Genomic DNA, 57,671 nt, shown 5'->3' with positions numbered 1-57,671 from the left:
TGTTTGTCGATCTCGTCGCAGCGCAGCTCTTGGTGCTGGCACTTGATCACCGCGCCGCCTTCAGTGGAATCCTTCATTTCGCACTCATCACCCAGGTTCAGGTGTTCGGGCAGTGGCTCGCCAGCAATCCAGCTCGTCAGCATTGAGCGTATTGAGATTTCGGCGTTGAGCGGCAGCGCCGGAAAGCTGCCGAGCAAGCCACGGATCTCGCTGATGACAGTTTCAGCGGTTTTACGGCTTGCGGTGTCTACGGCGACGTAGCCGTGACGCAGATCCAGCATCGTATCGATGCGGGAGTTTTTGATGAAGGCACGAGGCAGCAGTTCGTGGATCAGATCGTCTTTCATCCGCTTGCGCTCACGCCCGCCTGGAGGTTGACCTTTCTTTTCCTCAATCTCGGCGCATTTGCGAGCTAGCAGGTCGTTGACGACCGAAGCAGGCAGGATCTTGTCCTCACTACCGACGGTCAGCCACAGGAAGTCGCCCTGGCGTTGGTTGAGTACCTCCTGCTCTTCACGCCCAAAGGGTGAGATAAACCCACGCGATGTCATCTCCAAAGGGCCGACCGGACGCAACCGTGCGTTGGGCAACACGGTATCGATGTGTGAGAAATCCAGCGAAGTTGGGAAGCGAAACAACGTCAGATTGCGAAAGAACATTGAGGATCCGATGGAAATGGGAAGGGAAGGCCATTGCCTTATGAGGCCGTATCGCCGATCAGGTCGCTTGCCAGCCAGGCGTGTGCGTCAGGCAACATGTCGTTGCTGTGTCGACCCAATGACATGAAGTCGAACAGCGAACGGTCGGCTAATTGTGAGGGGCAAATGTTGCCCAATGCACGTGCGATCTGTTCGGTTCGGCCTGGGTGTTCCTTCTCCCACGTTTTGAGCATCAGCCCCACCTGCTTGCGTTGCAGGTTTTCTTGGTTGCCACATAAATTGCAAGGAATGATGGGGAAGCGGCGTGTATTGGCGTAAGCAACGATGTCGGCTTCGGTGACGTAGGCCAGTGGGCGAATCACCACATGTTTGCCATTGTCGCTGCGCAGCTTCGGTGGCATCCCTGATAGTTTGGCGTGGTGAAACAGATTCATAAAGAACGTCGCGACCATATCATCGCGATGGTGGCCCAGCGCGATCTTGGTGAAGCCTTGTGCCTCGGCATAGGCGTACAGTGCTCCGCGGCGCATCCGCGAGCAGAGCGCGCATAGGGTTTTACCTTCGGGGACGACACGGGTGACTACCGAATAGGTGTCTTGCTCAATGATGTGGTATGGCACGCCGATACTGGTCAAGTACTCTGGCAGCACGTGTTTGGGAAAGCCGGGTTGCTTTTGATCCAAATTGACGGCGGTCAGCTCGAACGGCACCGGTGCCTTTGCGCGCAGCCGTAACAGAATGTCCAGCAAGGTGTAGCTGTCTTTGCCGCCCGACAAGCAAACCATAACCTTGTCGTTGGCTTCAATCATGCCAAAGTTAGCGATGGCTTGGCCCACTTGACGGCGCAGGCGCTTGGCAAGCTTGCATTGCTCACGGTGCTCCTTGTCTGGAGTAGGCCCCATGGGGACGTTGAGGTGAGATGGCAAAGGTAAGACGGCATTCATAGGGCCATCATTGTAGCTGGCCTCGGTAAGCACGCTCACGTATGGCTGCTGTGCAGTTATTTTCCATGTGGACGGTGAGTGCATGTCGTTGGGCGTGTGCGTTGCAGTGGCAAAGCCGTGTTCGATGTGTCTGCATACAAGCGGGTGTACAGGTGTTGTATCGATTGGCGAGGCGGAGTCGTTTGTTCCGTTACCTGTATCGAATATAGGGTGCAGGTTCCACAGAGGGCGATGTGACTGCGAGTATTCCTGGCTGATGCCGGGTGAAGCTGTCCAAGATACTGCAATGATTTGCCTGATCTGCAGGCATCATGATGTGATGGGTTCGTAAGCTGTCATGGCAATGGCCGAAAACGATCTAACATCGCCTGACGCTTCGCCCGACTCTAAGCCTGAAAGCACAGTGCTCCGTGTCAATCACTTGCCATTCATCATTGCTATGACGGCCCTCACGGTCTTTCTGGTCAGTGACATTACAAGCGTGTAAACAACACGGCCAGTGTGCAGCAGGAGGTGATCTATGTCAGCAAGAAAAACACCGACACAAGCGTGATAGCGAATGACGTGGCGTGTGGTCACAGTGCTGGCTCGATTTCCGCTCCATGCGCCTGCTGCCACGCAAGCTTCAAGCGTGCTGGACGCAGTTCTAATGGTGTTCGTTAGCAAACCCAGTTTAAAAACACCGAAAGCAGGGTGGTGCCGTGTTCGCGAAGCTTGCAGAACGGATAATGAGTGCCAACAAGAGCGATGTGCGGCTCTGTATGCGGCTGGCACGCATTTCCGCTGTTGTTATCCAGGTGTTCGCGCCGTGCTTATTTTTGACAGGTATGTCGTTAGGCACTTTGAGAGCTGGGTTACTGTCGCAAAGTATCCCAGATGATCGTTGTCCGCTTGCGACACTGGTCCTAGCGATTGTGGCCTTCAGGAAGTAGCAGCGTGTTTGGTAAAGGGGAGTCGCAGTCGCTCAGGTACCGAACAATTGATATCCCGGTAATGCAATACAAAAGGAAGCGTTCCTGCGGAACGGCTGATCTGTGTCCATCATGTCCGTAAGGCACCCAGAGAGGTACAACTGACTCAGCGGGACATCACTGAACATATAGGATTTTCACAATCGTTCATCAGTGAGGCTGCAACGGGCAATGGTTACTTTGGGCAAGCGTGGAGGCGTTCCTTGCTGAAAACTTTTGGTGCCATCAGGTGCTGCCTCGGTGCGCGTTCTTTTTCATTTTCGCGCGCTGCTTGCCCGTCTAAAACATATCCTCATCACTCAATTTCGCACGTGTGATCGACTTTTTGGCGGTTAGTGTGAGACGGCTGGCTTATATTGGTATAGCTAAACAGGCGTATGTATGAAGATGTACGTGTGAAACGGTGTTGTTCATTGTCTAGCAATGACCAGCATCACTGTGTTGCTGATGGGCGATGCACAGAGGTGCATGTATTAGGTTGGTAACGCTGTGTTTATGCTAAGGGAGGTACGCCGCCCGGAGAGGAGATGGGGCGGCAATTCGGATTTCATCCAGGTGCTAAAACACGGTGTATTAAAAAGACTCTGTGCTGTTAAACATACCCACGCGGAGGTCTTTGGCAACATAGATTTCACGGCCATCTACCAACATCCGGGCGTTGGACTGACCAATGACCAGTGTGCGGTTGATAATCTTGGTGATCTCCACTTCGTAACGTACCAACTTTGCTTTTGGCAGCACTTGACCTGTGAACTTAACTTCGCCACAGCCCAATGCACGGCCGTATCCTGGGGTTGCACCACTCCATGTTAGAAAAAAACCAGTCAGTTGCCACATCGCGTCCAGACCGAGGCAGCCCGGCATGACTGGGTCACTAAGGAAATGACAGCCGAAGAACCACAGGTCTGGTCGAATATCAAGTTCCGCATTGACTAGACCTTTGCCGTGGGCACCGCCGTCGGCATAAATTTCGGTGATCCGGTCAAACATCAGCATCGGATCATTCGGCAGGCGGGCGTTGCTGTGGCTGAAAAGTTCGCCACGGGCGGTTGCCAGCAGTTCGTCGCGTGAATACGCATGTTGCCGGGACATCAAAATTCCTGCGTCTAGCCCATAAAGGGCAGTAAGCGTACCTGAGCAATGCTGATGCAATCAAACATGACGATGCGTGCTTGGACTGTAACGTGGCAGGTGGGAATCGTTTGGCTTGAGCGTTAAGGAACGTGTGTTGTTACAGGGTTACAGGTGCGGGGAGTGGATTCGACATTCGATCGCACTGTGTCAAGTTGTGAAGTGGTTGAGTGGAGTTGAATGGTTGTGTCTGTATGAGCGCTCTACACAACATGTCTTTAATGTAGATGCAAGATGTTGAATGTGCAGGAGCGTCATCCTTGCAGTGTTGCTCCCGGCGGTATTCCGATGTTCCGGTATGCACCGGCTTTGTTATCGGGTGAGAGGAATGCTGTAATCCATGTTTCTCGTGGCAATGTCGTTGTTGTCACTATCAGTGAGTTCTATCCCTGCTTTGCGCCGTTGCTCTGTTCGCCCGGTGAGCGCGTTATTGCCGGTTGATTGTGGAGTCTGCGCCAGATGGTGGAGACGTGCATCGCTGAGAACTGTGCGGAATGTACAGTGCATCAGGTCCTTGATGTTGTCTTGCAGATGGATATTTATGTTGCTGATGTGTACTTGGCTTGGCCACTTCGTCAGATGGAGGAGTCAGAAAGATGTATTCCTTCCTTTCGATTGAAAGGTGCCCCAAGCAATGGGGTCGATGCCAACGAGGGCAAAATCCAGAATGGGGTGTCATGGCTGTGTTGGCCCAGTGATGCTGTTGTTGATTGCAGCGGCGCCGCGTGTGCGGCAATGATGCTGATCCGAAGATCAGTCGCTTAGGGAACATCGTGGCTGTGGTGTGATCTAGACAACTTCTGTTTGTCATTTTTGTGATTGAAGACTCAATAGGTCGGACGCATAAAAAAATGGGGATGGTCTGTGAAATTCCAGAGGCTGTTTGCTGGGTTGCTGGGATGGTTTAGATCAGCTGCACTTGCCCGCCCTGCGTGATGCAGGGCGGATCATGGTTCTCACCAGATGACGACTTGCTGATCACCACGGCGAACCATCGCGTCGCTTGGTTTGCAGCTGAATGCTTCGGCGAAGCTTGGCATATTCGATGGCGCACCGATCGCACGGAAACGTGACGGGGCATGTGGATCGGTTTTCAGTCGCATTGCCTGTTCTTCTGGGGTTTGTTGGCTGCGCCACACTGTTGCCCAGTTATAGAAGAAACGTTGGTCACGGGTAATTCCGTCGGTTTTCGGGTCCGCTTGTCCAGCAGTAGCGGTCTTCATAGCGTCGTAGGCTGTGTTTATTCCACCCAAGTCGGCAATGTTCTCGCCCAAGGTCAGTGAGCCGTTGACTTGGCTTCCATCCTCAGTACGGTAGCCGTTGAACTGGGTCACCAACTTCGCGGTACGTGTTGAGAAGGCTTTGGCATCGGTCTTGGTCCACCATTGCTCGAAGTTGCCTGTTGGTCCAAAGCGACTGCCTTGGTCATCGTAGCCATGGGTCATTTCATGGCCGATCACTGCACCGATGCCGCCGTAGTTGCTTTCCGGTGGTGCATCCGGATCGAAGAACGGCGGTTGCAGGATAGCGGCTGGAAACACGATTTCGTTCTGCTGCGGGTTGTAGTAGGCATTCACCATTTGTGGCGGCATGTCCCATTCGGTCTTGTCCACAGGTTTGCCGATCTTAGAGAGGTTCCATGCGTAGTTGAATTGCTGTGCACTCAGTACGTTGCCCAGGTAACTGTCGCGGTTGGTTTGCAGGCCATCCCAGGAGCGCCATTTGTCTGGATAGCCGATCTTGGCTGTGAAGCTTTCCCACTTTTTCAATGCTTTGGATTTAGTGGCCGGGCTCATCCAGTCCAGTTTTTCGATGCGTGCCTTAAGCGCGGTACGCAAATGGTCAACCAGTGCTTCCATCTTAACTTTGGATTCAGCCGGGAAGGCAGCTTTGACATAAAGCTGCCCTAGTGCTTCACCAGTTTGGCCATTGATTGTGTTCAACACTCGCTTCCAGCGTGGTTTGATTTCCTTCTGCCCACGCATGGTGTTGTTCCAGAACGCGAAGTGTTCGTCCACGAATGGCCGGCTCAGGTACGGTGAGGCACTGTCGACGGTGTGGAAGCGCAGGTAGGCGCGCCATATTGCGGGGTCGGTATCAGTCAGCATCCGATCCACTTCCTTGTGGAAGGCTGGAATTGCGAGGGAGAACATTTCTGGCAGCGGCACGCCTTGGGTCTTGAACGTTTCACTCCATGACCAGTGTGGGGTCAATTTGTCTGCCTGGGCTGGGGTGACCGGGTTGTATTGCAGGGCTGTGTCACGTGCGAGTTGTTCGCTGGTTTTGGAGACCTTGGCCAGGCGAGTTTCAAACGCGATCACCTGCTCGGCTTGCTTGGCGGCATCAGTGGCGGCTGTTCCGGATAATTCCAATACCTTGGCGATATGCGCTTGGTAGGCTTGGAGTTTGTTTTTGTTGGCCGGTTTGGTGTAGTACTCCGGATCAGGCAGGCCTAGCCCGCTCTGGCTGACGTAGGCGATGTTGCGGGTGGAGTCGCGGAAGTCGGGGGAGGCACTGAACGCGAATAGTTCACCTCTGCCCTTGGCCGCTGTGCTGCGTAGGTAGTTCACCAAGTTGTTCCGGTCGGTGATGGCGTCGATTGCAGCCAGCTCCGCCTTCAGCGGGTCTATCCCTTGGGCTTCGATCTTGGCTTCGTCCATGCCCGTGTTCCATAGGTCGCTGAGGATTTTCTCGATGCCGCTACTCTTGGGGTCGGCGGCGGCGCGTTCGACCAGTTGGTGCTGGATTGCATTGGAACGTTCGTCCAGCATTTCGAATGCGCCCCAGCTGGTGCGGTCGCTCGGTACAGGATTGGCTTTCAGCCAGTTGCCATTGACATAGGTGTGCAGGTCATTACATGGGTTACCGGTATGATCCAGATCCGACGTGACGAAACGTGCGACGGGCGGTAGTGTGGTGAGATCTAGGTCGGTGTTCTTTGTCTTGGGCGTTGGTTTTGGTGTGGGGACGGGCGCCGGCGCTTGTGTGTCACGGTTGCAACTTGCAAGGGTGACAGCGACAGAGAGGCATAGAGGTAACCATCGATATGTATGTGGCATTCCAAAAGTTCCAATGGCAAGGGAGATGGTCTTGTAGTGAGATTAAACAGAAGAACTGTAAACATTACGGATGCGATGTGTCACGCTGGCAATGTGTGACGACGTTTAAGGTTCCACTAGGGCGTACAGTGATTTTTGTATGTTCACATGTAGTAGTCCTTGCAGGCTGTCTCTTTTTTGTCGATGTCCCCCCATATTTCGAACGATGGGTGGGATAGTTGGTATCCCGCGCTTGTGTTGACGATTTTTCTCTTTGAGTTGCGTTGTGCGTTGGTGAGTCGTGATCGTCATTGCACCATTTGGCAGCGTGTTTGGTATTGATCGGTACCGGTCGTGTGTTCTGGGTATGTTTGTTGACGATCCAGCCGTTTGATGTCTTCGAGGTTGAGAGTGACTGAGTCTGGCTCAATGAATTGCTGGCAATCCGCCAGAGATTGGGTTTCTGTACATCTGTTTCTGTGTTTCGATGGTGTGATTCATCGTACAGGCTGTGTCTTGCAGGTCGTTGCGGCACGCGGTGCTTGTGTGTGTTGGACGTATCGATCTGTAGCGATTGTTGTCAGTGTTGGGCTCGGTAGTTGCGATGATCTGACGGTCGATGTATTACATCTCGTATGTGTGTTTCTGGAGTGATTGGTAACTGGAGCTGCGCTGGATTGCCTAAGGCGCCGTACAAATGGTGCATCCCTTGGAGGGGCGTTTTGTACAGGTAGTAGGGCTGATTCAAATAGCACAGCTTTGCTGTGATGTGGTCTTGTTTACGATGTGGGGAGAGGTTTCCAGGTGCTCACGTTTGTGCGGTGTTTGTTGCAGACGGGCAGGTGTGCGGCGAGTGGAATGGCTGGTCATGGCACGAGGCTTATTAGGATGCATAGTGGTCGGTTAAAGTAGGCCGATGCATGATCAGATTATTCCAGGTGGAATGCTCGTCGCCATTGAGGGGATCGATGGTGCTGGGAAGACCACCTTAGCCCAGACCTTAGCGGTGACGTTGCGGCGTGCCGGGTTCGAAACGGTGATCAGTAAGGAGCCGACCAACGGCCCATGGGGCACTCTGTTGCGACAGTCGGCTTCTACCGGGCGTTTTTCCCCGGAGCATGAGGTCGATTTGTTGTTGCGCGACCGCCGCCAGCATGTCGAAGACCTCATTATTCCTGTTCTCGCCCGTGGTTCGGTCGTGATCTTGGACCGCTATTTCCCGTCGATGGTGGCTTACCAGGGAGCAGCCGGGTTGCCAGTGGATGCTTTACTTGAGGCCAATGCGTTTGCTCCACGTCCGCACCTTCTGTTGCTGCTTGATGTACCGCCAGCGATCGGTTTACAGCGTATCTGGGAACGTGGCAACACGCCAAATCACTTCGAAACCATGGAAAATCTGGCACGTTGTCGTGACATTTTCCTAGCACTGGAATTGCCAGCTAAACGAGTGATCGATGCGACGTCCAATGCCCAAACGGTCTTGTGCACTGCACTGGCATGGGTGACGGAGGTGTTGCGCGCGCGTCTTGGTACATCCGGTGCGGTGGTGTTGGAGCGTGTTGCGGGCTGGGGGGTGTGATGAACTTAGATCATTGTTCTTAATAAACAACGCATGAGGGATATTGTGCGTAGTCCGATGAGCGTATCAACACCTTATACATATCAATGGCTGCGGAAATGGAATGACATTCTCTAAAGTGTTGTGGGGCGGATCAGTTCCCTGAGAACATGCGTGTGTCATAAGTAAAACTGCTACGTGCAACTGGACATGAGCCGTTGCTATATCGGGGATGTGCAGGAACAGCCGCAAAAGAAGAAGCCGGTGAGGCTAATGCTCGGTGGTGTCGTAGTGTTTTCGACAAGCTGCTGCAAACAATGTGGCGTGGCCCTAAAGCTGATCCGTGAATGAGGGGGCATGATTGGCCTATCTACAGTTGCCAGTGTGTAGCGTCAAACATCTGCTTGCTTGCATGGTTGCTGGCACCATGTGGTGTCTGCCGGGTAAGGTGGTCTCTTTTGTTTGGATTGAGCGTACGTATAAAAAAACGATATCTATTATTGGACGTTGCTGAAGTCGTTGATTGTGAGTATTGAGTGTCGGTGGTTTGCAGGGGGGGGCGCATGTTGCAGCAGAGATGTGAGGATCAATCCAGTGATTTGATGATTAGTTCTAATGCGTTCTGGCCGTTCTCTTTTTGCAGTAAGCGTGCTGGTATCGGGAGACCGGGGACAATCCAGGCGCTGATTTCATTATTGCCGTCAGTGCGGGAGACCTTGGTTGCTTGCTGCGTCTGACCGTTAACGGTCATGTTTTCTTTGCCGACTACAGTGTAGGTCATTGGCTTGATTTTTCCCGCATCAACCATGCGGTAGCTCAACAGTTGTTTACCGGCCTGTACATCGCGCACGATTGCTAGGTTGATCAGGAGTCCGTCCATATCGCCTTCCTTGAGCATCACTGGGCCGCGTCGGTCCGGTTTGATATCGCCGCTCCACGTTGCTTGGAGGTTATCCCAGTCGTACTGTGCTTGTATCTTGCGCTTTTTGACGACTAGCGTCGAAACATCATCATTGCTGAGTGGGCGCAATTGGCTATTGTTTTCATCGAATACGGTGCTCTGGGTCAAGTCGACCAGTTGATTCTGGATGTGCAGGGTATAGCGCCACTGGTTAGTGCCGATCATCGTCAGGATCATTGTGCTGTTGGCCTGCATGCCCATGTACTTGGCTTGGTATTCGAGGTTGAATGGTTGCATTGCCAGTCCTGGCAAGCTGGTCAGGGCCAGACTGACAGTGGCGAGGGTGCATAGGATCCGGGACATTGTCATGGTTCAAGCTCCTTGGTAATCGATGAGGCGCAAGTCAATCTCGTCCTCGCCATTTTTGCGTTGCAGGATGCGTATTGGGGTCGGTACGCCGTTGGCGATCCACAGGATGGTCTGGTTCTTGCCACTGTTAATCTGATGGATGCGCAGTGCATCGTAACTTAGGTCACCGACTTGCAATGGTTCAGTGGTGTTGGCGGTACGGTAGTCATAGTGTCGTATTTTGCCGATGTCGATACAGCGGTAGCTAAGCGTGCGGTTGGGCATGGCGTCGCGTATCAACGATAGGTTCAGTAGCAGTATGCTTTGGTCGCCAGGTAGAAGTTGGATCGGTTGGTGCTGTTCTTTCTTCAAGTCGCCAGTCCACTGAGCTGTGCCGGCATTCCAGTCGTAGATCCCGTTAACTTTTTTGCCGAATAACAATGCCTTTTTCACCGTGCTTTGGGTGAGGGGCACGTAGACACTATTGTGAATCTCGAACATTGTGCTCTGCTCGATGTTCAAACCAAGCACGCTGGCGAAGCCGCGTCGCCCACGTATTATCAGCTTCACCTGCCACTGGTTGTTGTTGCTGTGGCTGACCTGCATGGTTGCGTCGCCGGCTTCCTCACCATGGTAGAAGGCCCGATAGGTCGCTACGAATGGCAGCAGTGGCGGTGCGTTCCATTCAGCGGCAGGCAATGTTACCGGCGTGGGTGAGGTGGTGGGGGATGTGGATTCTTGGGGCAGCGTAGCGGTTGGTGTCGGCATGTCTTTGACCAGTGGTACTGATCTATTCGGTGCCGATTGCGTTATGACCGGTGTGACGGCGATTAGTAGTGTGGCCAGGGACAGGGGCACTGACGACAGGAGGCGATTCATACGTGGCACAGTCCGGTGGTAAGAAAAGGGTGCTCCAGTGAGGGTCCTGATGATGTGTCCATGTTCAATGGGTGAGATATCCCTGTGAATCTAGGCGCAGTGGCGTAAACAGGTACTGAGTGTCCAATTGTGGTGTTGGTCCGGTGATCGTCAAGCGACTGTTTGCAAGCAGCTCTAAGGTGGCGACGAGCAGTAGGTGCTCGTGTACCAGTACGCGCTCGGCTAGCGTTTCCGCTGTGTCGTTGGTAAGGATGGGCACTACCGCCTGGGCCAGTACTGTTCCAGCGTCTAGTTCTGGTACAACAAGATGGACGCTGGCACCGTGTTCAGCCTCGCCTGCTGCCAGTGCGCGTGCATGAGTGTGTAAGCCTCGGTATTTGGGTAACAGTGAGGGATGGATGTTAAGGATTCGGTTGGGGAAGCGTTCTATAAATGTTGCGCTGAGGATGCGCATGTAGCCGGCGCACACCACCCAGTCCGGTGTTGCGGTGGCGATCGCCGCGCTTAGCGTCGCGTCGAAGGTAGTGCGATCAGGGTAGTCGCGTGGATCAGCACTCCAGCGTTGTGAGGGTGACACTTTGGTGAGTGCCGGTGCGTCGGGACGATTGGAAAATACTCCAACCACCTCGGCATGCAGCCGGCCGGTAGCGATGGCATCAAGTATGGCCTGCAGATTACTGCCACGTCCTGAACCCAGGACGGCGAGGCGTAACGGAGGGGAGGATGGTCTCAAGCAGTAGATTTCCTAAGTAAGGATGAAGGGGAAAAAATAGCCAAGCACAGTGGCAGCTGATGTGGTGGATATATATGTTGCTGTCGCTTCAGCTGATGCGTACACGCTCATTGCCGGCATGAGTGATTACCTGGCCTATTCGCCAATGTGCCAAGCCTTGGTGGTCCAGTGCCTGTCGCAGGGAGGAGACCTGGTTGGCTGCGGTTACTAGTACGAAGCCGATACCGCAGTTGAAAGTGCGCCACATCTCCGTATCGGTTACGGTGCCTTCGTGCTGCAGCCACTGGAACACTGGCGGCTGTGGCCAAGCGCTGGTGTCGAGGTCCAAGCCCAGGCTGGGAGGGATGACGCGGATGATGTTCTCGGTCAGTCCACCTCCGGTGATGTGGGCCATTGCGTGGATCGCCTCACTTCGTGTTTGCAGGAGTGCCAGTACCGGTTTGACGTACAGCGTGGTGGGCGCCATTAATGCGTCGATCAGGCGAGTTCCTCCGATATCCAGATCATCAGGTGATCCGGCGCGCTCATAGATGCGACGTATTAATGAGTAGCCATTTGAGTGCGGCCCTGAGGAAGCGATACCAATGAGTACATCCCCTTCGCGTACTTGGCTGCCATCCAGCAGTTGCGACTTCTCGACAGCAGCGACACAGAAACCCGCCAGATCGTATTCACCGGGTAGATACATATCTGGCATTTCGGCGGTTTCGCCGCCGATCAGTGCGCAGCCGGATTGCTCGCAGCCAAGTGCGATACCGCCGATCACTGCTGTAGCGGTGTCTATATCCAGCTTGCTGGTCGCAAAGTAGTCCAGGAAGAACAACGGCTCAGCGCCCTGTACCAGTACGTCGTTAACACACATCGCCACCAAATCAATTCCGATAGTATTGTGTCGGTTCAATTGCTGTGCCAATTTCAGTTTGGTGCCGACACCGTCCGTGCCGGAGACCAACACAGGCTCCTTATATTTGCCGGCCAGGTTGAACAATGCACCGAAACCACCCAGTCCACTCATGACCTCGGGTCGGAAGCTGCGTTTAACCAACGGCTTGATCCGTTCGACGAGTGCATGACCAGCGTCGATGTCGACCCCAGCATCGCGATAGGTCAGTGGTGTGGGGCTTGGGGAAATTGGAGTTGTCACGGGAAGCGGGAGCTTGATAGGGAATCCTTGCAATGTTAACAGGCTGGATTTGGCTGCAATGCCTTATTCGGGCAACAATCCCCACTTCAGATATCCCATGCCATGGAACTATCGATGCGCCACAGTCTTTTCCTGTTGATTGCTTTGTGTACCGCGGTGCCAGTCGTTCCGGCTTTGGCCCAACGTACTCTGCATACCGAGGGCGATGTGGCCAAGGATCAAGGTATTTACGAGACCCAGGTGCTGGTGAATAGTCAGAGTGATGTTGACCGGAAAGCTGGCATAGCGCGGGCGCTGTCGATTGTTCTTGGCAAACTCACCGGTAATCGCAACGAGAAGTTACGCCCCGAGGTGTCCCAAGCATTGCGCGATGCGGCTGCTTTGGTCGACAGCTATGACTATCGTCAAGCTCAGGCAACTTCGCCCGGTGGAGCGCCGATTTCACGTACCATGCTGATGGTGCGCTTTCGTCCGGATGAAGTCGATGCCTTGGCGGGCGCACTGGGATTGTCAATATGGCCGCAACCTAGGCCCAAGCCAGTGCTGTGGCTGGCGATTGATGACGGCAGTGGTCCGCGTTTAGTTGGGGTACAGCAGTCCAATGCGGTGCGCAGTGTGCTCAATCGTGCAATTGAGCGTGGCTATAGCTTAGGTTTGCCAGCTGGCCTGACGGAAGAGCAAGCGTTGGTTGCTGCCATTTGGCGGCGCGATGTCAATGCGGTAGTGGCTGCTTCAGTTCGCTATGCACCTCCGATGCAGTTGGTTGGCAAATTGTACCGTTCAGGGAGTGGTTGGGCTGCAGACTGGATTTTTGTGGATGGTGGTGAGCGAGTGGCGAGTTGGTCCAGCAGCAATGGGGATGCTCTGCGTGTGATGGCGGATGGCGCTGACGGTGCTGCTGACGCTTTGGTCAAGCACTATGCCAAGGTGCCGCTGACGGGTACACCCGGAGTCTACCGGGTCGGAATTAACGGCATCCATAGTGCCGACGATTACTTGCGCGTGTCTGCTGCATTGCAGAGAGTTCCTGTGGTACGAAGCATCCTCCCGGTGAAGGCAAGTGCTGAACGTCTAGAGGTGTATCTGGATTTGATGACAGGTATCACCGGCCTAAATCGGATGCTTGGCGGCGATAATCCGTTGCAACCGGTTGCTGCGCCGCTGCTGGAGCCGCGACAGATGGAAGGCGAGCCTGTGGAGTATCTTCTGAAATGACGCTTTCGCCCGAAGCCGAAATCGCCAGGTTCCTACGTCGATTGAAGTGGTATGTGTTAGCGGCGGGTATCCTTTGGATGGCTTGGTTGCTCACTCCAGTGCTTATCCCATTCGCTCTGTCGGTTTTCCTGGGATGGTTGGGGGATCCGCTGGTGGACAGGATTGAGCGGGCTGGTGTTTCGCGTGGTATGGCTGTTACCTCGGTATTTTTGCTGATACTGCTGGTGCTGGTGCTGATACTGATGATTTTTGTGCCTTTGATCGAGCGCCAAGTGATGACTCTGATCAATACGCTGCCACAGATGCATGATTGGGTGATTCGTATCGCGATTCCCTGGATCGAGCAAAAAACCGGGTCGCAGCTGAGAAATTGGTTAGATCCGGAGCAACTGATCCAATGGATGCACAGTAATTGGGAGCAGGCTGGGGGCGTGGCCCGGGGGCTTTTCGGTTATGTGTCGCGTTCCGGTTTCGTCATGGTGACGTGGGTCATCAACTTGGTATTGTTGCCGATCTTGAGCTTCTATTTTTTGCGTGACTGGGACAAGTGGGTTGAGCGTGTTGCAACCGCCATTCCGCGCCCCTATACCGGTACCGTCAGTCGGTTGGTGACCGAGGTAAATGAGGTGCTTGGTGCTTTCATCCGTGGTCAGTTCCTGGTCATGCTGGCCTTAGGTGTGATCTATGCTGTTGGCTTGTCGCTGGTCGGACTCAAGCTTGGTTTGCTGATTGGCCTGATTGCTGGCCTGATCAGTTTTATCCCGTATTTAGGTGCGATCACTGGTGTGGTACTGGCACTCATTGCTGTCATCGTGCAGGTGCATGGGTTGGATTTGAAGTTGTTGGTTTTGGTCGGTGGAGTATTCGTGGTTGGCCAACTTCTGGAGAGCTACGTGCTGACTCCGCGCATCGTTGGTGACAAAATCGGTTTGCATCCAGTGGCGGTCATTTTCTCGGTGATGGCTGGCGGGCAGTTGTTCGGTTTCGTTGGTATGTTGCTGGCGTTGCCTGTCTCTGCTGTGGTTAATGTGTTGTTACGTTACGCGCACGAGCGTTATATCCAAGGTGAGTTTTATAGAGGTGAGTGTTTGGGGGGCGTGTTGGATCAGCATAAACGCGATGAAAACCGTGATGGTGGGAAGGGTTCGGTGTGAGTGTTTCGCAGCTGCCACTGGCCTTGCGCTATTCTTCTGATCAGCGTTTGGATACTTATCTGCAAGCCCCCTCCGGGCTGATTGCGCAACTAAGGGCTGTGGTCGATGAGCGGTTGCGGGATTGGGTCTATCTTGTGGGTGTCTCTGGCAGTGGTAAGACTCATTTGGCATTGGCGTTGTGTGCGGCTGCCGAACAGGTTGGACAGTCAGTGGCCTACTTGCCGCTACAGGTTGCTGCAGGGCATCTGCGCGATGCATTGGAAGCGCTGCAGGGCTGTGTGCTGGTTGTCCTGGATGGTTTGGAGGCGATCGCTGGCATGCGTGAGGACGAGATTGCGTTATTCGACTTTCACAATCGTGCGCGGGCGGCCGGTATCACGTTGCTGTATACGGCACGTGCCATGCCTGATGGTCTTGGGTTGACGTTGCCGGATTTACGTTCACGGGTGGCGCAATGCATCCGCATTGCGTTGCCCACGCTCGATGATGTCGGCCGTGCAGCAGTGTTGCGTGAGCGTGCTCAACGTCGTGGTCTCGTGCTGGATGAGGCTGCGATTGAGTGGCTGCTGAGTCATGGTGATCGTGATTTAGGCAGGTTGCTTATGTTGCTCGACAGACTCGATCGTGAATCGCTGGCTGCCAAGCGGCGCGTCACCATGCCGTTCTTGCGTCATGTGCTCGCAGATGGTGGGGTGCCAGTTGTTTTAAAGTGTCAACCTGTTGGAAGTACGGCTTCTCAATCCAATAAAGCCAGTGTGCGGTCGTCATATTGCGATTAAAGCGTTAAAGCTTTGTAGATGTCGCTCCAACCAAGGTCAATCCATTAGAGCGATTTGTACATTTCAGGATTAGTAAATGACGAACATTTTGTAATCTGTCTAGGAGGCGGCTTGTGACCGTAGCCATGTATCCAGTGTGTGCAGACGCTGCGGTGTACCAACGTCGGTCCACTGACCACGGTGGTGGGTGCCGTGGATGCGGCTGCGCTGTATGGCTGCACGCAATAGTGGTGCAAGTTTGAAGCGTGGTGGTTGTGCTTGGGTGTCGGGCGTATTGCCGATTGTTGTCTGCCAGTCGGTGAGTAGCTGTGATCTGTAGATGCCAAGACCGGCAAAAGTCAACGTAGGAATCCCAGGTCCGCGGTCGAGCACCTTTCCATCCGGTTGCAATGCGAAGTCGCCCTGTGGATGGTACTCCGGGTTGTCGACTAGCATCAGATGTGCATCACCTACGGGTTCCGTCGGTAGGCGTGTGAAGTCGGCATCGGTCCAGATGTCGCCATTGACAGCGAGGAATGGTGCAGTGCCCAGGAGCGGTAATGCGTGTAACATGCCGCCGCCGGTTTCCAGTGGTGGGAGCCCTTCGTAGCTGTAGACCAAGTGTAAGTCGAAACGTTGACCGTCGCCGAGTGTCTCTGGGAATTGCTCGCCTAGCCACGCTGTGTTGATCACCACTTCACGGATGCCCAATGCAGCGAGTTTGCGCAGGTGCCAGACGATCAATGGCTCACCACCAGCACATAATAGCGGCTTGGGGGTATGGTTTGTCAGTGGGCGCATACGCTCACCTATACCAGCAGCGAAGATCAGCGCTTTCATATTGACTCCATCGCTGTTCGTTCTGTTAATGCTGGTTTGATGCGGTGCTCAATCAGCTCGGCCAGTGGTGCCAATGTTGGGTGACGTGGTAGTACTTCGTCGAGATAGCTGATAAAACGCGGTACGTTGTCCAAATACCAGGACTTACCGTCACGGTAATGAAGTCGGGCGAAGATACCTAGATTTTTCAAGTGTCGTTGTACCCCCATCCAATCTGCATCGCGTAGGAAGCGTGCTAGGGGAGGCACTGGAATTTTGGCTGCATTGGCGCGCGTGTGGTAGTGCGTCAGCCAACCATCCACACGTGTGAGTGGCCAACTTGTTGAGGTATCTTTGAATAGGCTCACTGGATCGTAGGCGACTGGGCCCACTGTACAGTCCTGAAAATCTAGCACCGCTGGTCCATCAGCCACCGGCATGAGGTTGCGTGGCATAAAGTCACGATGCACAAGTACACGTGGCTGTGCTAGTGCGTTGTTCATCAGGTGGTGCTGTATTTGCTTCAGGGCGTTTAGGTCGGTTGAATTCAGCCTTAGATTCAGATGGTGGTACAGGAACCAGTCTTCGAACAGGCTGGCATCACGTTGTAGCAGTGCCTCGTTGAACTGGGTAAGGTCGCTCGGCGGGACAATGCGCTGTAACGTGATCAGTTGTTCCAGAGCGGCTTCGAACAGGGTGTCGGCGTTGCCGGTGTTCAGGCTTTGGGCCAGTGTTGGTATGCCAAGGTCTTCTAGCAGCAAGAAGCCAGCGTCAAGATCTTGTGCTAGCACATGTGGGACACGTACACCGCCGTCGGTTAATAGTGCATGCATACGTAGCCATTGGTGTGGATTCTCTAGACTTGGTGGGACGTCCATCAGAATATGGCTCATGCCGTTGCTGGTGCTGCGCCAGTAACTGCGGAATCCGGCGTCGGTGGAAGCGCGCTGTAGCGTTGCTGTTGAGTCTGCCAGGGTGGTACGGAGCCATTGCAGGCGTTGTATTGCACGTGTCGTATCAGGGAAATCGGATGAGATCATACACAGCATGAATGAATGGCCGACTGGTAGTGAGTCAATACTAGATATTAAGAAGGCTTTGTAGGTTTGCTCAACGCTTGTGATTGAACACTTACGCCAGCATCAAGAGTGCGGCAGCGTTGAGTAACCCGGTTGGCTGGCTGGGTGCGTATCAGTCCTGCAGCAAATGAGCCAGTGGATGCCAAGTACATTGCGAGTGTTGATCAAGGAGCTTAAAACAGTTTAAAACGGGTATACCGCGCCGGGTTGCTCTTTTAATCATGCTGGTGCTGAGCTGCTTGTCTTGAAGGGAGAAGAACTTAGGAATACGCCTTGATTGCTTGCGGCATGTATTTGGTTGGCATGCTTATCTCATGGTGATGTGTGATAACTCTTTAAGTCTGTAATGGTTGGAATGTGGGCCCAGCAGGTCTGTGGTCATGGATTGCACGTCTTGGAGTTTCTTACCGAGCATGCTTATAAGAGTAATTGAATCGCTTTCGCCCATGTACATGACTGGCTTTACTGGAGAACGTTCGATTGACTGTGTGTCAATTGCTTGTTCCAAGCATGGAGCCATTGTTGGCACGTTTCAGCTGGTCACCGCCTTTACTGGCTCTTTTTATCGTATTTCTTGATGCTTTGTTGGCATTTCCTTCAGCAACTTGATACGGCGTTTGTGATTGGTAGTTATGGGCATGCGTAGCATCAGCTTGATGATTGTCTAGCGGGCACACATCGCCGAGTGAATCTGGTAGTGCGGTATCCCTGTTCCTTGTTGTCTCGTGCGGTTGAGAATGTATTGGTGCAGCCTGTTGATCAACGTGTGCTTGTAGAAGACCGCGGTATCAACTACCTCTATGCCGTGCTTGCCGGAGGTAAGTATTGCCGAGGGATTCTTATGTGAATGCCTTTAGTTCTTAGATGTAACCCGTTCTCTTTTCCTCAGTTCCTGACAGTAGTTGGTGCAGCAGATGGAAGCTGGATAGTGCCATGTCTGAAGTGGTTGCTGGATTGCACGTGTTTTCAGTGTTGGTGTGTTGTTGGTCAGGATGTGCAGCAAGGTGGTGCATTGCATTTGTGTGTGGTGGAAATAACCAGAATTCAACAAGAACACCAGCGACAGTTCGTCGATCCGCATAGACAGATAGTTGATGTAGGCGGGATAGTGCTTTGTGACTGAATTCTCCGCATATTGAGATCAGTATCAGAGAGCATGTGTACGTGATGTTCTGTTGATGCGGTATGAGTGATGTAGTGAGAGTTTTGAAGATTAAGTAGCTGTTGTCAGCGTTGCCGTGTTTTTGCGCTTTGAAGTTATAGCGCAGCACCAGCTGCCATAAGGTTTCTAGGGATGCATGTTTTTGATTGCTTTTTCGAGTATCTGTGCGGTTGTGCTTAGCGGCATTGAATTGCCTGTGAATGGATTGGATCTCTCATGAAAATCAATGATATGTGAACCATGCTTGCAAACAGCTCCGACCTGTATTCTTCGTATTTTTTACCTCGGGCTTTACGATATATCGATGTTTTTTCCTAATTCAGGTTGCTATGTAAGGTGCAGTCTGTGTCGAACATTAATGATGTTTCTTGGGGTTGCGCATGTCATCTATCAATTGTGAGATGTTTTCATGATCTTACTTGTCATGTTATCGATGATTGATCGACTCTTCGCGTTCTTTGCCAAGTAATTGTGTGGTGTGAAGAGTGTGACTGGCGATTTCTACATTCCGGTTCCAGGTTGCTTTGCTTGGGTTAGGGTTTTACCTACATGTTTCTGTGGTTTTCGCTGACAACATAGGACGTGGCTTGACGATAATCTGTTTTCGGGCGGTACGGAATACTGGATTAGCTGGTAGGAATGCTGGCACGAACTCTAAACACTAAGCCATTCTTAAGGAGCGTTGCCATGAAGTCTTTCGCCATGAGCCTGAAGTCTTTGTTGTTGTTATTAGCCCTTGCTTTCACAGCACATGCGGCTGACAAGGTCGATATCAACACAGCTTCAGCGGAAGAAATGGATAGAGTGTTGGTGAATATTGGTCCCTCCAAGGCTTCTGCTATCGTCAAGTACCGTCAGGAAAACGGTCCCTTTAAGAGCGTTGAGGAGTTAGCCCTGGTCAATGGAATCGGAATGAAGACAGTTGAACGGAATCGCGACCTGATGGAAGTTGGTGCCAGGATGGCACCCGCTAAACCTGCCAAGGGAACAGAGCTGAAGTCGGTGGGAAGGCGGTAAGAGAGGGAGTGTTGTGGTACGGTGCGATGCATGATGTGTGGCCGTTACCTTGCTAGGCAAGATGCCTTGAGGAGGCAAGATGCCGACATGGAATGTAAAGTCGTCCGGTGTTGCACTTGGATGGGCAGCCGGGCGTTTTCGTTGGATAGGTTCAGACAGTGGATGTTTTTGTCAGGTCAATCATGTTGGGACTTTCCGTTGCTGTGATGTGTATAGGAATGTCCTGCTGAAATAGATGTGATGAAGCGGTATGTTCATCGCACAAAAAGCTGTTTATGCATGTCATTAAGTGAATAGCTATGTTGTCTTAATCGATTGGTTCTCCAGGGGGCTCGATACTCGTTTAATAGCACTGTTGATATATTTTCTAGTTTCTTAGTGAGTCATTGAATCTGGAAATGGATTGCATTTCGTCAAACCATAGCGATTGATGAGCATTGGATAACGCCTTCAGAAAAGGAAGCTGTAAGAGATATTGTCTTAGTATCTATTAGAGATATAGCAATTGTTTGGTATTGTTTAAGTCACGCAACGGATTGCTCGGTCGAATAGCTGAGTCTTGTCTGGATCAGCCTTTAAGTTGCGTTGCACCTTTGTTGATTGGCCTGACCTGAGAGGGAACCTCAAGGCCTTTGAGTGTGACTATATATAGATGTTCGATCATTCGTGCTTGCCCGTGTCCTAAGTTCGGTTGCTAATCATCCCTTTTGATCGTCAGCCCCTCAAAAAGCAACCGTGCCTTCGCATTTTCTGTGTTGTTGACCTTTCTTGGCATGATGTGAAGGTGTGTGATGGGCTAGATTCAGCTTTATGTATATTTTTGCTGATGTTGAACACTTGAACCTGTCCATGGTGTTAGTAAACATCGCGCCTATAACGACCCTGTTGCTGCAGGTGTTGGCGTAGATCGGGCCCCAAGATTCGTTCGATCGTAGCGTCTACTTCCTGTGCCATTCCGTGTAGGCTGCCACAGATATAGAGACTGGCACCGTTGGCAACCCAGGTGCGTAGCATGTCTGCAGCGGTTTCCAGCAAATGCTGGACGTAGCAACGATGCGGCTTACCGTTCCTTGAGAAGGCGAGGTCGACACGTGTGAGCCAGCCGTCGCGCTGCCAGGCATGAATGTCTTCGGCGTAGTGATGATCATGAATGGCGCTGCGTTCGCCGAACAACAGCCAGTTGGCGCGCGCGCCGGCTTCGATGCGTGCGCGTAGGTGGGCGCGTAAACCAGCAATACCGGTACCGTTGCCAATTAAGATCAATGAGTGATCTGCAGGCGGTCCATGAAAGCTTGGATTGGTTCGGATCCGCAGTGCAATCTTTCCCTCCAGTGGTGCGTGCTTGCACAGCCAAGTGCTACCCAGGCCGGGAGTGCCGTTAGGACCTGATTGGTACCGTAACAGCAGCGCAATGTGACCTTCCTCTGGAATCGAGGCGATCGAGTAAGCACGAGCAGACAGTGGGGTGAGCCCTGCGACCAGGGTAGCGGGCCATAGATGAGTTGGGACGGTTTCTGGTAATTGTGATGTTGCTAGCCAATCACGTAATGGACGTCCGTCCACCAACACATCACCGTCCAACGTATGTTGTTCCAGCCACGTTTGTACTCGGCATGGCGGATGGCATGGTATGACTTCAGCGATGTCACCAGCTTGCCAAAAAGGGAGGTGACCATCGTCGGGGACGAGGCGCAGTCGGTAGACTGCGCCACCTGGACTGTCTGGATTGCAATGTTGACGTGCTTGCAGGCGCCATGTTGCAGATGTCTGTGGTCTCCAAACGATCGGGACGTCTCCGATGTGATTGGTGAGTTGCTGTTGCCATTTTCGCAGCGCTTGCGGATCACCGTTGTCAACTTCGATCCGCTCGAATAGTGCCTCGGCTCCCTGATCCGTCAACCAATGATCTAGACGTCGCCCGAAGGCGCAGAACGTTTTGTAACGGCGATCACCGAGTGCTATCAGACCGTAGCGCAATTGAGGGAGTGGGAGAGAGGTCGCCAGAACATGAACAAAGGGTTGAGCGTGATCTGGTGGGTCGCCCTCACCGGTAGTACTGATGACGAACAACACGCAGGTGGCCTTGTGCAGTGTTTTGTTGTCTAGCCATTCCAAAGGGAGCGTCTGCACGTTGCATCCAGCCTGTTGCAGGGCTGCTGCGCTGCGTTCCGCGAGTGTTTTGGCAAAGCCTGTTTGGCTTGCCCAGGCAAACAGTACGGCATCTTTCTGGATGTGTAAGTGCTCTTGTGGGCGCAAACACCGCAGACAAACGACCAGGTAAGTTGCTAGGCACACGCTGGCGATTGATATTCGGAGCGTGCTTGGCATGCCAAGCCACCACGGGCCGGTATGTAGGTCTAGGAGTACTAGTGCTACGGTTGCAAGTAGGATGCCAGTCAGTATTTGGCTCAGCCCAACCTGGTTCATGCTGTTCATGGCTTGTGCAACAAGCGATTGAAGGCTGGACTGTAGTAAGCGGTTAGTGTCCCATTATCGTGTTCTAGATAGCGAACCGCCAATCCGAGCGCTTCGGCCAGTGCTAAGCCGGCTTCCCGGCCCAGCGCACTTAGAGCAGTCGTCCAGGCATCAGCGTGCATTGCACTGACTGCGATCATGGTGACCATCGCGGGCGCGCGAGGGAGGGGTGTGCCTTGCTGAGGGTCGATAGTGTGTGTGTAACGTTGGCCTTCGTGTTCGAAGTGGTGCCAACGGTCGCCAGAAGTGGCGACTGCAAGTCCATTCAGTTCAAGGATGCATGGCGGCAGTACATTGTTAACCTTGTCTGTGAGATCCGGTTCTACCAGCACACTCCAAGGTGTGCCGTCAGGTTTGTGTCCATAGCCATATAACTCGCCACCAATGTCTACCAATGCATGTTTCACACCTTGCGTGTGTAGTGTGGCGGTGACGGCGTCCACGCCATATCCCTTGGCGATTGCTGATAAGTCCAGCTCGGTTCCGCCGGGTTGCAGCCAGCGTCCGTCAGTGGTGCGCACTAGGTGCTGCCAGCCTACACGTGCTGTTGCAAGAGCGATTGCTTCAGGCGTTGGTATTTGCTGGTGATTGCCGCCATGGGCGCCGAAGCCCCACAGAGTCACCAACGGGCCAACGGTTGGATCAAAGGCACCGTTGCTGATGGTCGCGATTTCCAGAGCTGTACGTAGTACCAAGTCGAAATCGTTTGGCAGGACATGCCATGAACCAGCGGGTGCGTGGTTGAAACGACTGATGGTGCTGTTCGGTTCCCATGTGCTCATTGCTGCGACAATCTGGTCGAGCCGTGCTTGGATTGCAGTGTGTAGTGGGTGTAGGTCGAGTTGTCGTGGCGCCACCAATTTCACGCTCCAGGTAGTGCCCATGGTGTAGCCGCCCAGTGTGGCAAGGTCGAGGTCGGATATGTTCATGTCGTTGTGACAGTAGGCGATGAGACAGTTGCCGTGGAGGCTATTGGTACGTCATGGCTACGGACTTACTGCGGTAGCACTTCCAGTGTGGCCGTGTAACTCAGCCGGCGTTGCTTGGCGGGTGGCATGTTGACCTTGGTGTCTTCTGTGGTGACTTCCAGTAAATACATGCCGGCCTGGGGCCAAATGACAGAGAAACCTCCCTGAGTATCGGTAGTCACCTTGATTTCATCTTGTGAGTTACGGTACCGAGTAGCACCACGGATGATGTGCACTTCCAGTCCGGTGGCTGGTTTTCCGTCAATGTGTAGTGAGAACTGCGCCGCTTCGTTAGCGAACAGATCGTTCGGATGAGTGATGGGTACTAATTCCAGACCGTGGCCGTTTGGTTCGAGTGCGGTCTGGTTCGGGTTTCCATTGGTGATGAAGGTTTCGATCCTGGCGAGTGATTGCGTTACCTTAAGGTTCTGGTTGTTTTTTGGTACCTCTGTGGCGAAGCGTGCGGTATCTCCCCGCCAGCGTTTGATCTGGCCGTTCTCTGTCCAGGTGGCAGACAGTCCGTTGTTGACGACACTGAGGCGGTAGGTGCCCTGCTGACTCAGCTCCACGTCGAATACGCTACGGTACTTGCTGGTGGTGGGGTTCTGTGGTTGCTCATGGTTGCCGTTTGGTGCGGTGATGACCAGTGTGTCCAGGCGCAGTGGCACGTGGTTGAAATAGAACAGATCGTTTGACACGGCTGCGTCGACAGTGATCCACGCTGATTGGCCGGTGATCACGGTCTGTGAGGGGAGCAGCCAGGCTTTGTGTGCCTGTGCAGTGAAGGGGAGCACAGCTAGTGTCGCGATCAATAGGAGGGAATGCTTCATATCGGTTCCTTGTAACGGAGATGCTCAATGGGACTTAGGGGTGGGCAGCCAGGGTGACGTTGCCTAGTTCAGTCTTACCCAGGGCTTGACCTGTCTCCGCGGTTGTTGCCGGCCAGGTAAATGGGATCTTCAGTAGTTCGCGCCCGCCGACTTCACGTGTGGCTTCGACAACCAGGGTGTACTGGCCTGGCGGCAGATGTTTGAGTTGTTGTTGCTCATCCAAGGAAAGCGTGTGTCGCCCAGCTGGGCGAGTTGGCCCGGTGACACCGTCTACAGGTAGCTGTACCGTACGGCCACTTTTGCGCCACCACTGGCGTAGTTCCGGTAACCACTTGGTGCCGTGTGCTTCAGCGCCACCACGTTGTTGGTACCAGAGTGCCAAGTTGCGTGCGACTTTTTGATCGGCATCTTCGATCCAGATGGCGATATAGGGGCGGTGGTATTCGGCGACGTTGAGTGTGGGTATCTCGACGGTGATGTTGAGTGTGGTCGCATAGGCGGGCATGGCCAGCAGGCCGCTGAGGGCGATCGTCAAAGTAATGCGCATTGAATGTTTCCCTGGAGGTTCAGTGGATCAGGAGTAGTGCGATCAGTAGTGGCACGATCAAACCAAAACCGACGAGCGGCCAAGTCAGGCGCCGCTGGCGCGCGTGCAGGTAGAGAAGGCATAGGCCGGTGAGGCAGAACACGAGACAGGCGACCGCAAGCAGGTCAATGAACCAGCCCCAGACCGGGCCTGCGTTACGGCCTTTGTGGAGGTCATTGAAGTAGGCGATCCAACCCCGGTCGGTGTGCTCGTACTCCACCGTGCCATCGGTGCGGTTCAGGCTGAGCCAAGCATCGGTACCGGGGCCGGGGAGCGATAGATAGATCTCTTCGGGCGACCATTCTGCCTTACGTCCGGCCAGTGCTTGCCCGGTGTATGTGCTGAGCCACACGGCGATTACTGGAGGTAGAGGCCCACTGCTGTTTTTTGATGTCGCGAGTGCGGCGTGCAGTGCTGGCGGCAGTGTTGTGGTGCGGTGTACCACGTTTGGTGTGGTCTCAATCCGTGCGGCGTGGTTCAGGGTCAATCCGGTGGCTGCGAACAGTAGCATGCCGACCAGGCAGATGGCCGAACTGATCCAGTGCCATTGGTGTAATGTGCGCAGCCAGAAGCTGCGGCGTTGTCGATGTACGCCTGGATCGGCGGCAGTGGACGAGGATGTGGTGGACATCGATGTGTTCAGGTCTCTGACCATTCCCGCAGCAGGTTGTGATAGACGTTGGTGAGTCGCAGGATCGTGTTGCGGTCAGTGTTGGAGTCAGTCAGTGATTGGATCGCGGTGTCCAGCTCGAGTAACTGGTGGCGACGTGTGGCTTGGCGTACTAGGCTTTGTACCCAAAAGAAGGAGGCGATCCGCGTGCCGTGGGTGACCGGTGCGACCCGGTGCAGACTGGTCGAGGGGTAAATGACAAGGTCGCCTGCTGGCAATTTGACTTCATGTTCGCCGTAGGTGTCAGTGATGATCAGCTCACCCCCGTCGTATTCGTCCGGGTCGTTGAGAAACAAGGTGCAAGAGACGTCGCTGCGCAGGCTGACTGGAGTATGGCCGTGGGCGACCGGGAGCGACAGCACCGCGCCGTCGACGTGAAATCCGTATTGGTGGTTTTTCTGGTAGCGGTTGAAACGTGGTGGCAATGTGCGTAGCGGTAATGTTGCAGCAAAGTAAAGTGGGCTGCGTGCCAGTGCATCAAGGATCTCGCGGCCGAGTTCCTGACGCAGTGGCGATGTTTCGGGCAGTTGCAGATTATGTTTAACCTGCGCACCTTGGGGACCGACGGTCTCGCGTCCGTCGGTCCAGTTGGCTGCCGCTAAGCGTTCATGCATTGAGGTCGCTTGGGTGCGATTGAGGATGTAGGGGATGTGTAAAAGCATCGTCGACTCTTGGAGCTAGGTGTTCATGCCGTGCTCGTGTTGCTCAGAAGCGCAAGTTTGCTGTCAGTAAAAATGCACGTGGAGTCCCTGGAGCATACCGGTAGCCACTCTTGTTGATCGCTGCGACGTAGTCCTTGTCTAACAGGTTGTAACTGTTCAGCCGTAGATCCAGGTGTTCGCTGAGGCGGTAGCTGAGTACCATGTCTATGACCCAGTAGCTCTCAATATCAGTTGGAGTGCCGATCGCGCTTTTGCTGTCGCGTTTCATCTCGCCGGCGTAGCGTGCGCCACCACCAATCGTCAGGCCAAACGGAAAAGTGTATGTGGTCCAGGCGGTGAATGCTTGATTGGGGGTGTAGGCGAGTCCGAGTGAACCGTCGGCTGAGACCGCAGGCCCCTGCTTGACTTTGGCGTCCATCGTCGTGAACCCTGCCGACATCGACCAGGCGTCGGTCACTTGGCCAACTGCGCTGAGTTCAACGCCGCGCACCCGTTTCTCGCCATTTTGGTAATACTGTAGGTCGATTGGGTCCTGTACTACGTCGTTCTTGACCTCGGTGTTGTATATCGCGGCGGTCAGTTGCAGACGTTCTTGAGATGAGTTCCACTTCACGCCCGTTTCGGCAGTGCGTGCGGTTTGTGGTCGGTAGTTCGGGTTATTGGAATTCTGGGGTTTGGCGCTTAGTTCCAGTGAAGCACCACCGGGTGGTTGTTGGGAAACTGCGTAGTTGATGTACAGGCTGCTGTGTTCGGTGGGTTTGAATAGCACGCCCGTTTTCCAGCCGAACAGAGTCCCAGAAGCGTTGCCCTTGAACTGATCGAGTATGGTAGTCGTTGTGTTGCAGTAGATGCGGCCGCGTACGGGGTCGCACAGCAGTGCCGAATAGTCGGTGTTGTAGCGGTCCCAGCGCAGGCCGCCGTTGACGTACCAACGGCGACTGAACTTGAGTGTATCGAATAGGTAGAATGCGGTGGTGTCAGTTTGTCCGTGGGCATAGGCGCCATTGGCTGCCCAGCTCAGCCCGCTGACGTCCGGGTTCGGATGGTACAGGTTGGCTGCTGGCCAGCGACCGCTGCTGCTGATGCCATAGCCTTGCATCCGTTCACGAGTCAGTTCTACACCAGTGGCGATGTTGTGTTCGATCGAGCTGGTTTTCAAGGTCAGATTGAGGTTGGTTTGGTTAGTCAAGATCGTGTTGATTTGATCCTTGAACGTCGGTATTTCACGGTTCAATGTCCAGGTCGAAGGATCGGCCAGGTTGGGTGTCACTAGGTTCTCTGAATTGCCGCGGTAGGAGGTCAGCAGGTAACGCTGTTCGTTACGTCCCCAGCGCAAGGTATTTTGCAGTTTCGTTTGGTTGCCGATATCGTGCTCAATGCGCACGGTGGCCATAGACGATTTCACGTGTTCGAAATCCGAGCGGGTGCCATAGAAGTTCTTGCTGTCCACGCGTGGTGCGGTGCTGATCTGCGTCCGTGCGCTGTCTGGCGTGCTGTAGCCGGGCAAGCCAATGGTGAGCACGCCGCCGTCTGGAATGTTTTCTTGGTTGATGTATTGCAGGTTGACGAATACGCGGGTGCTGGTCTCTAAGCCGAATGCTGCTGATGGGGCAAACCCCCAGCGTTTGTTTTTGACATCGTTGCGTCCTGGAACACCGCTGTCTTGCCCCATGACGTTTAAGCGGAATGCCGAATCAGGGCTGGTGATCAGATTAAGGTCGCTGGTAAAGCGGCGTTGCGAGGCTGTGCCATAGGAGATGTTTGCAGTGCTGGTATTGCGCAGGAATGGCTGCTTGGTGATCAGGTTAATCGCGCCAGTGGGCGAAGTACGCCCGTAGTCTGAGCTGGAAGGACCCTTGGTGACTTCAATTTGCTCCAGATTGAAGACGTCACGGGTGATTGAGCCGAGATCACGGATGCCATCGACATAGATGCTGCTGGAACTGTCGAAGCCGCGCATATAGGTGGCGTCACCTGTTGCGGTGGTGCCGTTCTCGCCGACGTAGAACGTGCCCACGCCCGGGCTGTTGCGTAGTGCTTCGCTCAGCGAGGTGGCGCCTTGTTCGTTGAGCAGATCTTTGCCGATGATGTTAATGGTTTGGGTGGTGTCGATCAGCGGTTGGGTGTACTTGCCAGAGGCAGGTTTGTCTGCGGAATAACGTTTGAGTTGTTCACCTTGTACGTTGATTTTGTCGAGCGTGGTGGTTTGGATAGCTTGCGCCTGAGAAACAAGAGAGAAAGAGGACAGTAGGGCTACAGCAGTGAAGTGGCGGTTGCTGGCCGTTGCTGCGATCAGGTGTTTACGACTCTTAATGAATGGCATGGGAGGTCTGAGTGAACTGTGATCGGCGCTGCCTGATGTGTCGCTGTGGCATGGTGACGATCTTGATCTATCTATAAAACAAGGAAACCCGGAGGTCGGGGCCGATGGCGGACAGGAAGCATTTCATGTCGCTTTTGGATTAATCTTGTCTCAAAAGAGAATGACTTTCAATAGTAATTGAGACTCTTTAACTTTAAAGGTAAGGATTAAGACACTACGGACTTTAGATGTGGCGTGATCTGCGAGTTAAAATGTTCAATGATCAAACATTTAAGACAGTTTTGCAGCGTGCTCCAAGGTGATTTTTTGTTAACAGTGAATTTTCTATGAAGTGGATACATCACCGTTGCAAGCGTGCTGTCGGCTTCCGACAATGTGGGGTTTAAGCTCTCTTGCTCATGGTTTCCCAATGATGATTAGTTTCGCGCAAATGCGCCGATCCCTATATGTGGCCTTTGCTCTTAGCTGTGTCTTCGTGTTTTCCGTGCCAGTTCTGGCTCAGGGGACCTCGTCTGAACTGGAGGTTGCTGAGCAGGCGATTCAGCGTGCTACCCAGGTGGATGCTGACCAATACGCGCCGAACCTGATCAATCAAGCACGTCAATTATTGATGCAAGCTCAGCACGCGCTGTTGGATCGTGATCAGCGTAAACAGGGGCCACTGATTGCACAGCGTGCAGCCGCGGATGCGGATTTGGCGACCGCACGCAGTCAAGTAGCCATGCTTCAGGCTCAGGTTGAACAACGTAAGGCTGAGGTCATGCAACTTCAGAATACTCTGGGCACCGGGGAGGCCAAATAATGATGCTGATCAAACCGACGTTGTTGTGTTGCGCCCTGGTCTTGGTCTTGATTCCTGTCGTAGCGTTGGCTGCCAAGGTAGATCCAGAGGTTGACGCGTTTAACGCTCGCTTGAATGCGCTACGTGCTAATTCTGAGATCGCTGATGTCACTCGTTACGAGCAGTTGCTGGCACAGCAGGCGGTGGCGGCGTTGGTTGATGCCAAGCGTAAGGAGCGTGACCAGTGGCTTTATTTGGCTGATCGGCGTGTGGAGATTGCCGAAACCACCGCCCGCGCCGCATTGCTTAGGCGCCAACTGGACCAGTTAGCGGGTACCCGCAGCGATCTGCTCATTGAGGAAAGCCGTCGCGAGGCTGCTCGGGCTCGCCATGAGGCCGAGCAGTTGCGCATCCAGTCGCAAATCCAAACTGAGGAAGCTGAGCGTGCGCGTCAGACTGCTGAAGCTGAAGCTATAGCCCGCCAAAATGCTGAGCAGGCGCTTAGCAGCGTCGCTGACAAGCAGCAGGCAAAGCTCAGCGCTGCTCAGCAGAAAGCTGCGCAGTTAGCTCGTGAGGAGGCCGAATTACTTGCCGGTGCTAAGTTGCCGCCTTCACGTTTCGAGGAGCGCATTGAGGTTTTTACTTTGGGCACGGATGCTTACGGTAGTAGTAAGACGAGGCTTTCCGCCAGTGCACATGCTCAAATTCAGGCGTTGGCTCAGTACTTGAAAATCGTTAAAAGAGGCGGTGTGGAGATCGTCGGTTATGGCAGTGACGCGGCGGCGGGCCAGAAGCGTGCTGAAATCTTACTTGATGCTTTGGTTGCCGCCGGCATATCTGCCAATCGATTCAAAATCAATAGCGGTAATGGTAAGAGTGGCGTCAAGACCAAGGCGGCTGAAGTGATGGTGCTGCCCTGAATGTGCAGGGCAGGGTGAGGTGTATATGGGCTTTCTTGACTGAATACACCGGTCAGTGCTGTCCCGTTACTGCACTATTACTCTGCCCACGGACCAGGTGTAGCGTTTGATTCGTAGGTGCCCAGTGATATTGCCAGAATGCGGGAGGCCAAGTCCGCTATTTGGCAAGCGTGCGAATCGCAATAGGCAGGCGCGCCTTTCAGGTTTTTTCTTGTTACAGGTCCAATCTTGAATACCCGTGTTACTCTTGGTTTTCAAGCAACGCCTTCTGCTTCTTTTTATCTGGATCTGGGGCGTTTTTGTTTTCTAGCATGAAGGAGTCCAAGCGATGTTTGAAGGGCAACCGCAGTCAGAAATCGATGCTTTGATCAAGGCTAACTCAGAGTTTAAAGAATTATATCAGCGCCACAGGCTGCTCGATAAGAAATGCATGGATGCCGAGTTGGGGGTTCTCCCTATCGGTGATGTGGCGTTGAGCAAGATGAAACGAGAGAAGCTTCTTGCGAAGATTAAACTCACAAGGTTGTACGAGCAACGCTCGCACTAGAATCTTTTACCAGTGAAATACCAACCATCTTGCAGCGAGCGGTGAATTGCTTTCTCCTTTGGCTTTTCTCGCCGCTCGTTGTTTGTGTTTCGCTACTTCGATGAATAATGTGCGATCCCCTTGCAAGTGCAATGATTGAGAGTACATGGTCATCCATTCTTCCGTACTTGAATTGATTGGTAATACGCCCATTGTCAAGGCGCAGCGCCTTGACACTGGTCTCTGTGACTTATTTCTGAAACTTGAAAATACTAATCCTGGGGGTTCGATCAAGGATCGTATCGGCTTGTCGATGATCGAAGCGGCTGAGCGGCGCGGTCACATTAAACCGGGGGTTACCTTGGTTGATGGAACGGCTGGCAGCACTAGTCTGGGTTTGGCTTTTGTAGCTCGGCAGAAGGGGTATCGCCTGATACTTGTGGTACCGGACAAAATGAGCCGAGAAAAGATTTCTAATCTCAAGACGATGGGTGCGGAAGTGGTGTTAACCCGCTCAGATGTCATCAAGGGTCATCCGGAGCACTACCAGAATCTGGCTGCCAAGCTAGCTGCCGAGACACCAGGTGCCTACTTCATTAATCAGTTTGGCAATCCGGATAATCCAGCCGCGCATGAGTTCGGTACTGGCCCTGAGATTCTGAGGCAGATGGGTGGTCATCTGGATGCGATTGTGTTGGGTTGTGATAGTGCTGGCACCGTAACGGGCTTGTCGCGAGCATTTGACTCAATTGCGTCTGGCATCGAGTTAATTTTGGCCGATCCGATTGGTTCAATCCTGACCCGGTACATCAATGAGGGCACACTCAGTAACACGTCTGGTCACTGGTTGGTGGAAGGGATTGGGAGTGACTGTTTGCCGCCAATTTCCGACTTCAGCCAGATCAAAAAAGCCTATGCGATCAGTGACGCGGAAAGCTTTCACACCGCACGTGAGTTGTTGAGTAAAGAGGGCATTCTGGGCGGCTCTTCAACAGGTACCCTATTGGCCGCGGCGTTGAAGTATTGTCGTGAGCAGACTGAGCAAAAGCGTGTACTGGTGTTCGTTTGCGACACTGGTAACAAGTACTTATTAAACATGTATAACGACGATTGGATGCTGGATAACGGCTTTCTCGAAAGGCCACATTACGGTGATTTGCGCGATCTAATCCTGCGTCCGTACACCCAGCGTAATACGGTTGTGGCTAATCCCAAGGACTTGCTGACTGTGGCTTACCAGCGCATGAAGCTATACGATGTTTCACAGTTGCCAGTGATCGAGGACAGCCAGCTGGTCGGTATCGTTGACGAAAGCGATGTGCTGCTCCACGTCTATGGTGATGAAACTCGGTTCTGCGATCCTGTTTCCACTGCAATGGTCAGTAAACTTGACCGATTGGATGTGAAGTCGCCGATCGAGGCCTTGCTACCCGTGTTTGACCGTGGCCAAGTTGCCATCGTTATGGACGGTGCTCAGTTCTTGGGACTGATTACACGCATTGACTTGTTGAATTACCTACGTCGCCGCGTGCAATGACATTTGAATCAGTTTGAGCTCTGACGGCACCGCTGATCGCTAAGCCTTAATTTTACTGAAACACAATTTGTTTACTAGAGATCAGTAAAATCCTAGGGTTTTTGGGCACAGCTTACTCATCAGGTCCGACAGTAATTAACTTGATCGGAGATGTTGAAGAGTTATATCAATGGGATAAATTTATTTTAAAAAATTATTTAGTTATTTAGTTATTTATTTGCGCTTTTGCGCTGGCCAAATTACAAGTGTTTTTAGGATGAATGACTAATGCCAGACTTGATTTCTTATGCACAAAACTTTGAAGACATCATGCTCTGGCGTGCCCTCAAGCATGTTGACCGAGGATGCTATATTGATATTGGAGCGCATAGTCCAGATATTCATTCGATTAGCAAATTGTTCTACGAGCGTGGCTGGCGCGGTATACATATCGAGCCTCTTCAAATGTATGCTGACGCGTTGCGTATGCGTCGGCCAGATGAACTGGTACTGCAAGTTGCAGTGAGCGATTTGCGAGGTGTATTGCCGTTCTTCGATATTGCCGATAGCGGTTTGAGTACTGCCGAATCTGATATTGCTGATGCTCATCGGGCCAATGGATTTGTGGTGCGTGACGTCACTGTAGTGGCCATCACGTTGGATGCGCTGTTGGAGCATCTGTCTGGGCGTGAAGTCCATTGGTTGAAGATTGATGTGGAAGGCAGCGAAGCTCGGGTGCTGCGCAGCTGGGTGGTTTCGCCAGTACGCCCTTGGATATTGGTGATCGAGGCGACTCGACCAATGACGATTGAGCCGACTCATGTGCAGTGGGAGGGTGATGTCTTGGACAAAGGTTACATGTTCGCTTACTTCGATGGTTTAAATCGATTCTACGTGAGTGAACGCCATCCGGAGTTGATCGCTGCGTTTTCGTGTCCGCCTAATGTTTTTGATGGCTTTGGGTTTGCTTTGGAAAGCGATTGGTGCGTAGTGGCGCGGCGTCAGTTTGAGGGATACCGTGACGATTGCCAGAAGATGCTAGCAACAAGTCACTCCGATGCGGTTGCGATGCGTGCAGAAGTTGATGCATTGAAGGCATCCGAGGCCGTGTTGCGGCAGGTCATTGAAATGCATCGTGAGAATGCGGTTGCGGCCTACATGGAAGTCGGTGTGCTAAAGGCATCCAAAGCCGCTTTGCAGCAGGTCATTGAGGCGCATTGTGCGAAATCGGAGCATCTTATTACAGAGGTCGATGCGCTGCATACCATGTTGGATGACATCCATCGTAGCCATTCTTGGCGTGTGACTCGTCCGCTGCGGGCTTTTTCTAGGATGGCCAGATTGCTGTGTTGTTCGCCCAGGCATGTGATGCGTCAATGTCTCATCCTGACAATGCGTCCGTTGCTACACCATTCGTCCATACGTGCGTTATTAAATGGTGTGGTAAAGCGTGTGCCTGTATTACATAGACGCTTGCGTTCACTGGCTGAACGGGAAGGTTTGGTGGTACGTGCACTTGATAGTGCGGATGTACCGGTATCTGTGCCGCAGGCGCTGGACCAAACGTCGCGTTTTTTAGAATGCGATGAACACCAGGGCAAGCGTTTATTGTCAAGTCGTGGACGGGCGATTTACGCACGCATGATAGGTCAGATAAATAAGGGAGAATGATTGATGCGTATTGTCATCGATCTGCAGGGTGCGCAATCTGAAAGCCGCTATCGTGGCATTGGCCGTTACAGTTTGTCGTTAGCTATGGCTGTAGTGCGCAATAATCGTGGTCACGATATTCATCTGATGCTTAATGGTGCTTTTGCAGAAGAAGTCCCGGTGATCCGACAGGCTTTTGAGGGACTGCTGCCACAGGCCAATATCCACGTTTTTCACGTCCCTTTGCCAGTCAAAGAGATGGACGAGGCGAATGCAAGCATGATTGCTCATGCTGAGCAAATCAGAGAGGCGGCTATTGCCGCATTGGCTCCTGATGTGGTGCATGTGTCGAGTATGTTCGAGGGTTACGGAGACAATGCAGTCACCAGCATTGGACAGTTCGTCCAGATACCAACCGTGGTGACGTTCTACGACATGATCCCGTGGATTAACAGCAATATCTACTTGGATCCGGTGCCTATTTATCGTAAGCACTACGAACGCAAGCTCACTCAGATGCGTTGCGCTGATGCATTGGTGGCGATTTCAGAGAGCGCCTGTGCTGAGGCTGTTAACGTGATGCGCTACGATGCCAAGCGGGTGTTCAATATCTCCGCAGCGTGCGATCCAATGTTCGTATCAATGCCGCCCAATTCCCCTGCGCTGCACATGGTTCTGGAGAAGTTTGGGCTTGATAGCCATTTTATCCTTTATTCTGGGGGTTCCGACGAGCGTAAGAATTTGCAACGTCTTATCGATGCCTACGCCCGTCTGGAGTACTATCAGCGCCTGCGATGTAGATTGGTACTTGCTGGGCGAATGCCTGATCAGTGTGTGAAAGATCTGCTCGAGCGTGCTGCTACGGCTGGTCTGAAATCAGGAGAGGTCGTTTTTACAGGTTATATTTCCGACCATGATTTGGTTGCGCTCTACAATCTTTGCCGCTTCTTCGTCTTTCCATCCTGGCATGAGGGATTTGGTCTTCCAGTACTAGAAGCGATGTCCTGCGGTGCTGCAGTACTTGCTTCGAATGTCTCCAGCATCTCTGAGATTGTCCATTACTCAGATGCGCTGTTTGATCCATTAGACGTGGATTCTATCCGTGACCATATGGCACATTTTCTCGATCACGATGCTGATCTGGAGAAACTGCGCAGGTATTGCTTTGGACGTGCCGGGGAATTCTCTTGGGATACAGTTGCACTCCGTTTTCTTGAAGTGTGCGAACAGGTGGGCAAGTGTGCCGTGTGTCCGGACATTCCAGAGCACGATGTGCTGTTACGTTCGCTTGAACATCGTCTGGTTGAACTAAGTGGTGAAAGCAGTCCGGATTTGCTTGCTTTGGCCGATGCAATTGACCGATCGGTACCTCCTCCAGTTCCTAAGATTATGATCGATGTTACCGAACTGGCGTTGCTTGATTCCAGAACAGGCATTCAACGTGTCACTCGTGCGATTGTTTCGGAATGGCACCGCCAACCACCTGACGGTTATGTCATCCAATTGGTGAGAATGGATCGCGAATCCCGCACCTATGTGTGCGCCAACGTCTATGCTGCTGAGTTCACCAACACACGCACGGTGGTTGAGGACACGCCGCTTGTTTGTCATTCCGGGGATGTCTTTCTTGGGCTTGATTTAGTGGGCGACTGTATCGTGTTGTTGCCAAATTGGTTCCAGTACTTCCGCAATGCTGGTGTCCGGATCGCATTCTTGGTTTACGACCTCCTGCCGGTGCGTAATCCCCATTGGTGGCCAGGTCATGGTGGATGTCATCATGAGCGTTGGTTACGGGGTGTGGTGGGTATTTCTGATGCGTTGCTTTGCATCTCCCGTGCGACTGCTGACGATGTACTTGCGTGGATGGACGAACAGGAGTTGCAGATACGACCGGATGTACGTTGGTTCCATCTCGGAGCTGATATCCAGAGTAGCTTGCCAAGCCAGGGTGTATTGGAGCATGAGCAAAGCGTGCTTGATCAATTGAATGGCCGAGTTAGTTTTCTTATGGTCGGCACCTTAGAGCCGCGTAAGGGCTACGCCCAGATTCTTCGTGCCTTTGAGCAATTGTGGGCTGCAAACCACGAGGTGACGCTTGTAATTGTCGGTAAGGTCGGATGGTTGGTAGACAAATTATGCAAGCAATTGGAGTGTCATTCGGAGTTGAATCGCCGTTTGTTCTGGTTGGTGGGTGCCAGTGATGAATCGTTGGAACGACTATATTCTGCATGCAGTTGCTTGATTGCTGCATCTGAAGGAGAGGGGTTTGGATTACCATTGATCGAAGCGGCACAGCGTCAGCTACCGGTGATTGCACGTGATATTCCCGTCTTCCGGGAAGTGGCAGGTGAATATGCGGCTTATTTTTCAGGAACGGCTCCCGAGGATGCACGTGATGCGATTCTGGCTTGGATCGGGTTGTATCGGGAGCAGCGTCATCCGCGTAGTGATGTAATGTCCTGGCTGACTTGGCGGGAGAGTGCGACTGATTTGGCTGTTGTGTTGTTTGAAGATGCCCAAAGCTTTGTTGCACACCAGCATTTCGTCAAAGAGGGGATGGGTATGTGATTCAATGTGACTATAATCTCTTTTTTGCGGTAAGTTAGTCCTGGATGGTCGACATGGATTTCCTTTTCAATCATGTTTTGAAAAAACACTAATGAGTAATAAAAGCGCGGTTATTACGGGTATTACAGGACAAGATGGTGCTTATCTAGCGCAGTTGCTCCTCGAAATGGGTTATGTGGTCTATGGTACGTATCGCCGTTCTAGCTCGGTGAATTTCTGGCGTATTCATGAACTTGGGATTGCACAGCATCCTAACTTGCATCTTGTCGAATATGATTTGACCGATCTCTCTTCTAGCATCCGACTGTTGCAATTGGCCGCTCCTGACGAGATCTACAATCTTGCAGCACAGAGCTTCGTTGGTGTCTCTTTCGACCAGCCATTGACAACTACTGATATTACTGGCGTGGGTGCGGTTAATCTTCTTGAAGCGATCCGGATTGTCAATCCTAAGATTCGTTTCTATCAGGCATCGACTTCGGAGATGTTCGGCAAAGTGCAGCAGACTCCACAGGCCGAGGAAACGCCGTTCTATCCGCGTAGCCCATACGGTATCGCTAAGCTGTATGCTCATTGGATGACGGTCAATTATCGTGAGTCGTATGGCATTTTTGCTGCCAGTGGTATTTTGTTCAATCACGAATCGCCGCTACGTGCGCGTGACTTCGTGACTCGTAAGATCACTCATGCGATTGCCAGGATTAAATTAGGGAAGTTGGATGTATTGGAGCTTGGTAATTTAGACGCCAAACGTGATTGGGGTTTTGCGAAGGAATACGTTGAGGGTATGTGGCGCATGCTTCAAGCCGATGAGCCAGATACTTTTGTGTTGGCAACCAATCGAACTAAAAGTGTGCGTGATTTTGTCAGCCTAGCTGCAAGTGCTGTCGGTATCGAGTTGGAGTGGAAGGGACAGGCTGAACAGGAATGTGGTGTTGACGTCGCTTCTGGAAAGACTTTGATCATCGTCAATCCTAAATTTTATCGACCGGCGGAGGTGGATTTGTTGATCGGAAATCCTGTCAAAGCCAAGACAAAGCTGGGTTGGGAACCAAGGACCACACTTGAGGATCTGTGCTGCATGATGATGGAAGCGGATTTACGTCGCAGCGAACGTGATTTCTCGTTCTAATGAGTTCTTCTGGTAAGCGTGTTCTATTGACAGGTAGCAGTGGTTTTACCGGTCGATATATGTTGGCCGAACTTCTGAACCATGGTTACGAGGTGATTGCGCTTGGTAAGTCTCTTCCTGAGATACAAGATGATTCGGTGCGTTGGTTGCAAGCTGATCTGTGTGATCTGGACGCGCTTATCCGTGGCGTGGCTAATGTACGCCCGGATGTCGTGATCCATCTGGCTGCGTTGACTTTTGTCGCGCATGGCACTGCAAACGATTTCTACCATGTCAATTTGATCGGTACGCGTAACCTGTTGACTGCTTTAACGCACGGCGATGCAACGCCATATTGTGTGCTGCTGGCCAGCAGCGCGAACGTTTATGGCAATGTGTCCGAAGGGGTACTTGACGAGTCTACAGTGCCGGCACCAATCAACGATTATTCGGTCAGCAAACTTTCTATGGAGTATGCCGCTAACCTGTGGCGTGACCGTCTACCGTTGGTGGTTACCCGTCCGTTTAACTATACAGGGATTGGGCAGGCAGATAACTTTCTTATCCCTAAAATTGCTGCGCATTTTTGCCGTCGTTCCCCACACATCGAACTTGGCAATCTTGATGTGCAGCGTGATTTTAGTGACGTGCGTGCAGTAGTTCAGGCATATCGGCGTTTGATCGAGACCGTAAACGCGGTTGGCAAAACAGTCAACGTATGTTCTGGTGTTGCTTATTCGCTGCGCGATATTATTGACTTGTGCAGAGATATTACTGGACATACAATCGGGGTTCGTGTCAACCCGGCTTTTATGCGTGCCAATGAGGTGCTGGTTCTCCGTGGAAATCACTCTCTGTTGCGGCAATTGATTGGCTCTTGGAGTTCTCCGCCGTTGAGGGAAACATTGGAGTGGATGTTGGAAGCCTCTCCTTGATGAACTAGTTGGCTAAAGGAATCCATTGTGTCTTGCGAAATCCAGACTTGGGTTCTGTCAAGTTGCAGGATTGCCGCGATATTTTCCTACAATGTTTTTTGACTTCATTACAATCATATGTGTAATAGCTTGTGTTTGTCGTGTGATGGACCGTAACTGAATCCGATTGCTCTTCTGAAGGTGGGTATGTCTGGAAATAACAACAGAGTGCTGGTCACTGGAGGTGCCGGCTTTCTAGGATCGCATCTGTGCGAAAAGTTGGTTACTTCTGGTCACGACGTATTATGTGTTGATAATTTTTATACGGGTACCAAGGACAGTCTTATTGACCTGATTGGTCATCCGAAGTTCGAGTTGATGCGCCATGATGTCACCTTCCCGCTATATGTCGAAGTCGACCGCATTTACAATCTTGCTTGCCCCGCGTCGCCGGTGCATTACCAGCATGATCCAGTGCAGACTACCAAGACCAGTGTGCATGGTGCGATCAACATGTTAGGGCTGGCCAAGCGGGTCGGGGCACGGATTCTTCAGGCCAGCACGAGTGAGGTCTACGGCGACCCAGAAGTTCATCCACAAGTCGAAACCTATTGGGGACGGGTGAATCCGATTGGCATTCGTAGCTGCTATGACGAAGGCAAGCGTTGTGCGGAGACACTATTTTTTGATTATTGGCGCCAGCACAACTTGGAGATCAAGGTCATGCGCATTTTTAATACCTATGGCCCACGCATGCATCCTAACGATGGTCGGGTGGTGAGTAACTTCATTGTGCAGGCGCTGCGTGGTGACCCGATCACTATATACGGAGATGGTACCCAAACGCGCAGTTTTTGCTATGTCGATGATCTGATCGATGGCATGTTGCGAATGATGGAGAGTCCTAAGGACTTTAATGGACCAGTGAACATTGGTAACCCCAGCGAGTTTACTATGCTGCAGCTGGCTGAAATGGTCCTCAAGCTGGTGGGTGGCATTTCAAAAATCGTGTTTCAGCCGCTGCCCTCCGATGATCCAAAACAGCGTCAGCCGGACATCAGCTTGGCTAAATCCCAACTTGCTTGGGAACCCAAGGTCTCGCTTGAGGACGGCCTCAAGGAAACCATCGCCTATTTCCGCAAGTGTTTTTAACAATGTCTGCTTTAGCCTCTCCGCTCGTTATCGTGATACCGGTCTTTGAAGACGTCGAAGCTTCAAGTCGGTTATTGCAGGAGCTTGCCAGATACCAGGGGACTGGTGCCTATATCGTTGCTGTTGACGATGGTTCCGTGCGTCAACCGCTTGATCCTGCGGTTATCAGTGGTGCTGGATTGGAAGGGGTGGTGATTAAGTTGCGCCGCAATGTTGGTCACCAACGTGCAATTGCAATTGGATTGAGCTATGTCGTTGAGCATTTCGGTGACACGCATTACGTGGTGGTCATGGATTCTGACGGTGAGGATACTCCTGAAAGTATCTCTGAGTTGGTTGACAGTCTGGATTCGACGCAGATTGATGTGGTCGTTGCCACTCGCAAGAGTCGGGTAGAAACTAGGAAGTTCCGCACCTTTTATGTCATCTACAAGTGTTTGTTCTCGTTGCTTAGCGGGCGCAAAATCAGTTTCGGCAATTTTATGGTAGCTAAGATGCCGGCGGTGCGCAGGCTTGTTGCAATGCAAGAATTGTGGATCCATGTAGCCGCGTGTGTGCTCAATTCTAAGCTGCGCGTTTCGACCTATGCTCTTGATCGGGGCATACGTTATGCGGGGCGTAGCAAGATGAATTTCGTTAGTTTGGCGCTGCATGGCTTTCGTGCATTGATGGTTTTTGCTGAAGATGTTTTGGTACGGGTTGGTATTGCATGCACTGTGATTGCCGGTTCTTCGATCTTTGGTGGTGGATTGGCACTCTTGCTGAAGATGTTTGGTTATGCGACCCCCGGTTGGTTTTCTCTGGTTAACGGTATCCTGCTGCTTGTTTTTCTTCAGACTGCGGCGTTGACGTTACTCCTTCTGATGATGTCTGGAATCATCCGTAGTAGTGGTGTATTGCCTCCAGAGACTTACAAGGATTTTCTCGAAGAGATCCTGTATGCCTACCGGAAGTAATAGAAATAACAGCGCACTACGCGGTCAATTGCTTCGGTATCTGCTTAATGGGCTGGTTGCGACTGCTGTTCATTACACTATCTTGCGATTCAACATGGAAGTCTTGGACTTACATTCAGCGGGACTGGCGAATGGTATCGCGGCTGTGTTCGGAATCACCGTGTCTTTTATTGGCAACCGTTATTTTGTCTTCCGTATAGTACAAGGGAAGCTGGCCAAACAGGCATTACTCTTTATGTTAATGTATGTTTGTATCGCTTTCATACATACATGCATCTTGTATTTTTGGACTGATGTTTACAGTTTAAATTACACCCTGGGTTTTCTGGTTGCTACTGCTGTGCAGGTAGTGTTTAGCTTTATTTCTAACAAATTCATGGTTTTTAAATGAACGTGTTTTTTAAGACAGCTTTGGCTACATTGGTTTTTATCGTAGTAATGCTGGCTTTTTATTATGTACATATTCGTTATTTTAAGGTTAATGTCGTTTTCTATGCGAGCCTGCTGGATGGTATGCTGGCTGCTGCGTTAGTGGGCCTATTATTTTGGGTATTTCGTTTTTTCAGCAATTTCTCTCCACTGGAAATGGTTCAGTTACTGGTGATATGGCTTCTTGGAGCGTATTTGTTTGCGATTTCGATTCCAACAGTTCTTGATCGTTCGCTTTCTTTCTATATCCTCGAGAAACTACAGCAACGAGGTGGTGGTATTCGCGAAGATGCTTTGCAGCAGGTATTCACGGATGAGTATATGCGTGAACATCATTTAATAGAAGTTCGCTTGACCGAGCAACTTCAGTCAGGGACAATTTATATTCATAACGGCTGCGTTAAGCTGACTGATCGCGGTGAGCGGTTGGCTTCATTCAGTCGTTTTTACCGTAAAAACCTTCTTCCCAAGCATCGGTTGTTGATGGGGAATTATACAGATACATTGACAGATCCTTTCCGTGAAAGTCGGGTGAAGTCAGATTATCGTTGTCAATAAATGACAGGTTAAAAAATACCATATGCTTAAAGTAACGACTATTTACCAGCAGGATGCTGCGCCATTCCGGCAATGGCATCTGCTGATACCTATTGTGTTGTTTGCTTTAGGTTTTTTCTTAGTACTGGTAACACAAGTTAATTACTTTCGAGGCGTGCCTGGCGATCTGGGCGATGCTCGTTTCAATGGCATTATTCTTGAGTACTTTTATCGATGGGCGAGTGGTGGTAACGAATCGCTATTGAATCCTGGGTTTTTTTATCCGATGCCTGGTGTCCTTGCATTCAGCGACAACCATTGGGGAACTGCGTGGATTTATTCGATCTATCGCATATTAGGGTTCGATCGGTACGTTGCTTATGATCTCTGGTATTTGACTGGTTATCTTCTGAATTTCGCATCCATGCACCTTGTGCTTCGGAAATTGGGCTATTCTGTTGTTGCTGCTTCCTGGGGGGCGTTTTTCTTTGCTTTTGGTATGCCAACGGTTGCGCATGTGGGTCATGCTCAATTGATGTACTGTTTTCCGGCGCCTTTGGCGCTCTTGTGTTGGCAGCGCTTTCGCCAGTCAGGTTCTCCACTATGGTTGGGGTGGGGTGCCTTGGCCATTGCACTGCAGTTTTATATCTCTATTTATCTTGGGTATTTCTTGTCATTGTTGTTGCTTGCCTGGGTCGGTGCACAGTGCTGGGTTGAAAGGACATCGCCTTTAATGTGGTTTTCCGGTTTTGGCTCTTGGGTGAATTATAATAGGCGCGATGCTTTGTTCCTTTTTGTATTGCTAGGTTTAGTGGTGGCCAGCTTATTAATTTTAATGTACCCCTATGTTTTGTATTCAAAATTATATAGTTTTTCACGTGATTCCCATGAAATCTCTTCAATGTTGCCGCGTATCCGAAGCTATTTTATTTCTGATGCTTCGACTATATGGAATACCCTCAGTGACCATATAGGTAAGAATTTGCCTATGCGTCATGAGCATCAGATGTTTGTGGGTTTAGGTGTGTTTCTTTTGGTTGTGCTTGCGTTAACTTTGAATAGATCGCCAATGGTATATGTTGCTATTATATCCTTGGTATTATTGATATTATTTACATTAAGTATTAAAAATCAGTCATTCTACCTTTTATTTGCAGATCTTCCTGGAATTAATTCGATTCGCGCTGTATCTCGTATCATTTTGATACTGATGATTCCACTTGCGATTCTGATTGCCTCTGGAATAGATGCAGCACGATTAGAAGGTGGAAGATGGCTTGTATTGGCTGCTTTACTATGCGTAGTGCTCATGATTGAATCTGTTTCAGTGAAAGGTAGGTTCTACGATATTTCTGAAGCGAAGATGCGTGCTGCAAAAATCGATGAAAAATTGCCTGCACATTTGAATTCTTCTGCCGTGATTTTTGTTCCTGTCAATAAATCCGAGCCATTCTTTATGACTGAATTGGATGGTATGTTGCTTGCTCAGGAACGTGGATTGAAGACGTTGAACGGATACTCTGGAAATTTTCCTGATGGTTATTCCGTTCATGATCCAAATCAACCGATGTGCTTACAGGCTCTTTCGCGCATTGAATCAGCACGGCGTTTTTATTCTGAGCGCCTTAGGAAGGATTTGGATATAAGTATTTTCAAATACTTCGTTGCATTGGATATTCCGAATTGTTCCAATAGAGATTGGCGTGAAATTCCAAACCAGCAGATACAGCGTATCAAGCTTGGAATCGTAGATGTAAAAAAACTGAATGATGGACGTTGGGAAGTCCAAGTTAAGATAGATAATCAGAGTGAGTATCCTTTGCTTGTATCACCTACTGAGCATCCGCTGCGATTATCTTGGCAAGTGCATGCGAAAGGGACTCCTCCTAAAACCGAGGCTTGGGTACCTCGTATTGATTTACCTCAAGGAGAGGATATTAAGCGCGGGACTCAGCGATATATTCGCTTCCTAGTTAATGCTGATGAAAGTGCTGATTTGATACTTAGTGTTTCTTTGGTTTTGGAGGGACGTGTTTGGTTGCATAATCAAGGGATGTTTATTGCTCAAGGGGAGTTATTATGAATAAAGAGAAAATGAAAAATTTTTCATTTAAATGAACCTATTGCAAACATTTGAAGCGACATCATGGTGCAAAGAGATTAGCACTCAGTTGTTTATCGTTATAAATTAAGTTGAATGCGTCTATCTCAGAAAATATCGATATTGATTGCACTCTAATTTGTTTGACTGAAACGGTCAATTTTTTCAGTGTAGTGTATGCTCTTCGTGATGTAAGATGATCCCATAATTTTGATGGAAGTTTTAGCTATTTTTAACATGACATGCAGGTTATATGGCCTCACTGCTTAATTTTTGCAGTATTTTCTCAGAAAATGTTTGCGTATACAGCACGATACAATGACACACTTTTCAAGAAAGAACTTTGATTTTGGGGGCATAAATTGGATCGATTTGAATAATATATTATTTTTCTTTGTCTTTGGTATTCCAAATTAAACCTCCCGGAGTAAGATATTTTTGTTAGATGTTTTTAATCTTGATGTTTTTTATTTTAAGTTCTTTTTTATTTTCAGTACCTTAAAGGTAGTCGTTTGGAGTTGAGTTTTCCGTGTACGTTTGTACGAGGAAACGACAATGATATTTTTGCTTTCTAAGCATTTCAAGCATCCTTTTTATGTGGTACTTTCGGAAAAAATAAATCTTGAGAGCAGTGGTGGTCGGGTTCAAAAAGTTTTTTTCAAGTTCATGAAGTTATTGTTTCCAGAAACATTTATGTAGAATTAGAAAAAAACGCTGATGACACTGGGTTCATAGTCAAGCCCATTAAAAATTTCATTTCATTTGTCTTTTTAGTTGTAATTTAATCGGTTAGCAAGTATTTCTATTTTATTAAGCTCTGGTGTAAATATAGTAATCCTGATCTGATCTGGATTTATTTCTGCATGGATGCGGATGTAGGTGAAGTATCTTTCCTAAAAAATATTTTTCATATCTGTGAATCGCGAGAAAAATTGCATTTGAATTTCTATGTATATCAATATGTATCCGAAATACTTGTTAGCCAGAGCTAGCCAGGACTCCGAGTAAAGAAGATGGCTGCATGAAATGCCTTAGAAATACTGAAGAAATTGTATAACCAACGTACCGAGAAGCTATCGTTGTGTCACCATTGCATAGTGAAGGATTGCATAAAGAAAAAAAGCCCCGCGTCAGCAGGGCTTTTTCGATAAATACAACGTCAGTTTATTATCTTAGAAATCCATACCACCCATACCACCCATACCACCAGAGGCAGGTGGGGTTGGGTCATCTTTCTTTGGAGCTTCGGTGACCATTGCCTCTGTGGTGATCATCAGGGAAGCGATTGAAGCAGCGTTTTGCAATGCTAAACGAGTTACTTTGGTGGGATCCAAGATGCCGCAGCTGACCACATCACCAAACTCGCCAGTAGCGGCGTTGTAGCCGAAGTTGTCCTTGCCTTCTTTCACTTTGTTTAAGATGACGGATGGCTCTTCGCCGGCGTTGGCAACAATCTCGCGCAACGGTGCTTCCATAGCGCGCAATGCGATTTGGATACCGTGTGTCTGGTCTTCATTGGCTCCCTTCAGATTGCTGATCGCAGCGAGTGCACGTATTAGTGCTACGCCGCCACCTGGAACGACACCTTCTTCGACAGCTGCACGAGTGGCATGCAGAGCATCTTCAACACGTGCTTTCTTTTCCTTCATTTCCACTTCAGTTGCAGCACCGACTTTGATGACTGCTACACCACCTGCGAGCTTGGCTACACGTTCCTGCAATTTCTCGCGATCGTAATCGGACGTGGTTTCTTCGACTTGGGTCTTGATTTGCTTGATGCGGCCATGAATAGCACCGTTATCGCCAGCGCCGTCGATAATTGTGGTGTTTTCTTTAGAGATTCTCACTTTCTTGGCTTTACCTAGATGATCGGTCGTCGCCTTTTCCAGGGATAGACCTACTTCTTCGGAGATCACTGTGGCGCCTGTGAGTACAGCCATGTCTTCCAGCATGGCTTTGCGACGATCACCGAAACCAGGAGCCTTGACCGCGCAGACTTTGACGATGCCACGGATGTTGTTAACCACCAGGGTCGCCAAAGCTTCGCCCTCTACTTCCTCAGCGACAATCAGCAACGGTTTGCCATCTTTAGCGACGGCTTCAAGCACAGAGAGTAAATCGCGCACATTGGAAATTTTCTTGTCGTGGAGCAGGATGTGCGGATTATCAAGTTCGACCGTCTGCGACTGTTGGTTGTTAATGAAGTATGGTGACAAATAGCCACGGTCAAACTGCATACCTTCGACCACGTCCAATTCGTTTTCCAAGCCTGAACCGTCTTCAACGGTAATTACGCCTTCCTTACCGACCTTCTTCATTGCTTCGGCGATAATGTTGCCGATGGACTCGTCTGAGTTAGCGGAGATCGTGGCGACTTGAGCAATGGCTTTGTCGTCGCTGGTTGGCTTGGAGATTTTCTTCAGTTCGGCCACTGCGGCAATAACTGCTTTGCCGATGCCGCGCTTGAGATCCATCGGATTCATACCAGCAGCCACTGCCTTGGTGCCTTCGCGGATCAATGCTTGGGCTAGCACGGTGGCAGTGGTGGTGCCGTCACCGGCGCTGTCGTTGGTCTTGGACGCGACTTCTTTAAGCATTTGTGCGCCCATGTTTTCAAATTTGTCGGCCAGCTCAATCTCTTTGGCAACAGAGACGCCGTCTTTAGTAATCGTTGGTGAGCCGAAGCTCTTGTCAATCACCACGTTGCGGCCTTTGGGACCCAAGGTGGCCTTTACTGCATTGGCAAGGATGTTGACCCCGCGCACCATACGTGAACGCGCGTCTTCACCGAAACGGATGTCTTTGGCAGCCATTATGTCTTTACTCCAGGATTTGCGATTAGAACATTTAGGGATGGATGGAATAATGTGCCCGCTGGTGCCGTGATATGCCGGATGCATTTACGGTTTCAGGCTTGGTTGAATTAATTGATGACCGCCAAGATGTCGTCCTCGCGTAATACTTTGTATTCGACGCCTTCAGCCTTGTAGGTGCTGCCCGCGTATTGTCCATAAATCACTTTGTCACCAGCTTTGACGCATGGGGTACGGACGTTGCCGTTGTCTAGTGGCTTTCCGGTGCCGACAGCGACGACTTCACCTTTGGTGGATTTTTCCTTGGCGGAGTCTGGAATCACGATGCCGCCAGGGGAAATTTCATCGGCTTCGATTGGCTTGACCACTATGCGGTCGTGAAGCGGTTTGATGCTCATAAAGACCCTCTTTAAGTGATTGATTGATATAGATCGTATAAGGCGCGCTAGCACTCTTGTGTGATGAGTGCTAACACTGTAAGTACAAAAAGCCCGATCATCTCGGGACTAAGCTTATATGTGGCTCGGCGTGGGGCTTTCAAGAGACGTTAGAGGATTTTTCGTGAAAATCTTCTCTTAACCTTATCCATATGCGGCGAGCCCTTGATCGGTGTGTTGAGGTGGTCAACTTACTCTGAAGGCTGTAATAGCGTTACTCAGCCAACCCTACACGCTTTAGCTTGAGGACGGGTATCACGTGGCAAGCTGGGTAAACCGTGTGTGTTGTTTCAGGTTGCTAGACTTGGTTCGATCGTTTGCCAGCGCTTGACCTGATGAGCTTTTTTGGTGAGTGGCTGCGTCAGACAGTTTGGATGGTCGTCTGAGTGGACTTTACAGACATTTACCTCATAAAAACATGATTAAGGGGTGTCCATAGTTTGTCCAGAGCATCCCTAAATGGGTTATCAAGTATGTCGTTCTTCACACTAATCTCACAAATCTGCTAGCCCCCGATATCAGGGCATCGTTCAGGCTTTACACTGTGAGCTTATGCCCTCTCACGTACACCTAATTTTCAGTACCTGCCCTGATTTGCCCAGCGCTGAGCTCATTTCTCGTGTGTTGGTACAGGAGCGGTTGGCAGCTTGTGTCACCCAATGGCCGGGCGCGGTCTCAATCTATCGTTGGCAGGGGAAGATCGAGACTACGAAAGAGATCCAGTTACTGATTAAGACGAACGCTGTGCACGTGAACGCGGCGATCGCGCGTTTGTGCGCACTGCATCCTTATCAACTGCCGGAGGCAGTCGCGGTCCAGGTCAGCGCAGGATTACCTGATTACTTGGCTTGGATCGATACAGAGATTGACGAGGAACGCTCCCCACCATGACGCTCTTACATCGTTTAGCCGCACTCTGTGTGTTGGCAATGATTTCTTTCCCCGTAGTTGCCATGACTGAAACTGACCTGCTTCCGGTGGAACAGGCTTTTGTGGTCGGCGTTACAGCTCCTGATCGCCATCATGTGCTGGTGCATTGGAAGATCGCGGATGGCTATTATCTTTATCGACACAGGATTGCGGTGCGGATCTTGAATGATGGCGATTTCAAAAGCGATCCTAAGCTGAACTTGCCAAATGGTTACAAGAAGCACGACTCGTATTTGGGAGACGTTGAAATTTACCGGGGAAGCTTGACCGCGGTGCGCAGCATGTTGGCCGCCAAAGGCGTGCGTAAACTTGCGCTGCAAGTGCATTACCAGGGGTGCGCGGATGCAGGTGTCTGTTACCCACCACAGGTGCGCACGCTGCAGGTCGCGTTGCCGACCTATGCTAATGATTTGGATATAAGTGCTAAGGTTGATAAGCAGGTTGGGGGGAGTAGTCGCTTCGACACTCGGCCATTGCTTAGCGAAGTGGCTCCAGGGATCCATGCGTTGCCGCTTCCAGCCGAGCAAGCGTTCGGTTTTGAGGCGATTGTTGGCGATGGCAACCATTTGCTTTTGCGTTTTACCCCAGCCAAGGGTTACTACCTATACCGTGACCGCACCTCTCTGGCGTTGGAAGGAGTGAAGAGCGTTCATACGGATGTGGCGCATTGGCCACAGGGCAGTAAGTACCACGACGAGCATTTCGGTGATGTGGTGGTCTACTTCAATCAGATTGAAGTGATGCTGCCGCTACAGCGCGATTATTCAGGACCTGTCGCTAATGCGACTCTGGTAGCGACTTTCCAGGGGTGCCAAATTGATGGCATTTGCTATCCGCCGATGACCCGTCGAGTGCGGTTGTCCTTGCCGTCTGGAAAGGTTTCCTCCCCGAATCGCGCTAATGCTGTGCCGCTGATGGTCTCACCGTTGCCAGGTAACCACATGCCGTCCCAGACATCATTGCGTTGGTCCGGTCCCGACGCGCTGCCTGGCACGGTCAGTAAGCCAGCCGTTGTGGTTGGCAATGTTCTGGAAAACCACCCGTCGCACAGTGTGAGTAAATTGTTCATGGCACTGTCTCTGGCGTTAGCCGGCGGTTTGCTGTTGAATTTGCTGCCATGCGTATTGCCGGTTTTGTCGCTGAAGGTCTTGGCTCTGGTTAAAAGTAGTGAGAGCCGTGCTTATGCGCGCCGCCATGCAACTTGGTACACAGTCGGTGTGTTGCTCTCATTTGGCGTCGTCGGTGGTATCGCGATTATGGCCCAGATACTATGGGGCTTTCAGCTTCAGCAGCCTGGCTTTGTTGGTGCGTTGGTTTACTTGATGTTTGCCGTTGGCCTGAGTTTGTCAGGGGTGTTCACCATGAGCAGCACCAAGTTTGGTGGGATAGGTCAGTCTCTGATGGCTCGCAGTGGGCCACTAGGCGATTTCTTCGCTGGCGTGTTGGCTTGTGTAGTGTCTAGCGCCTGCATCGGTCCGTTCATGGGCCCTGCTCTGGTCTATGCCTTCACCGCACCGCCATTGTTGGCAATGTTAGTGTTCCTCACACTGGGCTTTGGTTTGGCATTACCGTTTCTGCTGATTGGTTTTGTGCCATCGTTGACACACCGGTTGCCGGTGCCAGGTCCATGGATGCAGACACTGAAACACGTCTTGGCATTGCCAATGTATTTGACTGCGGTCTGGTTATTGTGGGTCCTCGGCAAGCAGCGCGGTGTGGACGCACAGTCGTTACTGCTAGTTGGCGTGGTATTGCTGGCGATGGGATTGTATTGGTTTGAACGCAGCCGTTGGAATGGTCATCGTCTGGGCCTTGGGTTATCCAGTGCATTACTGTTGTTGGCCTTGCTGCCGCTTTGGGGTGTGACACAACTGAAGGTGCCACATTTGATCACGCAGAATGTCAGTAGCGACGAGGTGGTTTACTCGCCGCTGCTTCTGGACCGTCTGCGTGCCGATAACCGTGTTGTTTTCGTCAACGTGACTGCGGATTGGTGTGTGACTTGCAAGGCGAATGAACGCAATGTGCTCTCTAGCGATGCTTTTCACGACATGATGCATCGGATCGATGCTGTTTATATGAAAGGTGACTGGACCAATGGAGATGCCAAGATCACTACGTTTCTAAAACAGCACCTGGCAGTAGGTGTACCGCTGTATGTGGTCTACGGCCCGGGCGCACCACCAAACGTGCTCCCCAACGTGTTGACCAAGGATGTCGTGGAGGACGCTTTGCTGCGCGCTGCACGTTAAATATCCAATGTGCCTCTGATCCTATTCTGGTGTCATGCCCGTAAAGTGGTTAGCCGGGTGTCGATGTTGATCTGCGGTGACTGACATGACGAAGTGCTCGTCGTCATTGAAGGTCCTGGAATTGATGGGCAGTCCGAATCGCATTGTTTATGAGTTCGGCTGATGTGTGCTGCCACATCACGATGCAGCGCGAGGTATACAAGCAATACGACAAGGAGAGGCTTTTTGATCACCTTGCCGCCCAGATAAAACGTATTAAAACCAGTATCTTGATTTTTGTTGACTTCCTCATGCCTTGTACTCAGATGACGGTTGGGGGACTTAAAGTTCGTGCTGGTCAATCGGTGTTACTGCAAGCGATGTGCTTGGAAGTGGATATGAATCTCCCTGGGAGCCGGCCAAGGTTTCTGCAAAGGCATTGGAACATGATTCTCCAACAGGTCTGGGTACCGTTGAACGATTGCATTCCGATATGTTCGGAGTGCCACCGCTATATAAGACGTGTGGTGAAGAGCATCCGTTCTCTTATGCGTGGATTTTTATTGATTTTCGGAGTTTCTCGACGCAATGTTTTCTGTATTGCTTTAGAAGACTAGACTGGTTTCTACACCACTGTTGATTTCAAGCAAGATCTGCTGCCTCAACAGTAGAGATATCTCTTGATGGCCAAACTCTATTTTCTGATGAGGTGTTTCTTGTCAACAGGAGAGCATGATGTGTCAATGCAATGGATGAAGGTGTTGAATATTGAATGGCGTAGTGGAAGCCAGAGATTGGTGCTAGAGATCATCCAAATGAAACTTGCATTGAACAAGACCAATGATTCGTTCCAGATGTGGCTACTAGAGAACCAGTAAGGAGTCGAGGAAGCCGAATACAGGATGAAGCACATGCTCAAGGAAAAACAGGCTGAGGTACTAGAGAAGTACAAGCAACAGCGCAAAGACCTGTAGGAGACCGATAAAGGCATTGCATGTGTGAAAACAACAAGGTCCCCATTGAGCAGGCAGAAGATCCAATGTTGATAAATCTCACAGAGAGGGGGATAGCGAAAGAAGCAGCGATGCCGTTGGTTGAAAGTGATACGGTGGAGGATGTATTCCAGGGTGGTGAAGTCGTTGCTGAAGTAGAAACAGGAATGTGAGGAACCGTTCAATATGTTGAGCGCAGTAAAGCGGAGCGATCATTGGGCTGGCATCCGTGTGCTGTCCTTGCTGGAGATAAAGTCAGTCACACGGTACAGCAGATCTTCCAGCAGAAGGGTCCGGTAGGTGAGTCAGAGGCTGGTGGAGTATCACGCCTCAATTCAGATGCTATGACCTTGTGAAGAAAAACCTTATGGAAAGGGTGTGGTGTCTGCTTTCTCCTTGTCTGGGAGGCTTACTTTTTGTATCGCTTTCTTCAATCACTGTCCTTGGTTTCTTTTGACGTTCACTGGCGTTGAAATTTTGCTTTTTAGATAAATGATGCAATGTGGAAGCATTGCCAAAAGGGCTTGCCGGACGGAGAAGGGGAGTAGGATCCAACAGCGATCGACTGACATGGGTTCCTCCAAACCGTGCGTGTGGGGATTTTCTGAAGCGATGAGGCTGCATGCACACCGTTGTACAAGCACGTTTTCCGATGGCAGTGAAACGGTGTTTGGCTGGATGTTGTACATGGGATGACAGGCCAGGCGCATATCCAGGAAATGCTTGATCAATCCTGCGATCGTGCATATGTGTTTGCATGCCATTGTGATCTCAAAAACGCTTGCACCTCAGGTTGTGCATATGCCTGACATGGTTGCATGACCAACCTGCTATCTGTTGATAGATGCCTTGGATAATTCGATCTGGTTGATGGTCATCGCAACACAAGTCCAGAACATCATGGGGCTTACAAGATTAGGTTGATGATCTAACTTGCCACAGCTCTCATGACGGATAGAGGCGAGTCATTACTTATCTAAATTGGCACAGAAAGCCGTGATTGCTCGCAAGAGTAAGCATTAAGCATGTCGATGCTTGTGTAGCGCGAGTGATTCAGCGTCGCTAAGAAGGTGATTGCGCCGTGCTCTAACAACAAGGCAAAACGTCACGATAGTTGAGTGGATACTGTGTCCACAATGGAGGCGAGCGCACCCTTGAGCGTATCAATGTGTGTTCGTCGCTTGTCCGTGTCTGATGGCAAGCACGCTGGCACCGTTCTCGTGTTCAGGTCACTGGTCTGTGTATTTTGACAATGCGTGAAAATGTACATACGACCTGATCTCTTTTGATAGGTGACGTAAAAGCGCATGTATGCGCTTTCCATATCGCTGTTTGGATGGACATTTAAATAGCAACGTTTGCTCTCTCATGACATTCACTGGATGAAGAGGCAACGACTGCATGATTACCGAAATGGGTGCTGTGTTCGCATCCATGTATGAGGTGGTGCTATCGATGGCTCTGAACGATTTGGTCATCGCTGATGGTAATGATGTGGTATTGCTGAAATTGCCTGAAAAGAGGAGATGCGATCAGATGCCTGACCTTGTAAAGGCTACGGTTGTGGTTACGATGCATCTTTCCAGTTAAATTGCGAAGAGGCACACTTGATTGGTAAGCCTGTTGCTTATGTCGCAAGTGTATTTGCTATGACGCCTGTCTCTTGCCGCAAGATCAGAGTGCACCATGTCCCATATCATCGGCCTATCTTGGCGTGATGAGACAATGGGTAAAGGGGCCAATACATCGACAGTGGCGCGGACATGGGTGATCCATCTTTTGCGGTGATGTTTGATGTTCTGTAAAACAGCCGAAACGGCTGCGTTGCTTCGCTTGGAGTCATTTCTGGTTTTTGAGGCAATGACAGTGCGTGGTTCGTGATGTCTAAATCTGCAGTGACAGCAGTCAATGCTCATGGGTGTTGGTACTCTTGAGTATCAATCCCTGTTTGTTTATTCGGTATGTTTGGCAAGTATGTGGTTAAGTACGGTGACGTTGCCGCGTCCGGGTCGGTAGCCTGCACGCAGTCCGCGTGCGACGTAGTCAATCCCTGCTCTGCAGGCTTCATTGAGTTTCAGTCCAAGACACTGCTGAGCGGTAATCGCTGAGGATAGAGTGCAGCCGGTGCCGTGAGCATCTAGTGCTAACCGTGGGGTGCTAAAGCGCTCGCGCACTGTGCCGTTGTCAAAACGATCAATCACATTGCTGCCTTCGTTCAGATGTCCGCCCTTAAGCAGTACCGTTTGAGCGCCGAGCTTCAGTAATGCTGCCGCTGCGGTGTCGGCGTCGCTGCTGGTGTGGATGTGACGATTCAGCAGCCGCTCGGCTTCTGGAATGTTAGGCGTGACCAAGGTGGCTAATGGCAGTAGACGGGTGCGTACAGCGTCCAGCGCATTGTCTTCAAGAAGTGTGCTGCCGCTGGTGGCGACCATGACGGGATCTAGGACGATGCAAGGAGGCTGATGTCGCTGAAGCGCTTCGGCGACCAGTGCAATGATCTCGGTATTGGCGAGCATGCCGAGTTTGACGGCGTGTACATTGAAGTCGGAGAAGCAGGTGTCGATCTGTGTTGCGATGAATTCCAGCGGCGGTATATGGACTGCATTAACCCCACGGGTGTGCTGCGCGGTCAGCACGGCGATCACCGATAGTCCGTGTACATGATGTGCGGCGAACGTTTTCAGATCGGCTTGGATGCCTGCGCCGCCGCCTGTGTCTGAGCCAGCGATGGTGAGTGCGGAGACGATGTTGGGGATGTTCATGTGGTGATTGTGCAATGGGCGTTAGATATCGTGCATGTTGCTGCATTGGTGATTCAGTGGGGTACACGTCGCATGATTTGTTCTCTCGGTAGAGGGCGTGGTTGAGAGCATGTGATGGATGTTGAATCAACTGGTGAGCGGTACGTGGATGACGTCTGGCTGACATTTCTGATGAAGAGGAGGTGTTTATTGCGTCCTAACTCTTACTGAACGTGGGTTGCAGGTCGATTGCTGCGGATCGTTTGTCAAAGACTTGCATTCGATCTTGTGTGTTGCTCCGGGCGGGCAATGTTCCCTCAGTGCAGTGAGCCTGGATGGTGGGACGTCAGCAATACATCTGTGAATGTGGTGCATGGGTTGGCGAGGATGGGGCATAGGCATATGTCAGCACGGTCGCAATGGATGCATGGGGTGGACACATTGGACTCCATGCCAGTTGTGCATCATGTTTGCAGTGAACAGGGGCACGTCCAGAGGCATTCATTGGGTGTTGCAGGAATTGCACGCTACAGGTAAGACTGTGAAAGCGGTTTTTGTGGAGTCGGGAGGCCACAGACCAAGTGCCAGCACAGGTGCTGCAGAAAGCAGCGATTGCACTGGAGATGATCACGTATGCCGAGTAGAAAAAGGGTTTGGTGTGATTGCCACGCCGTTGGGAGTCGGGGTGGATGATCCTTTGTCAGCAACGGGTGTGTAATAACAAACGGTAGTTTGATTCGTTAGAAGAGTTATATTCATTATGCTGATGCTGAGTCACGCAAGGATATTCTTGCAATTGCTTACCATCTTTAGGACTTTCATTGATCTGTCTAAAAGTGCTGAGAAGATCAAAATGAAGGAGAGTCACCGCATTACTGAGTGAATAGTCATGTCAATGAAGCAGACTCAAACCGGCAGGGCGAAATCGGACCTATCCGGAAATAGAATCTGGATCCAAGCGTGGTTGAAATAAGCACAGAGGTTAAAGACAGTCATTGATTGAATATGTTAGATAAGAACGGATGAATCAAGAGGTTTGATTGCTTGTCCACGTGTGTGTGTGGTATGGGCTGTTTAAGGCTTGCGATGCAGTACCTATAAAGCGCCATAGACGTAACAGGATTTAAATATATAAACCACGTCACGTAAAGTATCCGTAATTCTTTTATTTTTATGTGCGTAAATCACATTGATCTGGCAGGGTTTGTATTGAGTGACCAGAAGTTTGGTGAGGAAATAAAAAAGGCCGCCATGCGGCGGCCAAATGAGACTTAAATATGCGTGATTAATTAGTATAATCTATTATCCAATCTATTAATGTGAATTGCATCACATAGTGATCGTTTAGTTAATGCAAATGTGCAGAAGGCGCGTTCTAATGTTCCTACAAACGCAGTTTCATACAGCCAGTGTGATTGCACCTTCATAGCCGTTACGATTGCTCAGTGCTGAGGGATGCTGGGCAGTGCGGTGTTGGTTTTTGTTTCCATCAATGGATGTTCTGTGTTGCAGGATTGTTGCCAATCCCTGGACTCAGTGATTGAGTTGTGTCGTCATGGTGGAATCACAAGAGCAGGACCTGTAAGTGAATGTCACTGCTGGGCTTCATGTTGTCTTTGGCAAAGCGCTGCAACCGTTGTTGAGACCTGGTAGTGCATGGCTATTAGTATGCAGCAGTGTTCGGTGTCCAAAGGAAACTCACTTACGTTATGTGATCCGTGTATTGCCAGGTCGCTGCCCGGGGTACCTCGATGATGACAGGTGGCGTGATCCGATATCTGGGACAACGGTGTGCCAAGCCAGCGGCAATGCTTCAGATTGGATGGTGTCTGGCAATGGAGTGCCAACTGGTTTTTGGAGGTGACATTCGTCGATGTCGGTGAGCAAAGCTTCTACGTTTGGATATTAAAGAAGTCCATCGGTCAGTGCTTTGTTGGTTCACAGGATGTGTGACTTGGTTGAGCGATGTGCATGGGGGGATCGAGATGACATCCATGCTTTCGATAGCGAGTTTTGTCAGAGTCACCCTTCCAAAGAGACACGGAGTACACTCGTTGCCATGCGTCAGTCGGGGACGTTGGATTCGTATTTTTCATCGGTCCTCATAGACCGGCGAACAGCCTAGCCATATGGAGAGTGTTTCATGCCTGTGTCTCGTTTTGCTGTGTTTGGTCATCCCGTCACCCACTCACTGTCACCGCGTATCCATACCGAGTTTGGCCGTCAGATGGGTATCGCGCTGCACTACGTTGCATGTGATGTCACGCCAGATGCTTTCAGCGCTGCGTTGGAACGTTTTGCTGCGGAGGGTGGATGTGGCGCAAACGTGACCCTACCACACAAGGAGGTTGCATTCGCAGTGTCCACAACGTTAAGCACGCGGGCGCGTCGTGCCGGTGCGGTCAATACGCTGTCTCGCGTCGACGGTGCTTGGTATGGCGAGAATACCGATGGCACAGGTTTGGTACGTAACTTGACCGAGCGGTATCGCTTGGACTTGCGTGGCCGCCGTACCTTGCTGCTTGGTGCTGGTGGTGCTGCACGTGGTGTGGCCCCTGCGTTACTGGATGCTGGTATTACCGAGATGGTGATCGTCAACCGCTCCCCTGAGCGTGCCGACATGCTGTGCGATGCGCTTGGCGAGCCGGGCCGGGTCAGTGCACGCTACTGGGATGACCTGGGTGACCTGGGAAGCTTTGAGTTGATCGTTAACGCGACCTCGATCGGGAACAGGTCCGATGCGCAGACCTTTGTTCTACCACGTTCGTTGTTGGACAGCATGACCGCGGCGGTAGACCTGAATTACGGTAACGCAGCAATCCCTTTCCTGGCCTGGGCGCATGCTGCTGAGACTCGCTACGCGATCGATGGGTTAGGGATGTTGGTCGAACAAGCGGCTGAAAGTTTCACCCTCTGGCACGGTCGGCGCCCGGATACAGATCCAGTCTATGCGGGATTACATCAGAGTACAGAGATCCTAGTCGGTCAGGACTGAAGAATAGGCGCGCTTTTAGTGTTGCTGATGATCTCTCTAGATGTAGGGTGTACGGTCCCTTCTATTCATTACTAATGTCGTTGGTCAGTAAGTCAACATCGGTGTTTCAATGGAGGAGATTTGAACTGAGGTACCCTGACTGGCATCAGTGCAGAACGGACTCGTCTCAGATGGTGACGTATGTGCATGGATTGCTGTGATGTTTGAGCAGCAAGCGAACGTATCGATTGGTGACGGTGTTGAAGCAATGTTGGCGACGTTTAGGGACTACTCATCAACGCTGCGTGTAGGCTACAACACTCAAGAAAAACGAGTGGGATAACACTTACAGAAGGTAACGTTATCCAACATTCTTCTGCTCTTATCATCTTAGAGGCTGACCGGCTTGAACCTGCTGTGCACGGTGAAGCTAGGCGAGGCGTTGCGCGAACTGAAGGAGTGACCACATGGTGGACACATGGGGCCTACTCACACTGGTGCACGCTCGCACGGTACGACTGACGAGATGCGCGACTGGGTTGACCACACTTGCGGTGCTGCACTTGCGGTGCTGCCGTGGCTGACGGTTGCATGTGCCCCGCTGATGGCCCCGTGGTGCTGCACTGTCTACTGAACTGGATCAGCGACGGCACCGTACGTGCCGGGGCTGTTGGCTGGGGGACGTTGCAGTGAGGCCGAATTTCCAAGGATGCGTTGAGACGCGCGTGTGGCTGCAGGACGATGTTAGGCGCCGCGAACTCTGATCTTCACCGTATCTTGTGCTATGTCGGCTGGCGGAAGTAGATGTGCTGCGGTCGCCCATTCTGCAGCGAAGACGTGCAGCGGTTGTGTTTCTGTGCTTGGAACGGGGTGCACCTGGGATGCAGAACGACGAATGACGACGACGGTATCTGAAAAGCTCTCGCCCTGTTCCAGTCGTCACAGAGCAAGTGGTGCACAGTTTCGGAGAAGTTGCCCCGGTCCATCGTGAACCGTTGGATGTAAGACAAATGGACGCAGTCAGGAACGGAGCCACTCTTTCCCTTGAGTAACGGGTGCCGTTTGCACTCGTTGTCGTTTGCGTGGCTGCGCGAGTGGCACAAGCTGCGATTACTACGGTATTGGCGGCCACCGTAGCGCGGCTTGTAGCGGCGCGTTTACCACAAGGCCGGGAACGCCCAACACCTAATGAGGTGGGCAAGCCTGCTAACTGATTGCTGCCCCTTGTGGTTAGGTCGGTGGAGCTTGCGGTGCTCTGGCCTATTGGGAGCAGCGTTAGCTAGAAAGGAATGTCATCGTCGCATGGATCAACTGCCTTCTTGGGTGGCAACGCGCCCTTTGGCACCGGCAGCTTCGTCACGATGAACA

General features: G+C 51.3%; 45 protein-coding genes (1 of these 45 running past the window's edge). 25 read left to right on the top strand and 20 right to left on the bottom strand.

The window, feature by feature from the left end; translation table 11 throughout:
* The 4 genes from PLS229_RS09015 to PLS229_RS09000 all read right to left on the bottom strand — a co-directional run.
* Window positions 1-659, bottom strand: partial view of a recombination-associated protein RdgC gene (locus tag PLS229_RS09015; protein ID WP_038270395.1) — the 5' portion only. 250 nt of this gene lie to the left of the window's left edge; only the first 659 of its 909 coding nucleotides appear in the window; the start codon lies at window positions 657-659; its stop codon lies off the left edge, out of view.
* Window positions 660-697: 38 nt separating this feature from the next.
* Window positions 698-1,603 carry a tRNA 2-thiocytidine(32) synthetase TtcA gene (gene ttcA / locus PLS229_RS09010; RefSeq protein WP_038270458.1) on the bottom strand — a complete coding sequence of 302 codons (906 nt, stop codon included), beginning with the start codon at window positions 1,601-1,603 and terminating at the stop codon, window positions 698-700.
* Between the two features lie 1,544 nt (window positions 1,604-3,147).
* Window positions 3,148-3,666: a 3-hydroxyacyl-[acyl-carrier-protein] dehydratase FabA gene (fabA, locus tag PLS229_RS09005; RefSeq protein ID WP_038270397.1), complete on the bottom strand. Its 519-nt coding sequence runs from the start codon at window positions 3,664-3,666 to the stop codon at window positions 3,148-3,150.
* Between the two features lie 995 nt (window positions 3,667-4,661).
* Window positions 4,662-6,764, bottom strand: a complete 2,103-nt coding sequence (locus PLS229_RS09000; RefSeq protein WP_038270400.1) for a M13 family metallopeptidase — start codon at window positions 6,762-6,764, stop codon at window positions 4,662-4,664.
* Between the two features lie 895 nt (window positions 6,765-7,659).
* On the opposite strand from PLS229_RS09000, the gene tmk reads away from it, so the two are divergent.
* Window positions 7,660-8,322: a dTMP kinase gene (tmk, locus tag PLS229_RS08995; RefSeq protein WP_038270401.1), complete on the top strand. Its 663-nt coding sequence runs from the start codon at window positions 7,660-7,662 to the stop codon at window positions 8,320-8,322.
* 565 nt (window positions 8,323-8,887) lie between these two features.
* Here tmk and PLS229_RS08990 read toward each other — a convergent pair.
* The 4 genes from PLS229_RS08990 to purM all read right to left on the bottom strand — a co-directional run bounded on the left by PLS229_RS08990 (window position 8,888) and on the right by purM (window position 12,273).
* Window positions 8,888-9,571 carry a DUF3108 domain-containing protein gene (locus PLS229_RS08990; RefSeq protein WP_038270402.1) on the bottom strand — a complete coding sequence of 228 codons (684 nt, stop codon included), beginning with the start codon at window positions 9,569-9,571 and terminating at the stop codon, window positions 8,888-8,890.
* 3 nt (window positions 9,572-9,574) lie between these two features.
* The gene (locus tag PLS229_RS08985) at window positions 9,575-10,429 is read right to left on the bottom strand and encodes a DUF3108 domain-containing protein (protein ID WP_038270403.1); all 855 of its coding nucleotides are present in this window, start codon (window positions 10,427-10,429) and stop codon (window positions 9,575-9,577) included.
* Between the two features lie 64 nt (window positions 10,430-10,493).
* Window positions 10,494-11,162 (bottom strand): phosphoribosylglycinamide formyltransferase, encoded by a 669-nt coding sequence (gene purN, locus PLS229_RS08980; RefSeq protein WP_038270404.1) that lies wholly within the window; start codon window positions 11,160-11,162, stop codon window positions 10,494-10,496.
* Window positions 11,163-11,250: 88 nt separating this feature from the next.
* On the bottom strand, window positions 11,251-12,273 hold the full coding sequence (gene purM, locus PLS229_RS08975) for a phosphoribosylformylglycinamidine cyclo-ligase (protein ID WP_162814119.1): 1,023 nt from the start codon (window positions 12,271-12,273) through the stop codon (window positions 11,251-11,253).
* A 147-nt stretch (window positions 12,274-12,420) separates the two neighbouring features.
* Here purM and PLS229_RS08970 point away from each other — a divergent pair, with 147 nt between their 5' ends.
* Genes PLS229_RS08970 through hda form a run of 3 tightly spaced genes read left to right on the top strand, consistent with a single transcriptional unit; the run spans window position 12,421 to window position 15,454 of the window.
* On the top strand, window positions 12,421-13,521 hold the full coding sequence (locus PLS229_RS08970; RefSeq protein ID WP_162814105.1) for a DUF2066 domain-containing protein: 1,101 nt from the start codon (window positions 12,421-12,423) through the stop codon (window positions 13,519-13,521).
* A complete protein-coding gene (locus PLS229_RS08965; RefSeq protein WP_038270407.1) occupies window positions 13,518-14,675 on the top strand; it encodes an AI-2E family transporter in 1,158 nt (385 codons plus the stop codon). The genes PLS229_RS08970 and PLS229_RS08965 overlap by 4 nt, the downstream gene beginning before the upstream one ends.
* Entirely contained in the window at window positions 14,672-15,454 is a 783-nt protein-coding gene (hda, locus tag PLS229_RS08960) for a DnaA regulatory inactivator Hda (RefSeq protein ID WP_081755397.1), read from the top strand. Before PLS229_RS08965 ends, hda begins: the two co-directional genes overlap by 4 nt.
* A 99-nt stretch (window positions 15,455-15,553) precedes the next feature.
* Here hda and murU read toward each other — a convergent pair whose 3' ends face one another.
* Window positions 15,554-16,273, bottom strand: coding sequence for an N-acetylmuramate alpha-1-phosphate uridylyltransferase MurU (murU, locus tag PLS229_RS08955; RefSeq protein WP_038270408.1), 720 nt, complete (start codon window positions 16,271-16,273; stop codon window positions 15,554-15,556).
* Window positions 16,270-17,289 carry an aminoglycoside phosphotransferase family protein gene (locus tag PLS229_RS08950; protein ID WP_171898092.1) on the bottom strand — a complete coding sequence of 340 codons (1,020 nt, stop codon included), beginning with the start codon at window positions 17,287-17,289 and terminating at the stop codon, window positions 16,270-16,272. Before PLS229_RS08950 ends, murU begins: the two co-directional genes overlap by 4 nt.
* 1,891 nt (window positions 17,290-19,180) lie before the next feature.
* Between PLS229_RS08950 and PLS229_RS08945 the strand changes: the two genes are divergently transcribed.
* Window positions 19,181-19,510: a ComEA family DNA-binding protein gene (locus PLS229_RS08945; protein ID WP_038270411.1), complete on the top strand. Its 330-nt coding sequence runs from the start codon at window positions 19,181-19,183 to the stop codon at window positions 19,508-19,510.
* 855 nt (window positions 19,511-20,365) lie between these two features.
* On the opposite strand, the gene PLS229_RS08940 is transcribed toward PLS229_RS08945, so the two are convergent.
* The 7 genes from PLS229_RS08940 to PLS229_RS08910 form a co-directional block, all read right to left on the bottom strand.
* On the bottom strand, window positions 20,366-21,946 hold the full coding sequence (locus PLS229_RS08940) for a sulfite reductase subunit alpha (RefSeq protein ID WP_038270412.1): 1,581 nt from the start codon (window positions 21,944-21,946) through the stop codon (window positions 20,366-20,368).
* Window positions 21,943-22,914 (bottom strand): FAD:protein FMN transferase, encoded by a 972-nt coding sequence (locus PLS229_RS08935; RefSeq protein WP_038270413.1) that lies wholly within the window; start codon window positions 22,912-22,914, stop codon window positions 21,943-21,945. Before PLS229_RS08935 ends, PLS229_RS08940 begins: the two co-directional genes overlap by 4 nt.
* Before the next feature lie 65 nt (window positions 22,915-22,979).
* Window positions 22,980-23,783 carry a DUF4198 domain-containing protein gene (locus tag PLS229_RS08930; protein ID WP_038270414.1) on the bottom strand — a complete coding sequence of 268 codons (804 nt, stop codon included), beginning with the start codon at window positions 23,781-23,783 and terminating at the stop codon, window positions 22,980-22,982.
* A 34-nt stretch (window positions 23,784-23,817) separates the two neighbouring features.
* Window positions 23,818-24,330 carry a DUF2271 domain-containing protein gene (locus PLS229_RS08925; protein WP_038270415.1) on the bottom strand — a complete coding sequence of 171 codons (513 nt, stop codon included), beginning with the start codon at window positions 24,328-24,330 and terminating at the stop codon, window positions 23,818-23,820.
* 19 nt (window positions 24,331-24,349) lie between these two features.
* Window positions 24,350-25,000 (bottom strand): PepSY-associated TM helix domain-containing protein, encoded by a 651-nt coding sequence (locus PLS229_RS08920; RefSeq protein WP_038270416.1) that lies wholly within the window; start codon window positions 24,998-25,000, stop codon window positions 24,350-24,352.
* 8 nt (window positions 25,001-25,008) lie between these two features.
* Complete coding sequence (locus PLS229_RS08915; protein ID WP_038270417.1) at window positions 25,009-25,701, bottom strand: Fe2+-dependent dioxygenase; 693 nt, start codon at window positions 25,699-25,701, stop codon at window positions 25,009-25,011.
* A 43-nt stretch (window positions 25,702-25,744) separates the two neighbouring features.
* Entirely contained in the window at window positions 25,745-28,024 is a 2,280-nt protein-coding gene (locus tag PLS229_RS08910) for a catecholate siderophore receptor Fiu (protein WP_038270418.1), read from the bottom strand.
* 409 nt (window positions 28,025-28,433) lie between these two features.
* Here PLS229_RS08910 and PLS229_RS08905 point away from each other — a divergent pair, with 409 nt between their 5' ends.
* The 13 genes from PLS229_RS08905 to PLS229_RS08845 all read left to right on the top strand — a co-directional run bounded on the left by PLS229_RS08905 (window position 28,434) and on the right by PLS229_RS08845 (window position 43,167).
* Entirely contained in the window at window positions 28,434-28,826 is a 393-nt protein-coding gene (locus PLS229_RS08905; RefSeq protein ID WP_038270419.1) for a DUF4398 domain-containing protein, read from the top strand.
* A gap of 2 nt (window positions 28,827-28,828) precedes the next feature.
* Complete coding sequence (locus tag PLS229_RS08900; RefSeq protein WP_038270460.1) at window positions 28,829-29,725, top strand: OmpA family protein; 897 nt, start codon at window positions 28,829-28,831, stop codon at window positions 29,723-29,725.
* A gap of 328 nt (window positions 29,726-30,053) precedes the next feature.
* Window positions 30,054-30,272, top strand: coding sequence for an HP1242/YdcH family protein (locus tag PLS229_RS08895; RefSeq protein ID WP_038270420.1), 219 nt, complete (start codon window positions 30,054-30,056; stop codon window positions 30,270-30,272).
* A gap of 145 nt (window positions 30,273-30,417) precedes the next feature.
* The gene (locus PLS229_RS08890) at window positions 30,418-31,788 is read left to right on the top strand and encodes a pyridoxal-phosphate dependent enzyme (RefSeq protein WP_038270421.1); all 1,371 of its coding nucleotides are present in this window, start codon (window positions 30,418-30,420) and stop codon (window positions 31,786-31,788) included.
* A 267-nt stretch (window positions 31,789-32,055) separates the two neighbouring features.
* Window positions 32,056-33,438, top strand: a complete 1,383-nt coding sequence (locus PLS229_RS08885) for an FkbM family methyltransferase (RefSeq protein WP_038270422.1) — start codon at window positions 32,056-32,058, stop codon at window positions 33,436-33,438.
* Window positions 33,439-33,441: 3 nt separating this feature from the next.
* Window positions 33,442-35,985 (top strand): glycosyltransferase family 4 protein, encoded by a 2,544-nt coding sequence (locus PLS229_RS08880; protein ID WP_038270423.1) that lies wholly within the window; start codon window positions 33,442-33,444, stop codon window positions 35,983-35,985.
* A 91-nt stretch (window positions 35,986-36,076) separates the two neighbouring features.
* A complete protein-coding gene (gmd, locus tag PLS229_RS08875; protein WP_038270424.1) occupies window positions 36,077-37,117 on the top strand; it encodes a GDP-mannose 4,6-dehydratase in 1,041 nt (346 codons plus the stop codon).
* Window positions 37,117-38,031, top strand: a complete 915-nt coding sequence (locus PLS229_RS08870) for a GDP-mannose 4,6-dehydratase (RefSeq protein ID WP_038270425.1) — start codon at window positions 37,117-37,119, stop codon at window positions 38,029-38,031. Before gmd ends, PLS229_RS08870 begins: the two co-directional genes overlap by 1 nt.
* Before the next feature lie 186 nt (window positions 38,032-38,217).
* Window positions 38,218-39,162, top strand: a complete 945-nt coding sequence (locus PLS229_RS08865; RefSeq protein WP_038270426.1) for a UDP-glucuronic acid decarboxylase family protein — start codon at window positions 38,218-38,220, stop codon at window positions 39,160-39,162.
* Window positions 39,163-39,164: 2 nt separating this feature from the next.
* Entirely contained in the window at window positions 39,165-40,118 is a 954-nt protein-coding gene (locus tag PLS229_RS08860) for a glycosyltransferase (protein WP_038270427.1), read from the top strand.
* A complete protein-coding gene (locus PLS229_RS08855) occupies window positions 40,102-40,509 on the top strand; it encodes a GtrA family protein (protein WP_038270428.1) in 408 nt (135 codons plus the stop codon). The genes PLS229_RS08860 and PLS229_RS08855 overlap by 17 nt, the downstream gene beginning before the upstream one ends.
* Window positions 40,506-41,105, top strand: a complete 600-nt coding sequence (locus PLS229_RS08850) for a hypothetical protein (protein WP_038270429.1) — start codon at window positions 40,506-40,508, stop codon at window positions 41,103-41,105. Before PLS229_RS08855 ends, PLS229_RS08850 begins: the two co-directional genes overlap by 4 nt.
* A 22-nt stretch (window positions 41,106-41,127) precedes the next feature.
* The gene (locus PLS229_RS08845) at window positions 41,128-43,167 is read left to right on the top strand and encodes a hypothetical protein (RefSeq protein WP_038270430.1); all 2,040 of its coding nucleotides are present in this window, start codon (window positions 41,128-41,130) and stop codon (window positions 43,165-43,167) included.
* Window positions 43,168-44,357: 1,190 nt separating this feature from the next.
* Here PLS229_RS08845 and groL read toward each other — a convergent pair.
* Together groL and PLS229_RS08835 are read right to left on the bottom strand one after the other, a co-directional pair.
* Window positions 44,358-45,998: a chaperonin GroEL gene (gene groL, locus PLS229_RS08840; RefSeq protein ID WP_038270431.1), complete on the bottom strand. Its 1,641-nt coding sequence runs from the start codon at window positions 45,996-45,998 to the stop codon at window positions 44,358-44,360.
* Window positions 45,999-46,108: 110 nt separating this feature from the next.
* Window positions 46,109-46,396 (bottom strand): co-chaperone GroES, encoded by a 288-nt coding sequence (locus PLS229_RS08835; protein ID WP_038270432.1) that lies wholly within the window; start codon window positions 46,394-46,396, stop codon window positions 46,109-46,111.
* 591 nt (window positions 46,397-46,987) lie between these two features.
* Here PLS229_RS08835 and cutA point away from each other — a divergent pair.
* The 5 genes from cutA to PLS229_RS08810 all read left to right on the top strand — a co-directional run bounded on the left by cutA (window position 46,988) and on the right by PLS229_RS08810 (window position 52,178).
* On the top strand, window positions 46,988-47,326 hold the full coding sequence (gene cutA, locus PLS229_RS08830) for a divalent-cation tolerance protein CutA (RefSeq protein WP_038270433.1): 339 nt from the start codon (window positions 46,988-46,990) through the stop codon (window positions 47,324-47,326).
* On the top strand, window positions 47,323-49,617 hold the full coding sequence (locus PLS229_RS08825) for a protein-disulfide reductase DsbD family protein (protein WP_038270434.1): 2,295 nt from the start codon (window positions 47,323-47,325) through the stop codon (window positions 49,615-49,617). The genes cutA and PLS229_RS08825 overlap by 4 nt, the downstream gene beginning before the upstream one ends.
* A 149-nt stretch (window positions 49,618-49,766) precedes the next feature.
* Window positions 49,767-50,213: a hypothetical protein gene (locus PLS229_RS08820; RefSeq protein WP_152536576.1), complete on the top strand. Its 447-nt coding sequence runs from the start codon at window positions 49,767-49,769 to the stop codon at window positions 50,211-50,213.
* A gap of 377 nt (window positions 50,214-50,590) precedes the next feature.
* The gene (locus PLS229_RS08815) at window positions 50,591-50,761 is read left to right on the top strand and encodes a hypothetical protein (RefSeq protein ID WP_160165123.1); all 171 of its coding nucleotides are present in this window, start codon (window positions 50,591-50,593) and stop codon (window positions 50,759-50,761) included.
* A gap of 1,228 nt (window positions 50,762-51,989) precedes the next feature.
* Window positions 51,990-52,178 (top strand): hypothetical protein, encoded by a 189-nt coding sequence (locus PLS229_RS08810; RefSeq protein ID WP_114867174.1) that lies wholly within the window; start codon window positions 51,990-51,992, stop codon window positions 52,176-52,178.
* Between the two features lie 362 nt (window positions 52,179-52,540).
* On the opposite strand, the gene thiD is transcribed toward PLS229_RS08810, so the two are convergent.
* Complete coding sequence (gene thiD, locus PLS229_RS08805) at window positions 52,541-53,350, bottom strand: bifunctional hydroxymethylpyrimidine kinase/phosphomethylpyrimidine kinase (RefSeq protein WP_038270437.1); 810 nt, start codon at window positions 53,348-53,350, stop codon at window positions 52,541-52,543.
* Between the two features lie 2,122 nt (window positions 53,351-55,472).
* Between thiD and aroE the strand changes: the two genes are divergently transcribed.
* Both aroE and PLS229_RS08795 read left to right on the top strand, forming a co-directional pair.
* Complete coding sequence (gene aroE, locus PLS229_RS08800; RefSeq protein ID WP_038270438.1) at window positions 55,473-56,324, top strand: shikimate dehydrogenase; 852 nt, start codon at window positions 55,473-55,475, stop codon at window positions 56,322-56,324.
* Window positions 56,325-57,358: 1,034 nt separating this feature from the next.
* Window positions 57,359-57,517 (top strand): hypothetical protein, encoded by a 159-nt coding sequence (locus PLS229_RS08795; protein WP_160165125.1) that lies wholly within the window; start codon window positions 57,359-57,361, stop codon window positions 57,515-57,517.
* Window positions 57,518-57,671: the final 154 nt, after the last annotated feature.

The organism is Xylella taiwanensis (assembly GCF_013177435.1).
GTDB lineage: Bacteria > Pseudomonadota > Gammaproteobacteria > Xanthomonadales > Xanthomonadaceae > Xylella > Xylella taiwanensis.
The sequence above is the reverse complement of the archived record's forward strand: the minus strand, read 5'-3'. Positions and strand labels throughout refer to the sequence as shown.

What these genes read in the sequence shown, in the direction of transcription:
- ttcA (WP_038270458.1), bottom strand. Translation starts at nt 1,603, where the DNA reads ATGAATGCCGTCTTACCTTTGCCATCTCACCTCAACGTCCCCATGGGG.
- fabA (WP_038270397.1), bottom strand. Translation starts at nt 3,666, where the DNA reads ATGTCCCGGCAACATGCGTATTCACGCGACGAACTGCTGGCAACCGCC.
- PLS229_RS09000 (WP_038270400.1), bottom strand. Translation starts at nt 6,764, where the DNA reads ATGCCACATACATATCGATGGTTACCTCTATGCCTCTCTGTCGCTGTC.
- tmk (WP_038270401.1), top strand. Translation starts at nt 7,660, where the DNA reads ATGCATGATCAGATTATTCCAGGTGGAATGCTCGTCGCCATTGAGGGG.
- PLS229_RS08990 (WP_038270402.1), bottom strand. Translation starts at nt 9,571, where the DNA reads ATGACAATGTCCCGGATCCTATGCACCCTCGCCACTGTCAGTCTGGCC.
- PLS229_RS08985 (WP_038270403.1), bottom strand. Translation starts at nt 10,429, where the DNA reads ATGAATCGCCTCCTGTCGTCAGTGCCCCTGTCCCTGGCCACACTACTA.
- PLS229_RS08970 (WP_162814105.1), top strand. Translation starts at nt 12,421, where the DNA reads ATGCGCCACAGTCTTTTCCTGTTGATTGCTTTGTGTACCGCGGTGCCA.
- PLS229_RS08965 (WP_038270407.1), top strand. Translation starts at nt 13,518, where the DNA reads ATGACGCTTTCGCCCGAAGCCGAAATCGCCAGGTTCCTACGTCGATTG.
- murU (WP_038270408.1), bottom strand. Translation starts at nt 16,273, where the DNA reads ATGAAAGCGCTGATCTTCGCTGCTGGTATAGGTGAGCGTATGCGCCCA.
- PLS229_RS08945 (WP_038270411.1), top strand. Translation starts at nt 19,181, where the DNA reads ATGAAGTCTTTCGCCATGAGCCTGAAGTCTTTGTTGTTGTTATTAGCC.
- PLS229_RS08940 (WP_038270412.1), bottom strand. Translation starts at nt 21,946, where the DNA reads ATGAACAGCATGAACCAGGTTGGGCTGAGCCAAATACTGACTGGCATC.
- PLS229_RS08935 (WP_038270413.1), bottom strand. Translation starts at nt 22,914, where the DNA reads ATGAACATATCCGACCTCGACCTTGCCACACTGGGCGGCTACACCATG.
- PLS229_RS08930 (WP_038270414.1), bottom strand. Translation starts at nt 23,783, where the DNA reads ATGAAGCATTCCCTCCTATTGATCGCGACACTAGCTGTGCTCCCCTTC.
- PLS229_RS08925 (WP_038270415.1), bottom strand. Translation starts at nt 24,330, where the DNA reads ATGCGCATTACTTTGACGATCGCCCTCAGCGGCCTGCTGGCCATGCCC.
- PLS229_RS08920 (WP_038270416.1), bottom strand. Translation starts at nt 25,000, where the DNA reads ATGTCCACCACATCCTCGTCCACTGCCGCCGATCCAGGCGTACATCGA.
- PLS229_RS08915 (WP_038270417.1), bottom strand. Translation starts at nt 25,701, where the DNA reads ATGCTTTTACACATCCCCTACATCCTCAATCGCACCCAAGCGACCTCA.
- PLS229_RS08910 (WP_038270418.1), bottom strand. Translation starts at nt 28,024, where the DNA reads ATGCCATTCATTAAGAGTCGTAAACACCTGATCGCAGCAACGGCCAGC.
- PLS229_RS08905 (WP_038270419.1), top strand. Translation starts at nt 28,434, where the DNA reads ATGATGATTAGTTTCGCGCAAATGCGCCGATCCCTATATGTGGCCTTT.
- PLS229_RS08900 (WP_038270460.1), top strand. Translation starts at nt 28,829, where the DNA reads ATGCTGATCAAACCGACGTTGTTGTGTTGCGCCCTGGTCTTGGTCTTG.
- PLS229_RS08895 (WP_038270420.1), top strand. Translation starts at nt 30,054, where the DNA reads ATGTTTGAAGGGCAACCGCAGTCAGAAATCGATGCTTTGATCAAGGCT.
- PLS229_RS08890 (WP_038270421.1), top strand. Translation starts at nt 30,418, where the DNA reads ATGGTCATCCATTCTTCCGTACTTGAATTGATTGGTAATACGCCCATT.
- PLS229_RS08885 (WP_038270422.1), top strand. Translation starts at nt 32,056, where the DNA reads ATGCCAGACTTGATTTCTTATGCACAAAACTTTGAAGACATCATGCTC.
- PLS229_RS08880 (WP_038270423.1), top strand. Translation starts at nt 33,442, where the DNA reads ATGCGTATTGTCATCGATCTGCAGGGTGCGCAATCTGAAAGCCGCTAT.
- gmd (WP_038270424.1), top strand. Translation starts at nt 36,077, where the DNA reads ATGAGTAATAAAAGCGCGGTTATTACGGGTATTACAGGACAAGATGGT.
- PLS229_RS08870 (WP_038270425.1), top strand. Translation starts at nt 37,117, where the DNA reads ATGAGTTCTTCTGGTAAGCGTGTTCTATTGACAGGTAGCAGTGGTTTT.
- PLS229_RS08865 (WP_038270426.1), top strand. Translation starts at nt 38,218, where the DNA reads ATGTCTGGAAATAACAACAGAGTGCTGGTCACTGGAGGTGCCGGCTTT.
- PLS229_RS08860 (WP_038270427.1), top strand. Translation starts at nt 39,165, where the DNA reads ATGTCTGCTTTAGCCTCTCCGCTCGTTATCGTGATACCGGTCTTTGAA.
- PLS229_RS08855 (WP_038270428.1), top strand. Translation starts at nt 40,102, where the DNA reads ATGCCTACCGGAAGTAATAGAAATAACAGCGCACTACGCGGTCAATTG.
- PLS229_RS08850 (WP_038270429.1), top strand. Translation starts at nt 40,506, where the DNA reads ATGAACGTGTTTTTTAAGACAGCTTTGGCTACATTGGTTTTTATCGTA.
- PLS229_RS08845 (WP_038270430.1), top strand. Translation starts at nt 41,128, where the DNA reads ATGCTTAAAGTAACGACTATTTACCAGCAGGATGCTGCGCCATTCCGG.
- groL (WP_038270431.1), bottom strand. Translation starts at nt 45,998, where the DNA reads ATGGCTGCCAAAGACATCCGTTTCGGTGAAGACGCGCGTTCACGTATG.
- PLS229_RS08835 (WP_038270432.1), bottom strand. Translation starts at nt 46,396, where the DNA reads ATGAGCATCAAACCGCTTCACGACCGCATAGTGGTCAAGCCAATCGAA.
- cutA (WP_038270433.1), top strand. Translation starts at nt 46,988, where the DNA reads ATGCCCTCTCACGTACACCTAATTTTCAGTACCTGCCCTGATTTGCCC.
- PLS229_RS08825 (WP_038270434.1), top strand. Translation starts at nt 47,323, where the DNA reads ATGACGCTCTTACATCGTTTAGCCGCACTCTGTGTGTTGGCAATGATT.
- PLS229_RS08820 (WP_152536576.1), top strand. Translation starts at nt 49,767, where the DNA reads ATGAGTTCGGCTGATGTGTGCTGCCACATCACGATGCAGCGCGAGGTA.
- PLS229_RS08815 (WP_160165123.1), top strand. Translation starts at nt 50,591, where the DNA reads ATGTGTGAAAACAACAAGGTCCCCATTGAGCAGGCAGAAGATCCAATG.
- PLS229_RS08810 (WP_114867174.1), top strand. Translation starts at nt 51,990, where the DNA reads ATGATTACCGAAATGGGTGCTGTGTTCGCATCCATGTATGAGGTGGTG.
- thiD (WP_038270437.1), bottom strand. Translation starts at nt 53,350, where the DNA reads ATGAACATCCCCAACATCGTCTCCGCACTCACCATCGCTGGCTCAGAC.
- aroE (WP_038270438.1), top strand. Translation starts at nt 55,473, where the DNA reads ATGCCTGTGTCTCGTTTTGCTGTGTTTGGTCATCCCGTCACCCACTCA.